Genomic DNA, 45,842 nt, shown 5'->3' with positions numbered 1-45,842 from the left:
CCCCCTGTTGGGATATCATCTATTTCAGTACCGCTTGAGCCAAGGACTTGATAAGGATCAGGGTAATCCCCATTACAATAATAAGACCCATTATTATTTTCTTATCGAGCTTGTGGTATTGCAATTTAAGATCCAATTCCAGTTTCTGCACTCTCTCTGTTAAGTCCATTCCTGATGGTGTTTTGCATCTTTTTGCAGATTCAACATAGTCTATGATTGTCTCCGCCTCTGATTCATTGAACTTACTTGCCAGTATTTTATAGACTCTTATTTTATCCATAACGTTTCTCCTTATTTGTTTGGTTGGTTTCCGGGGGATTTCTCCCCCGGTTTGTTTTATGCCGCCATGAGCTGGAGAAGATGGGTCTCGGTAGATTGTTGTATCATGGGGGACAGGGTATCTTTCTCAAGGAAAGCACTTTCCAGATCTTCCAGCTTTATGGCTTTTAGAATTGGCAGGTTGTCTATGGAGAGTATTACCTCCGGATGGGTGAAGACTATAAGTCCGTTGATCCAGGGTTTTATATCGTATCTTCCAAGATATCCTTTAAGCCATTTGATGTTTTGAATAAGCTGCATTGAGGGGTTATTTAATTTACCGATATAGGAGTTGCCACCTCTTCCCCTTTTAATCTGCCTCCATGTATTATTCGTATAGGTGATTATTCCCCGATGGTTCTTTACCTCGATGGCGTACAATCCTTTTGGTCCTATTACAAGGCAGTCTATATCGCCATGTTCTACGGGGACATTATAAAGAGCGGTATATTCATCGGAGAGGATGTTCTTAAGGTATGTCCTCAATGTATCTTCTCCTTCAATGCCTGTTTTACAGATTGAACGTTTCCTTAAATGGTTATTCGTTATGATAGCCCCTGCAATCATGGGTACTATACCTATTGCCGGCATGTTAAGGGCAATGCCTGCACCTGCTGCGGCAACCGCTGCAAGGCCTGTAACCCCTATGGCCCTGTTATGCTATATGAGGGTATCCCTCAAGTAATTTGACATATATGTCTCTTTCATGAAATCTCCTATTATTGTCTTATTCAGTTAGTTAATTATCACTACAGTACATATATTAGCTGATGGAGATATACATGTCAAACTATTTATAATCGTATGTTGATAATTAATTTCTTTTGATGATATATATTTAATACAAACTGATATGAGGGGTATAAGAGATGCTCATTATCAACCTGAAGGGGCTCATAGAAAAGAAAAGCGCTATTGAAAGAAGGAAGATTACCTATAAGGTAATTGAGCAGGAGACAGGAATAAAGGTACTTACCTTATCACGTATAGTGACAAACCATGATTACAATATCAGCCGGGGGGATATTGAGAAACTGCTGCTTTTTTTTCGGTGCCAGCCGAATGAGTTGTTTACGCTTATTCCTGATCAAGATAAAAGCAGGGATTAAGAGATAAGGGGTAGTAGACTGACCATTGAGAACTTCCCATTATCAACAGTTTTGATCAGATAGGTAATATAATCGACTTCAAATACAAATCTGCCCATAAGGCACCTGTCAGGATTTGTGGATAACCAGTTGAAAGGTGCAAATGCTTGGCAGATTGTTTTCTGTCCCTTCAGAATCTGGTCTTCTTCCCTACTACACAATTATACAACTTCATCAAAGATACAGAACTTCATGCGGTAATCGTCTGTTTATCGGAATCAAAACAACTGCCATACCCCTCAAATCATGGAAACTGACTTTTTTAACGGCATCTCTTGCTGATAATATTGTAAAAATAATTGTTTCTCACTGCCATAGTGTTGTCAGCATGGTGTGGTATTTATATCTCTGAAACAGAAATAATAATTTTCAGGGAGTAACGATGATAAGAAGAAGATCTTCCGGACGAGGAGTAAAAAGCGATGGCGAGTTTTTTTTCAATAGCGCATGTGAGGAAAAAACGGTTCTGTTGTATATTGCAAATATTATCGAATCGTGGCTCACGGAACGGTATCCAGATATCATATTCGGCCTCGTTTCAGATTTTCTGGGACTCAGAATAATCGGTGACATGATAAGAGAAGAATATCCCGAAGCACCCCTCTGCGAGTCTTCAGATGATTTTAATATCTGGATAAAGCATGATGCATCCAAGAACTATTTTGGCAAGATAATGATCGGGAAAGTTCTTTCTGAGATAGAAAACAAGCTAAATAAAATAATCTCCCAGGATGATGAAGAGCTATCAATCCGACTTAATAATATCAAAAGAGCATTCAGCCTTAACGATGAAGAAGTTGACATTCTTGCTTTCTTCTATTTTGTGTGGTTATATCAGCCCTTGGCCAATCGTTTGACTAATAACGGGGTAATAGACTTTTCTAACTATTCAACCTTCAAGAATATGGGCCATATTATCCTGGGACACGATAAAACTAAGTTTTTAAGCAATTTTTCAAAACGGCTGCTATTCACCGCTTCCCTCCTCGAAAAGAATCATGATTGCATAGAGGCAACTACATGGGCAGAAAACTATCTTTCCGGATTCTTAACAACCGATATATCCAATCAATTTTTCAACACCACAAATGATACCTGCCTTGATTTAAGGGATTTTGATGTTTCCGAGGAGGAACTTCTTATCCTCAATACCCTCATGGAAGGCGATAAGGGTTGTAACATCCTCTTCTATGGTCCGCCGGGAACAGGAAAATCATCCCTCGCGAAAGTGATTGCCAAACAGTATTCGAGGGAGCTTCTTTCCGTTAATATACCCAACGATGACGACCACAGCGACAGACTTCGCTCTGTATATGCTGCGTTTAATATGGCAGACAGGAACAGTTCTCTCATTCTTATTGATGAGGCCGATGAGATTCTCAATACCAGCGCTTCATTCTTTGTCAACAGCAAGACCAATAAAAGCTGGATCAACGGGATGCTCGAAACGCACGGGAAAAGAGCGGTCTGGATCACCAACAGAACGGGACAAATCCATCCATCCACCATGCGGAGGTTCTCCTTTACCATGGAATTCAAGAAGGTTACTACAAAAGGGCGACTCTCTATATTAAAACATGAGCTAAAAAAGAAAAGTCTTGAGTATATCTTCAATGATGAGGAACTTCATGACCTCTGCAAAGCATATCCCGTAGATGCCGGAGGGATTGTCAATGCAATCAACATCTGTGAAGGCCAATCAAAGCCGCAGAAAGACGTTGTCCTTAAGATGATCAAAACTGTTTTAAAAAATCATGAAAGGGCAACAATGGGTGAAGCACCTGCATTATCAAAGAAAAAGGATATGCGGCAGTATTTTCTCGAAGGACTCAATGTCTCACATGACCTTGACGAAATCATTTCAATCACCCGGCAATATGTAAAACTGCAGGAGCATAAAGAGCACTCCCTGCCGCTCCTTCTTTACGGACCACCGGGAACGGGAAAAACAGAATTTGTCCACTATCTGGGAAACATTCTCGACAAGGAAGTGGTTCTGAAAAGAAGCAGTGATATCAAATCAAAGTGGGTGGGCGATACAGAGGCGAATATTGCCGGTGCCTTCAATGAGGCCCAGACAGAGGGCGGTATACTTTTTTTCGACGAGGCGGACAGTTTCCTTTATCCGAGAAGTTCTGCCGATCATTCATGGGAAAAGAGCTTTACCAATGAAATCCTTGCCCAGCTTGACAGCTTCTTCGGTATTGTTATCTTTGCAACAAATGATATAGACGGATTAGACCATGCTGCACTACGGAGATTCCGCTTCAAGATAGAGTTCCATCCATTAACTCCTGAAGGCAATGTTCATTTCTACCAGAAGCTCTTGACACCACTGGTGAGCCACGGGTCTGCCATTTCTGAGCAGGACACACAACAGATAAGGTGTATGAGCAACCTTACTCCCGGCGACTTTGCTGTGGTGAAAGAACAATTTGTCTTTGTGGATGCAGCAGCAATAACCCATGAAAAACTGATTGCATCGCTTATGAATGAGGCAAGACACAAACAGGAGAAGAAAAGGGGGATAGGATTCTTGAGGGCAATCCAGTGATAAATGGTCAATCATGGAAGGCATATAAATTCTTGCTTATTCTTGTTTTACATCGACACCAGAAGTAGCCGCATATGTTACTATTTTTTCTTCATCAATTTCATATATCCGACCATCCATAGGCGACCGCAGCGACCAGTGTACACATACAATGTCTTCAAGCCAGCCGGCGTCGCTGAGGTTATCATGCAGCCACGGCTTGCTGCCAACCTCTCCAAGCACAAGACAATCTGATGAATAATTATAATTAGCACAACTTGCGTTTTCTGGAAATCCGTTGTTTTCTCTGACCTCTTTGTGCAGAAATTTCAGGCTCTTTCCAGAATACCACCTCGACAAAATACGCTGGAATCAAATCCTCATCTCCGAACCGGACAGAGCGACGGTATCGCGGGGAGCTTTCTATCTCCTGCTGCAATGCCTTGATACCTGCACATGCAAAAAGTTGCATACAAAAGTCTTTAAATGTAAAAAAGTCATTCTCTTTTACCTTTTTCCCGAGAATCCTTTTTTTCTGACCTGCTAACCGTGGATCCGCAAAAAACATGAACCTGATTTCGACGTTGTTGGAGTTGTTGTCAAGTTCGCACAAGAATATCTCAATATGGTTAAATACGCCAAGCGGACCATTCACTTTGTATGCATATATTTCTTCATGAGCCGAACAATCTTCATCATATATATCTGTATCCCATTTATCTGATTTTAGGGTTTGAAGCAATCTTTCCCAGACCTCTGTATATTCATGATCCCATCTCCTTTCTGGCTGCCCAAGTGTTTCCATGAAAACCTATACGGAAATCTCCTGTCCGTCTTCCAACTTGAGCACATTGGCGCCGAATTTCTCGTAAAGTTCAGGATAGAAAGTGTGAATGGGTATTATCGTTTTTGGTTTTACCACATCAATGACCTTCTTGAGTGTTCTCATACCTGCATGACCACTCGTATGAAGATGGATAATGTCTACGTCCTGGCTTTTGAGAAAATCCATCATCCTTTTCATCGGTGTTTCATCAAGATATCCCTGCCACTGGGAGTATATTGCCGATGCCCCATGAATTCCCTGCAACTGCTTCAAGTCTCCAAGCATGGAAGGCCTCACCAGCATAACCACCTTTTGTGGATTTTCCGATATCTGTCCCCGGTCTATCTTGAAGTCTTTGAACGCATACATCAATTCTTTTTTGTTAGTTCTTGCAAGGAGGTCACACAGCCTTTTTGGGAAAAAGACTTTCAATGTAGGGAAGTCTTTCTGAGATGGATATGGGATTCGAGGGGATCTCGTTGTGTTCTTTAGGGTATGAAGGACATGCGCAGTATATAGGTCGATAACAAACAGGCGTTTTGCTTTCCACGCAGCCTTGAAGCATGTCACAATCCTGTCGATGTTCTGTGACGACTGGAATACAATGGTCATTTTATTGCTTTTTTTGATAAGATTGGTCAATTCTACTTCAAGCTCCTCTTCTGTTTTCGAATTACGGTCAACCTGTCCTACCATCGTTCCTTCCAGCAGAAGCGCATCAACTCCCCTTGGGACATTTTCCAGAAACCATTCAAAGGCTTTTTCTTTTCTCCCGTGTTCCCTGAAATCACCCGAATAGATGATCTTACGGTCTTTGCTCTCGATGAGAAATGCCTGAGCATCAAAAGCAGAATGGTCCATCAGGTAAGGCGTAACCGTTAGACTCTTGATATGAGTAGGTTTTCCACTCTGAAGAATGATGGGGTTCTTTATCTGTTTACCCCTGTTAAAAAAACTCTTGTTAAGTTCAATAATACGCTGCGTTCCTTCGCTCAAGAAACACCGTATATCATCTCGTATATAATCCATGAAGCCGTAATGGTCTGCATGGGAATGTGAAATGAGTAGCCCGTCAATAGGTTTGTTGCCGGTATCCCATTCATACAGACCTTTTATATCAGGCAGTATCTGCTTTTCAACGAGTTCAGGGCCGGATAATTCCTTATATGCCTTCATATCGAATTTTTCTTTCTCTCTTGTAACAAGGGGCATTCCAATGTCTATGACGATACGCGTGTCGGAGTCCTTTACCTCAACACAGGAACCGCCTATTTCGTGAGTACCACGGTGAATTTTAAGTTTCAAGGCTCGTTCCTATAACTTTAATTCTCTGATTGTCTGCAAGTTGATAAGTAATATAATGTATAGGTATATCAACGTTAATATTAGAAGCATTGAGTAATTCTTGTTCTTGAGAAAATTTAGATTTATAAGTATCGGGAATTGCAACCACAGCATGAATTTTTAGATTTGAATATACGTTTTTATATCCACATAACGTATATAAGTGCTTCTTGAAGTTATCTCCTGTTTTATTAAACATATAGGACATGGTTACCGCATAAATGTATGCCTGCTTTGCAGCACCTTGATATTGGCCACCAGGTCTTTTTATTTCAATTGCCAACAAGGATGTTGTTCCTCTACCATATCGAGCAACAATATCTATGTGACCATCCTTGTAACCGATCTTTCCTCCGCGTGCACGTATTGGTATGAGCATCTGGAAAGGAACATTGTTTGCAATACAAACTGGCTGAATATTTTTAAAAGTTCCACAAAACTTTTTAATCGTAGGGTTGAACATTTCATCAAGAATAAATGTTTCTAAGCGGTGTTCGTCTTGTCTAACTGGTGGCGGTGGATTTTTTTCAAATCTCTCTCTAAATTTTTGAGCTTCAGCAGATGATCTCCAAGCGTATTCTCCATTTGGAAGATCGAACTTAAACCACTTATTGTTATCTTTAGCTTGTTTTGGGGTGATTACAAGGATAGGTTCCTTTTTGTTTTTCATAAATTTCATTATACCAGCAATTTGTCCTCCGTAACGAATACTAAATTTTGGTGTTTTTTTCATGGCCTGTCCAAAATTCATATACGCTCGTAAAAATCCTCTCATATGAAATTTTTGTCTATTTTTCTCTATGTTTTCCGAGTTATTAATTATCTTTTCATAATACTCATAAAATCTTTCTTCCCAATCCTGTTGGTTTTCTGATAATATCTTTTCGACTTCTTTTCTTACTTCGTTCATGTTCTCTCCACTTTTTTGAAAATTTGTAGTTTATATATCGGTCTTGAATCTCCGGCTAAAAAAGAAGAATTATCGATCCCATATACAACCCCAGGCTTCAGATCATTTAGCATAGGCCACTTTTTTTCGTGCTTCGGTATGAGATTGCTTGAGTTTTCTGAAAGCTCTGCATAAGATAAAAGGGCTTGTTTCAATCCTCAAGATATCACACGTTCCTGATGTCTGCCGATTGTACGTGCAATGCACACAAGAAATATGTCCTCCATTTGGCATATGTTTTCACTCCTTTTTTTGATAGGTTAGTTTTTTCTATCTCTGAAAACAAATTGTTGTTAAATTTATATTTAAATCTGCCAAGATGAGGTAATCCAATTTGTAAAACTTTACTAAATATTCTTCTTGTCCCATTTAACCCCTCCCTTTTAATCTGTTTTTAATAAGGCAGATATGATTTCTAATAATCATATATAGTAGCTTTATTCAAGCTGATATTTTTGTTAATAGTTTATTCTTTTCTACAACAACTATTTTATGCAGTTTCATTTCTTATGTCTTTTAATGGCTTCGTCAAGATCCTTGATAAACATATCTCTTAACTCTTCAGGGGCAATAACCTCTACAAAAGGTATCCACCTGTAGATCCATGGTTGTATGCCTTTTATGCCGTTTACAGTGAATCTTGCCTCTATACCTCCGTCCTCAAGCTCTTTAATCTGCTGGCTTTTATGCCATTTCTTTCTCAGGACAAGTGGCTTGCTCAGTTTGTCAAACCTCAGTACGACTTCTACAGGCTCACCGTCAATAAATGCCCCGAAGGCAGCGGACAGCTCATCATCAGGGGAGGTAGGCTTCGGGATAAAGTGCTCATCAAGAAGCGTTAAAGAAACTATCCTGTCAAGGGCGAAGGTTCTTGCAGCTTTTTCCAGATGATAATCTCCCCTGAGATACCAGATGCCTTCTCTGAAAAACAAATAGTATGGGTCTATACTACTTTCCGTTGGATTATCAGCATACAGCGCTTTATACACGAGCTTGATCCTCTGATAATTCGTTATGGCCTGGTGTATAAGACCAAGATACTGCTCAGATGCTACAGGCAAAGCATCTGCAGATAGGATGATATGTTTGAAGTCCCCTTTTTTTGGTGAAAGCTTATCCTCAATATCGGAAAGGCTTTTCTCCATACCCGGTCCGAAGTTTATGAGTAATTTCTTCGCAAGAGCAAAGGCAAGAGTCTCCTCTAACGAAAGGGTCGGTTTTTTAAGAGTATAGCCTTCGGTAAAAACGTAGCTATTCTTTATTTTATCGTATTCAATAGGGAATCCAGCTACCTGCAACGTACTTATATATCTGTGAACGGTTCTCCCGCTTACCTCAAGCTCATCCGTAAGAGATAAAACCGTTACGGTTTCTTTACTGTCAAGCTTGTTGAGGATAATAGCAAGTGAATCAAACTTATATGACATTTGCTGCTCCTTACGTTATTTACAAAACAATACCACACATAACTGACAGCATTATGTCATTGATTTATAAAATTGTGTATAGAATTGCATAATTTTTTGTCAATTTCCCCGCACCCCCTCATTACCCTATCCCACGATGTTGTACTGTATCTTGCCACTGATTCAGTAATAAACATTAGAGCCCTCAAAAACAGGTTTGCAAGGGTCTGGATGCACCAAGTTTTCACAATTTACCCATATCCCTTGATCTTGCCAATGGTGTGCAACAGATTTATGAGTAGCCATTAGAGGTCGTACTCTGTTCTGCGCAAATGCGGGTAATACTCTTCTGCAAATGCTACTGCTATTTATATCTCTACCCCTATTACCGCAAGACCTTCAGAGAATGAACATGCTTCGTAAAACTGAGGTTTAATAACATACTTGCCTTTTTGGTTGATATATCCATCTCTACCGTTTTCAGTATTTCGTGCATCTGCTATCCCCTCACTGAACTCTGATGCATGTGCAAAGATTGGCGGGATAATCATGTTTCCTTTTGCATCAATATATCCCCATTTGCCATCGAATTCAACGGGGCAGAGACCTTTGGAAAAAGCTCCGACTAAAGTGTAGCGAGGTTCAATGACAACCGCTCCTGTTTTATCGATATACCCCCATTTTTTTTCACTCATTATCGGTACCATGCCTTCCTTGAAATACTCGTGCCCATGATACTGATGCCGTATCACCATTTTGCCGGTTTTGTCGATATATCCCCATTGTCCGTCAACCACGACACTTGCCAGCCCATCCGAGAACGGAAGGGCTCCATCAAAGGAATACGGGAAAGCCTGTTTCCCTGTCTTGTCAGTAAATGAATATTTGTTGCAAGTTTTTACCTTTGCCAATCCTTCGGAGAATCCTGATGCTTCCTCAAATACAGGATCAATTACAAACTTACCTGTTTTATTGATATACCCATATTTGCCGTTTACCCTCACACATGCAAGGCCATCTGAAAAAGCGGAGAATGAAAGTTCATATTGTGGCGGGACAGCGAATTTACCACTTTTATCGATATAACCGCATTTTCCATCCAACTCTACACATGCAAGACCTTCATTAAAATCCATGGCTTCATCGAATTGTGCCGGAACGACACGTTTACCATTTTCATCTATATATCCCCATTTCCCATCGATCTGAACAGCAGCGCGGCCATCCAAGAATCCTAAGGCTAATTCAAAGCGAGGTGCAATGACTATTTTACCTGTCCTGTTGATAAAACCATATCTGATGTTTGTATGGCGGGATTTGCCATTCAATGAGGGTGTGAGCCAAAGTGAAAACATGGCGCCCGTGCCGGCAAGAAACTTAAGAAATGTTCGTCTGTCCAAAGTCATCCTCCCTATGACAGTATAACGAATCATTTTGCCAACAGTCTGGCAGTGTGTTCTTTTTTTACATAATATTTTACGCCTTCCTCTTAATGTCTTCCTGCTTCATGTTTAGAGTCAGCTTATCCAGAAAGAGCGACATTCCTGACGATAACCCGCGCATCGTATAATACTCACTGTGGAGCGCCCTTAAATCACTTTCGGCGCCCTCGTCTCCCTGGAATAATACTTGCGCAAGGCCTACTGATATTTTTTTCCAGTTGTTGCCGTATTTTTTCATCAGACTGTAGGATTCCCAGTTGAATTTCTCTGCCATAAAAACAAGAGCAGGGATGACAATGGACAGATCATCCTTGGAAAATAAGTTTTGGGTGTTGAGCATTCTCAGGGCATTGATGATGTTGCTTTTTTGAGTTGGCATGTTTTTTATCCTTTGGGTTTTTATTAGTACCTATCGTGAATGCTTTTAAAGGTTGTTTCCCGTCCCTATTTTTCAAATATATTTTTTAACGGAAGGAAAATACTACAATGATACGAAGTTTTAGTGATGGGGAGTGATAAGAATCCTTCCATTGTGTTTCTAAATGTGAGTCCGGTTAATGTTCGATGTGCTCAAATTCTAATTCTAAGAGATGGGCATAATTACCGCAATTTATCCAAGAGACTTGGTCCCGCCTACAACGCTTGATAAATTTTCTCGGCATACTCGATTACCATATCCGCAAGTTTATCGTTGCAAATAATGTCCATCCATGGTTCTTCGCTATTGAGCCAATAAAGGTAAGGTTCAGGACCATCTATTCTCCAAAGCCACCCGTCGCCATTTTTGCCAGTTGTAATATTGCTATTGAGGCGATTCCGGATTTCTTCTTGGTTTAAGAGATTTTTATCTAATATACCATAATGCAATCCCTGACATTGTTTGCCATCAAATTCAAACCATACTTCATATTGTTGTTGCTCCTTAGCAAAGGAAATCCCGAAACATGAATATTTATTCCAATACTCAATATGCCAGTCAAGAATCCAGGACCTTTTTTGAACTCTGTCGGTAAGTTGGGCTTTAAGCTGATCAAGTAAATCTATCTTGATGCCGTCAATATTGGCAGCTACCTTAAGGGCTGCCCGAAGCGTTTCCTTCGTTTTTCTTACGGCGTTGGAGATTTCATTAAATTCAGTCATGTCGTGTACCCCCATAAATTGCTGACGGATATAATCCGAAAAATCATCAAGAAAATGTCTTACCCTTTCAGACTGGCAGACAGCCTTGCAGCCAGTTAGCCAATCCAATAGGGTAGAGTATGGTTTAACTTTGAGCTGTTCTTTTCTCTCTAATTCCGCCCTATTGGTTGGCAAAACACTCGCTTCAGTTGGTGGTTCGCCTGTACCAGATAAATATAACAGGCAAAAATTGTTAGGATGGCTACTCTTCACCTGTTTGACATAATCGCTTACCTGTTCACTTTGATCGCCGGTCCATGGCTTATTTTCGATGACAATGGCCGCATCCCCGAAGTCTATGATAATATCCATTCGGCGCATTGGATTGTCGATGCGGTCAGTAACCACTTCAGTTTGAACCTTTACCGGATTGGATTCAGCCAAGTAGCCTTCAAGTTGGGCCCAGTGCAGGAACGCCTTTAGAAACGCTGGACCTTGTGCATGTTCACCGGCAGGATCAAGCAATGTTGCCAGGATTTTTGACAATCGCATTTCATCCGGAGAGATAACATTAAAGCTATTAAAATCAGGGGCCAGCCGTGGTGCATACAATTCCCGTGCATGCTGAAAGCTTTCGAGTCTTCCGTGTAGGCCTCTAAGAAATTCATCTATATTCATAATCTATCCTCTAAAATTGTTAACATTTTACTTCAAGGGAACAAATAAAACAAGGCAAAGAAAGTGTACCTTAGGGATGACCTGGCGCAGCTTCTGGACTTGCTTTCAAGGGGTAGGCAGTTGCAAACTCAGATGGAAAACCATTATTCATTGTATCAATGCCGCCCACTTTTTTCCAAACAGCTATCCATTTATCTATCAGGGCAATCAATTTTTTCTCAAAAAACTCATGCTCTGCCGGGTTGAGAATTTCACGAATTTCTATTTCATTTCCCATATTGTTATTAAAGTCGTCAGTAACTTCTTTGGTTTTCTGAAGTAAGAAATGCATCTGCTCCTTTGTCCATGGCCACATATTTACCGTGACATAAGATTCTGTTTTCCCCTCACCATCAAGCTCGAAGCGCATTCCAAAATAGCAGTCCACCGGAGCTACAAAAAGCTTTAACGAAACCTCGGCTCTGCTTCCATCATAGCCTGGGTCTGACAGACCATCAGGATTTATATAGGGTTTTAACCAGCTTTCATCAATATCCCTGCCCATGGCATCGCCAAGTTCTTTGATTTTTCCTGTTAGGGCATTTAATGTTCGTTTTTGAACCTCTACCCTGAACTGTTGTACTGTAAGTAACGCAAACAGATACGATTGCATTCCTTGTTCCAATAAATTATCGAGAGAAACATTCAGGTTTTTCTGATTATCCATATTGTTATCGCCTTAATATTAATTCCATATAATCTATCAATTTTGAGCTGCCGGAAAAACCGCTGACTGAAAGGCCTAACAAAGTTTGTTCGACTATACCGACAAATATTGCTATTGCTGATTTAACGAGTAGATTATCAAGACTCCCTTCTGTAAGAATTATTTGTCTGAGGTTAAGACATAAATCAGCCCATCTCAGCACTTTATATCCATCGTATTCTTCATGGAATGAATTAATTACAAGCAGTATATGGTGGCACTTCGGAATATGTTCAAACCCTCTCCCTTCAAGCGATTTTCTATAAACACCTTGCTCCTGAACATGAGCTATTCTGGCGTCGATTACCTTCACTGCAACGTGTATTAAAAGTATATCTGTATAAATTATCAGGATATCGGTCCTGACATACGGTGTTTCCGGACATGGCCGAACACTTACCTCCTTCTTAATAACAGGCGTCAAAGAAGTGCAGGATTTCAGGGTTGTTTCGTCTGTTATCCCGAATATACTCAATATTTGTGCACCGCTGAGCTGCATCAGAATCCATATAAGCCAGTCGGCATATCCTTCTTCTTCTCTCTTATAATTACCGGCAGACAATTTATTCTGACCCAAATCAACGGTGAACGGTTCTCTGAGGTGCATAGATTTAAACCTGTTATCTGACTTAGAGACCAATTCCCTTAAATCATCCTTGAAAAGCCGGCAAACAACTTTACCGGCGGAAATAAAATAGTCTATGGCTTCCCACATCAGCAACTGCCCAGATGTACCGTTTTGCAAGCTTCCTCCGTCCATAAGGATTCTCCTTTACAAGTCAGTATAGCAGACCCTTCTGCCACCTGTTTGGCAGCGGTATTTTTTATCTAAGAAATGTAATAGAAAAATTTATAGTCGATTGGCTGCATCCAAAGTTAGGAGGCTTCCCAATCTGCTGCCTCCGGTGGAATAGTGCTGTACCAATTGCAAGTCTCTAATTCGCCGTCAAAAAAAGCGTTAATCCTGTCCCAACGTTCAAGACAGAGAGGCCAAGCATCTTTTGGCAGCATATATAGTTTCCGTGACCATTCATCCTTTACGAACTTGCCGACCCATAAGGATGGGACAAGGAACACGCGTGGATTCCATGGAGGTGTATCGCTTTCCTGCAAATCGACAAACGCATACCAGAGATGGTCACTAAAGCGATTGACAGCGGAGGAGCCGACATCCCATTCACACAACTCCTTGCCGTATCGATTAGGCCGGTGCGCCCATCTGGATGTTTTGACTTGAATTGACAGTGCAAGCTCTCCGTCTGGCTTCGCTACAATCACATCAACGGCAGGCACATTGCCAAGTGTAATAGCGGCGTGTATACCACGGATTGAGAGGCAATAAGCGACGTAATGCTGACCAGCAGCGCCAATGAATTGAGATCTTCCTTTCATTTCTTCTATCCTCCTAAATTGGTTAAACCCATTTGATTGCCAGCCTTCCGGCAAACAGAATCCTGCGATATTTTTAACGCTTCCAGAATTTCGAAAACCTTTTCATCCTGATCAAATAGAAACAAGCCGTAGAGAGTATCTTCAATGGTTGAATCGTATTCAATATTCCATTTGAGCTTAAACCGATGTTCTATTTCACTGAAATATTCTTCGAGCTTTACGATCCAGTACGTATCATGTTTATGAAAGACCTCATGGAAGTCCTCCGGTCCAAGACATGGTTCCATAACACTGGAGAAATAGAAGGTGAGGGCAAAGTAGATGGAATCGTTGGAGGTGTCTATTCTTATTGTGGCGATGTCAAAGGGAGCAACCTTCGGAACTGGAGGATCAGTGATGAAAAACCGCTGTGGTTTTTCTGGCAGTTCGGAGCTGTTGGCATTGGATTTGCGAATCCAGTCAAAAAAAGGATCGCTCCAGGTTGTAACAAAACCCCTTTCTTCCAGGGCTCGTTTTATTTCCGTATCATTCCTAAGGTTTAACACTATAAGATAAGTGCCTTCAGCTTCTCCAAAATCTTCACCATTCCCAAAGTATCGAGCTTACAGTATTCGAGGAGGGCTTTCCTGATTCTTTCAATTTCGTCCTGATCTTTGGAGGTACACATCTGGAAGTAGGCATCCATAGCCATACCGCCGTCAGCAACTTCCATACCGTTATAACTCAGCTCAGGTACAAGAGCAGGCAGTACAGCCTTCTGTGAGTAAGAACCACACATTTCCCATGAGTAGACATATTTGCTTCTGAAAGGTATTGCCAGGTCAATAATGTTTTCTGTAATTTCAGCAATTGTATCCTTGTATTCTGGAAGCCATACAGCAAGTTCATTCAGTCTGTTTACCTCAAAAGAGGAGTTGTAGGCAAGTCCGCATGACCCCTGGGGAATCTCATAAAGGAGTTTTTCGATAAGCTCTCTCCTCGGATCAACGTTGGGTTGAGCAATGTATTCATAGTGTTGAAGGGGCACTCCTTCATTTATCTGCACGAATAGAGAATACTGAAAAGGCATCTGCTGGTAGGGTGACATCCCGTCATAAAGGGGGATGGCAGGCATATATGTCTCGAAATCAAGAAAATAGAGCGGATACCAGAGCCGTGAAAGGAATTTCCTTAACTGTTCCTTGTCAATTATGCTGCTTTTGTCCCTTGCGCACTCAACTTGAATCCTCTGGCTGTTCGTGAGAATGTCTGTGGGGATGTCGATGAGTCTTTTGACCCCCTTGTAGTAAAGGTCGTAACGGTCAACGCCCCTGCCTGCCAGGTCAAAGACAGACCCTTCCCGAATGTGTTTCCAGCAGTGGCTGCTAAAATCACATGGGTACGGGTCGTCGCAGTAACTTCCAATATCAATTTGAGGCACGTCACCATTCAGCATCTCCCGCATCTTTGCAACCTCTTCCCTGACTAAGCTTTCTTTCTCCTGAACCATACCGGTAAGGTCCTCTGAGATAAAGAGTTTACCAACCTCTATTTCACCGTTACGTATATACTGGTTGTTGATATGGACAAGACATGCCCTCGATACGGGGATACCGGCATTTTTAAGGACATAGTACTGAAGGGAAATGTCGTTTGTGTGGTATTCCTTGACCTCCGTTGATCCCTTTACCTCATAGAGTTCCCAGCCGTCAGCACCTTTGTAAAGGATATCAACTTTAATGAAAATATTGTCATATCTGAAGGCGCCTTCATAGATCGTATGGCCCGTCCTGACTGCTTCATCTGTTCTTGCAAGCTGCTCATCATAACTTAATCCCTCATACGGAATCTCTATGCCTCCCGGGAATAAATCCTGAGCAAGGATGCCGACTTCTTGTCCGCTCTCCATTCTTGCCTGCTGGTCCTCAGAAGGCGTCTCTGCCAAATCAGGTTGGTGCTTCTTGAGATAGAGTGATTTGTGGCACTGGAGAGCCCTGATAAAGAGCGACTTGTTTAGGTATATTTCATCTTTCTTGTTATATTCCATGGTACTCCCTTTTTTTACAAAAGTCTTTATTGCTGATTTGTGCTCCTATTCATCGATCTACAAAACAGCTATCCGATATTGTTTTTTGACCCTTCACGTTTTACCTTTCATTGTTTTCCTGTTTTTCTCAATGGATCTAGTCAAGTCTTCCAATAGTGTTGCCTTAAGTTCTTTCGGTTCTATAACCTCAACATATGGGAGCCATTTATATACCCATTGCTTTATGCCTTCAATGCCGTTAACAATAAAGGTCAGTTCAATTCTCCCGTCATCAAGAGGGTGATCCTGCTGGCTTTTATGCCATTTTTTCCGCAGAATATAGGGTTTTATATCTTCATCAAATCTCATGACTACCTCTACGGGTTCACCATCGATATATGTTCCGAAAGCACCTGCAAGTTCATCTTCTTGCGGGATTCTTCCAGGGACAAAGTGTTCATCGAGTATTCTCATTGATTTTATACGATCAAGAGCAAAAGTTCTAAAATCTTTTCTCAGATTACAATATGCCCTGAAATGCCATAAATCATCCTGGGAAAAAAGATAGTAAGGGTTTACCTTACGTTTTGTCACTTCGTCTGAATAGAGCGCCCTGTAAACAAGTTCAATCTTCTGAAAATTCTGAATTGCCTGGTGAATGGAAAAAAGGTACTCTCCAACCTTGGCTGAAAAATCTTCATGAGAGAAAATAACATTCTTTAATACCCCGGATTTCTTTATGGAAATCTTTTTTTCTATCTGATCAAGGGTAGTTTCCATGCCGGGGCCAAAATTACCGAGGAGTTTCCTGGCCAGAGAGAAGGCAAGGATCTCTTCCAGTGTAAGGTCCGGCTTGCTCAGGCTATACCCTTCTTCGAAGGTATATGTACCCTTTTCCCTGTCAAAGTTGATGGGGAAATCGGCATCTTTCAGGGTTGTCACATAGCGGTAGGTGCTCCTCTCACTGATATTCAAATCATACATAAGCGACTGTACTGTTACCTTTTCTTTTCTGTCAAGCATGTTAAGAATCCTCATTAATGAATCAAATTTAAATGACATTTATACCTCCACATGTTTCTTGTGTATTTTATACCATGCCTGACTGCCAAGTGTATGGCAGTGGAAAATATATTTTGAAAAAAATGCTGAATATAAGTTTGATAATTAACAGACAATATTTTTAAATAATATTTCTTCGATGGCGATAAAATATTTCAACTGGCAACCGACAATTTTACTTATGCCCTGGCCTGCAAGTTTTATGGGCGGCGTTAATAACCGGCGAATTTAATTTTCCCACTGATTACTTTTGCGGATTACGGAAAGAAAGCTGCCATTCGAACGCTCCAGTTGCAAATCTCGACTTCAATAAATAATCATCGGATCCATTGAAAGGGCCATAGGCTTGATTGGTAGGTGGCTTTAATAATTTGGTAAAACAATTTTCATATTGATCATCCTTGTGCATTATCGAATGAAAGCTGCTACACAAACGCACCAGTTGCAAATCTCGACTTCAATAATTCTCAGATTTGCAGGAAAGCCTGTATGTTTGATAGGTGGGTAGAAGCGATAATTTTCTGCTATTCACAGGAAAGAATCAATAAAACCAAGTAACGAATATCAAAATAGGTGGGGCTTTCATTAAAAGGGCTGAGAAAAATAAGCAATGTATGAAACAAGGGACACCCAGAGTTAATTAGCTCGCAAAAACATCACGGGCTTCATTTTTATTCCACCCCATAAGGTTGCTACGGGCTTCATACCATATCTGGCTATGAGTGTCCCTTGTTTGCTGTAATAGCACATGAAGTTATATGTGTCAAGCACCCTTGCAGGATATGCCACGGCAAAGAGAATCGATAAAGGCTACATCAACAATTGGTGAATAGAGGGGATATGGGTCATGCCGGTTTGGCACTTGTAAAAAGTCCATTTTCAGTATAGCCTAATTAAAAGACTATCCCACTATCCTATGGAACAGAAGAATGTTTGATATTCAAAGACAATACCTGTTTTTCGTTGCGCTGCTTGCGTGCTTGCTTTGTCTTGTTTTCCTTCCAGTATCCGTTTGCTCTCAGAATCTTCAATCTGCAACGCCGCCCCTATCATCCGGCAATGTATCTGATGGAACATATCAAAAAAACGAAATAGAGAGTTTTCTTGCCAAATTCAATGGCTGTGCCTGGCAAAGAGCACCGAATAATCCATCTCGTGACGTATATCTTGAGCTAAAGGACATGACCCTGGTACTTTATGAATATCTTAAAGATAAATACTACTGTTATATCACCTCCAGCATTTGCTTTACTCAGGTGGAACTTTGGCGGATAAAGGTGACAGGATACGATACTATGTTGACCGACCAGTACGGAAATGTATATCAAGTTGTTATAAACAGGACCGGGGAAACGATCACAATACACGGCAAAGACAACGCCGGTGGCAGGGAGTACATAATCGGTACATTCGTCAAGTACTTTTGTTCAGATAAATTCTGACACTTTTGTGCAAATATACATACTCCATTCAAAATAGATGCCTATGACAAATCCATTATTTGCGCTAATATTTTCTCGGCTCTTATTGAATGCCCACTGTGATAAAACTGTAATAAAACTGTGATAAAAAACATTAAAAAATAGGGTATTTTATTAAAACCCCATGAAATTAATTTTCTTAAATAGTAAGTAAAAACAACTAATTAACCAATATTTTCGAGCTCCATAAGGTCCAATGCTCTGGCTCCGGAGGCAGACGCTCTATCCAACTGAGCTACGGGCGCAAAATGATAAATATTTAATTTAATAATTCAATATGATACTATCTGTCTACTATACCACATTAGTAATGCTTGAAAAAGGACAAATTCGCATATGAGAAAAACACTCCTTCCAACAATAATCGGGGTCATTATTACACTTATATTTGCTACACTTGTTGTCATCAAATTTGTTCCTCTTGAGCGCCTTGAACTTCTTCTCTACGATGTAAGATATCATATTCATGGAATGAAAGCTCCGTTGAAAGAGGTCGTAATTGTGGGGATTGACGACAAAAGCCTTGAAAAAATAGGAAGATGGCCCTGGGACAGGAGCAAAGTAGCCCTTATGATAGATGCTTTAAATGAAATGGGAGCAAAGGTCATTGCTCTGGATATTATTTTCAGCGAACCCTGGAAAGACGATGATGTTCTTGCAGCATCCATAAAAAAAGCCGGAAACGTTATCCTCCCTGTTGTTTTTGATTTTAAGGGTGAAAAAAGCAAGATAAGCGAGAATATTCTGTATGACAGTTCTTTCCCTATGGTGCGCGACTCCGGTAATTTTAAGATATTTCCACCTATAAGCGCCAATAAAGTCCTTATGCCGTTAAAGGAAATTTCAGCGGGTGCAAAGACACTCGGTCATATTAATATGATCCCGGACAAGGACGGGGTCCTCAGGTGGGAAATAATGGCCGTGGAATTCGACGGGGAAATATTTCCATCCATAAGCCTCCAGGCAGCAAGGGTTTTTATGGGCTTGCCAATGGAGGCAATGACGCTGAAGGCAACCGATGGGATTCAACTGGGGGATAGCTTTATCCCTACGGATTTCTGGGGTAGGACGCTCATACGCTACTATGGGCCGGAGGGGACGACGCCGCAAATATCTGCTCTTGATGTTCTTCAGAACAAGGTAGCCCCATCTAAAATTAAAGACAAGATCGTTCTTATCGGGGCAACTGCGGTAGGGATATATGATTTGAGGGTAACACCCACAGGGATCATGGCCGGTGTGGAGAAGCACGCGAATGTTATAACATCTATATTGCATAAAGATTTTATTTTTAGAATCACAAATCTTACAAATATTTTGATTATTCTTATCTCCGGCATAATTTTCTCTATTTTGATTGTAAGGCTAAAAGCGTTATTCGGCGCCCTTCTCTCCTTTGTTTTTATAGGAGCGCTTTATTTGATTGCCAATTATTTCTTTTTCGAGAAAAATATATGGATTGACTTAAGCTTTACAGGGAGCAACCTGGTAATTACATATTTTACTATAACGGCTTACCGGTATGCAACAGAGGAGCGGTATGCCAAAAGGATACGGGGCATGTTCTCGAGTTATGTGACGGAAAGAGTTGTCAATGAACTTATAAAGAATCCAAGCCTTGCAAAACTTGGCGGCGAGAGAAGGGAAATTACCGTCATGTTTTCAGACGTGCGGGGTTTTACAACATTTTCAGAGAAACATTCGCCGGAGCAGGTTGTGCAAATTCTCAATGAATATCTTGGAGAGATGACGGATATAATATTCCAATGGGAGGGCACCCTTGACAAGTTTGTGGGGGATGAGATTGTCGCCTTCTGGGGCGCCCCCTTGCCCCAGGAAAACCATGCAGAGCTTGCAGTCAAATGTACGCTTCATATGAAGAGGAGGTTGGGTGAGCTTCATGCAAAATGGGAATCTGAAGGCAGAGAGTCTCTTTATGCAGGTTTCGGCATCAATACCGGTGAGGTTATCGTAGGCAATATCGGTGCTGAAGGGAAAAAGATGGATTATACGGTTATTGGCGACAATGTGAACCTGGGCGCAAGGGTGGAGGGACTTACACGTAAATACGACTCGGACGTCATTATTACAGAATCTACCCTCGATAAAATAAGAGGGATAATCACCGAAGGGAAGATGTGGAGACTAAAAGTCGAAGGGCTTGACAGGGTTGCGGTAAAGGGCAAAGCCGAGCCTGTTGCAATCTATGCGATATCATCTTTAGGAGAGGGAGAGGAATGCGCTATTGCAGAGTGTTCTGCAGAAAAAGAAGTGGTGAAGTTTTCTGAGAAGTAGTAAAAAAGCCCTGACTGTAAGGCAGGGCTTACTGTAATACTTACTTGAATTGTTCAAGTATCTTGCCTGTGATATCAACCGTGTTTTTAAAGTGGACTATTCCGGCAGCAGTTTTTTCAAATATGATAGTATAATTCTCCTGTTCGGCTATTTTTTTGATAATTACATCTATTTCCAAAAAGGCCTTCTGTGCCAGTTCCCTGTCCATCTTCATCGCCTCGGCGTTAAAATCCTCTTTCATCCTTCTGATTTCCTTGCTTTCGTCAACAAGCTTTTCTTCAATGGCCTTCCTGTCCCCCGGCAAAAGACTGCTGCCATCCTTTTTGATCTTGTCTTCAATAGCCTTTGCAAATTCTTCTTTATCCTGTAGAGGCTTTCTTTTTGTTTCAATGCTTTTCAGAAAATCCTGGCGGTAACCGCCAACGGTTTTTGACTCCCTCATGATCTTTTGGAGGTCGAAAATCCCGATTTTAAGTTCCTGTGCTGAAACCGGGAGCATATCCAGTACGGCAACAATACAGATTATAAAGAAGCAGGCAATGACCGTTCTTTTTGTCATATGCATGTCGTTTATTTCGCCACCCCCGCTGCAGAGCCGGAAAACGATCCAGTTGTTGATGTAGTGGGTGCTATTGTACCTGAACCTGCGCCCATAAATGTTACAGCGCCGTTGTATGTGCCTCCGCTTAAGCTTCCGGTGCCGTTCTGTATTTTGGATACCCATATCTTTGCGCTTGTATCCCATCGCTTGACATCAAACTGCGCGGAAAGACCGCTGCCGCTTATGTTTACAGAAGATGATGTAGACGGGGTACCTGTGTAAGTGCCGTTCACGCTCCCTGTTGCCCATACCTGCGGTACAACGCCGGCAGATGTTGAAAAGAATTTTACATCGTTCATGTTAACGGTCAGGTTGTTTCCTGAACCACTTAAGTTTGCGCTCCCCACCTGAACACAGGGGACATTGAGCACCTGCAGACTTGCCCTGCCGGCGTCTGTTGCAACCATTTCAAGATATTTGTTTGTACCAATAAACCCACCTACCAGGACGGATTGGGCAGTCAATGAAACCGGGTCAAAGGTACCGACAATATCGCCGAAATAGAGCCATGTTCGGCCGTCTCCGTCGGGGGTTTTGCCTGCACCGTATCCGCTCACTCTACCGTCCAACCTTTTATCGGACCATTGCGTCCCCACAATTGCCAATTGGTCTATTTTATAATTGCTGTTATTTGTGTTATCCATACTTATCGTTGCAGTCCAATCATTTCCTGCGGTGCCCTGGTAAATAAAAGCTGCCTCTGTATTCCATATGCCCCAGTTCTGGGTTGAAATCTGTTGATAATACATGCTGTCTCTTATCTTGGTATCAGTAATCGTTCCGCCTGCCGTAAATGAACCAGTGCCGGAAATGGAGCTGCCCGCATAAGAAGAAGAGCTTATGCTGGAATAAAGGTCTGCAGGCAACACGCCTATATTGGATGCAATTTGTGCACTGAATACGTTGCCGCTTAATGCGAATGTATCATCACTGCTGTTTGCCGTGCCGGTAAGCGAGCCTCTGCTGCCTATGTACCCTGCGCTATTGCCTGAAGGGTTAATATAAAGGAGCGCAATTCTGGCTTTCACATTTTTATTTAGCTCGGACGCGCTGAACACCCCATAATAGGCGCCGCCATCACTGGTTGTTTTATTGCTGTTCGAATTGTTTTGACTGTATATTGTGTTATTAACAATTGTTCCGTGGTTGCTGCCACCTCCGTATCCTGTCCCTGTCACTGTTACAGGCACTTCAGTACCCTGTGTCCATAACTGGCCTGAACCCTTTAGTGTCCCTGTGACAGAACCGCTGCTATACCATTTCGGAATAGAAGTATCTGAGATACTATCTGAACTACTTAACGAATAGAGGGTGCCCGAAGTAGTGCTGCTTGCCTGAACCAAGAAGACATTCCAGTACCTGTCGGTGCCGGTTGTGGGGACATTATAGGTAGCTATTACATTATTGCTGGCGTCTTTCACTTCGACAACTGCGCTGGAAGCTGTTATCGAAGGGCTTCCGGAATAATTATATACATAATAATTGGTATTGCCGACGGTAAATTGCTGAACGGTGATTGTCTCAGGGCCATATCCCGACGTTTTATCCTGGTCTAATTTTGCATAGGGGTAAGCAGATGATGATCCTTTGTCGTAGTAATATACATGATATCTTGAACCAGAAGAACTTGTTGCCGCAATCAATGCATGCGCATCAAGATCGCTCGGAGTTGCCCCCCAGGTAAGTTTAATATATAACGGCGAAGTGACAGCGCCGAATAATGTATAATCGCCTGCAAAATGCCATATGGATGTAGACATGTAACTTTTAAAATTGGTATTTGAAGGTGCTGGAGGTACAGGCGGCGGCGGTGGTGGCGGCGGTGGCGGCGGCGGCGGCGGCGGCGGCGGCGGAGCAGGAGCCGGTGCAACAGGCCCAACCGGTGCAGCATTCGGATTGAATCCGCCTGAAGACTGTGTGCCTCCGGTTGATGTACTACCTGTGCCGGTACCCGATGTACCGCCCGTTCCAGTGCCCGATGTACTACCTGTGCCGGTACCCGATGTTGTGCCTCCGGAAGCCTGTTGTCCCTGGCCCCCTTCGCCCTTCGGTTTTTCTACTGTTGTCACGGCATTGACCTGAACGGATATTTCATTCGATGTAGCTGTTCTTGGAGGCGTCGGGGAACCGGTGGCAGATGCTATAAAAGATATGGTGCCGCCCACAATGTTCACTATTCTCCTTTGCGGGTCATTGGGGTTAAACTGGTACCCCCTGCCGATAGTAAAGAGTGTGCCTGTAACGCCCCGGAGGAAAGAAACGATCATATTGGAGCCCCTGATCCCTGCTACAGCATTGGGGGTATGAACTTCATACTTGTTGCCTTCTGCAAATCCGGCTACCTTTTTGATAAACTCTTCGCTGGAGATAGCCTGAACCCTCCCGCGGTGGAGCTTGATGATATTGCTGCTCTTATCCCCTTCAAACATGGCTTCTTTTATCTCGGCCCTGGTGTTCGGGGCAATCTTTAAAATATTGCCGTTTATAAAAACAATCTCTATCCTGCCGTCGCTCTTTGCACGGTAGATATCGCCCACATCTACAGGTTCTCCTGTTTTTACCGGTGCTGCTGCATTCTTCCCCGGCTTCAGGACGTCTACTCTGCCTTCAAGGAGACTGACCTTACCGGCCAGGACAGCATGAGACAGGCTTGCAAAGGATAAGAAGACAAGAGAAATAATCGCAAAGGATATAACAAGATGTCTTTTCATAATAACCTCCTTAAAACCTGTATTCTACACTGATAGAAGCAATGGATTTGTCATAATCGTATGTGCTTATATTGGAATTGTCCTTAGTATAGGTAAATTGTCCGATAATGTCCATATTCTTGAAAAGCGTATAGATAAGGCCGATGGAGTTGGTGAATGTATCGTCCCTTCTTGCGATGTTAAAGATCGTGTTGTCGTGTTTGTATTTTGTAAATGCGGCATCCGATGAATACTGGAACTTGAGGTTCTTCTTCAGTGGATAGAGGAAACTCAGGCTGAACCTGTCCTCATCATAGGACCAGTTGTGCCCGTCGGTTCCCATGGCGGTATAGGTATACTTAATGGTAAATATTCCTGTTCCTTCTTTAAAAAAGTATGTCCATCCGAGAGAGCCACTGTTGCTCTCGCCGTCCCGGTCTTCATTGGGGTCCGGAGCCACGGTAATTTCGGTAGTATTGTAATATTTATTCCGCATAAACCCGTAAGTAAGCTCCAGAATATTCTTGTCGTTGATCATATATCTTGCTGTAGGGGTGAGTCCCATAGTAAGGAGATACCGGGTATCCGACCACCAGTCAAGTTTGTTCAGGAAATCATTGCCCTTTTCCCTCTGCAGGTTGATATAGCCGAATAGAAGCGGTACGGTAAGAGCAACCTTGCTGAAGCTGTATCCGGGGGTGACCGTGACAGACTGTTGCGCCAAGTTGTAATCGTCCCTTCTCATATAACGGTCGGCAGATAGGGTGTACTGCACGGAAAGGCTATAGGGGGTTTTGAAAGAGAAAGGTGCGATGTAAATGGCACGGATGTTTGCATTGAGCGCTGTGTCTTCCTGACCGGAAACCATAGATGAGTTATTCGGGTTATCGAAGACAGTACCTGATGCAGGCCGTGCATTCACGTTGGAATCGTATTTGTAGCCGAGGCTCACATTGAACCTGAAAGGTCGTTCCGCCTCTATCTTGTCTGTTACGGCCCTGTCGTAATCCCTTGCATAGGTGGCGAGGTCTGATGTGGGATCAAGGGTAATCAATGATTTAAAACGTTTCTGTGAGTCCTTTAGCTTTCCTATCTTCATATAGGCGCTGGCGATCTGGAAATCGGCTGCCTGGGCAACGGTCTTGTCCATCTCCTTTGCTTTCTCAAAGGCAACAATGGCGTCGGCGTTTTTGTTTTCTTTAAGCAAATTGAGCCCTTTCAGGAATTGAATACGTGCAGGAGCGATGCCTTCTTTTTCACCCACTGCAATCCATTTATTTGCTTCATCTAAGTTTTCAGTCTGATATAATGAGTCTATCAGCTCTACAAGGGCTTCCCTGACAGGAGGGCTGAAGGTGACGGCATCCCGCAGATGAGGCACAGCCTCTTTGTAATTCTCCAGGATTTTGTAGGTAAGTCCGAGATAAAAGGCTGCCGTTGTTGAGGTGGGTTCAAGCTTACGAGCCTCAATGAGGTTTGCAAGGGCCTCTTCATAGTTTTCATCTTTGAAGTCTTTGAGGCCTTGGTCAAATAAGGTTTCACTAAAGGCAAAACCCGCAAGAAATAAAATAAAAAAACATGAAGCAAAAGTAATAAAATATTTCTTCATAACCCACCCCGTTATATTAGATTTATATTTAAAATCACCTATAGTATATCATAATACTATCCTGGCCCCCTGTTCAAGAGGTTTGATATTACTTCTTTCTGATAGAGTTAATTCATTCAGAATTTCATTCAGGAAAATGGGTTTTATATGGCTTATATAAACCGGCATATCGTCAAGCCCGAACCTGTCAAGATGCTCAATGAGTATGGACAGCGTCATGTGTCCGGAAATCTTTGCCATGCCCTCTAAGCGGTTTGGAAATGAGACGTCGGCAATAATAAATTCTATGCCTTTCTCTTCTCTTGCCACCTCCCAGAACCTTTTCGTAGGACCGGTGTCTGCAGTGAACATGAAGCCCTTTTCGCCTTCTTTTATCACATACCCGACTGTATAAACGGTGTGTGTCATGAGAACAGGTTTTATGATGATGTTATCTATGAGTGATTCCTGCTCAAGCGCTATTTCCTGCAGATTTATGATGGCGTTGTTCACAGAAGGTATTATGGTAAAATCAGGCCATATGAGGTTATTGAAGAGGTTTTTAGATATAATATCAAGTATGTTTTTCACGCTCAGGAGTTTCAAGCCTTCTATATTCATCATGGCAAGCTCATCAGCAAAGGGGAAAATACCCTTAACGTGATCAATGTGCGTATGACTTATAATCACATTTTTTATACGACCCAACTGTTTATCGTCAAGCACTTCAGTAACCGTGCCTGCGTCTATCAGAAGGGTATCGTTTACAAGAAACGACGTTGCCCTGTAATTGCCCGTTACATTTCCATAACACCCGAGTATTTCTATCTTCATTTATTTCATGATATTAAAAATACTTAATTATGTCAAGTTATTTAGCAGATTTCTTATATAAAAGATCTTTCAGAATATCTGAGAGAAAGGGCACCCCCAATTGCCTGTAAAGTTTCGGGATAAAAGCCTCTCCCGGCATCGAATGAAAACTGCAATGGAAAACATCATTCGAGGTATGTCTTGGATAATGGATTTGATGAGCATTCATTTGACTTGCAAAATTGTGTATTTTAAATGATAATGAGTGGTAAATATGATTAAGGGAACTATATGAAGAGATGGTTTGTCGTGAATACTAAACCAAAAAACGAGGACAGGGCTGCAAACAATCTTTCAAGCGGAGATATAGAAGTTCTTGCCCCGAAGCTTAAACTGAGAAAATATAAGGATGGTAAATTTATCTATGTGGTTGAGCAGATGTTCCCGGGATATATCTTTGCAAGATTTCATCCTATAGATGATTTTCACCTTATAAAGTATACAAGGGGCGTGAAGACAATCGTACATTTTGGCGGCAAGATTGTCCCTGTACAAGATGAGATGATAGCATTTATCAGATACAGACTTGAAGACGGTGTAGCAACGCTTGAAAAGAAACAGTTTAAAAAGGGTGAAAAAATTCTGGTTAAAGACGGACCTTTTAAAGGTATAAGCGGGATATTTGAAAAGGAACTGGAAGGTAAAGACCGTGTAATGATACTCCTCGACAGTGTCAAATTCTCTGTATCTGTAGAGATAGACGGAGATCTTATTGTCAACGAATAACTAAAGGTTGTTTAAACCCTAACAAATGGCTAAAACAATTTAAAAACGAGGCAGACCATAGAACTCTACGGCAAAACACAGGGGCTTAATCGCCTTATAAAAAGAAGGCTTCTCAATCTCTACACAAAAAAAATCGAGCCTTCCCGGATTATCACCTTTGACACAGCAAAAAACATGATGCAAATTTCGAGGGAGATATCGAGACAGGTAGGTCTTATCATAAACAGGCGGGGTCTTGTTGAATATGTAGTGATTGGAGAAAAAGGAAGGATCGAAATACCTCCACTTGTGACTGAGAGAGTTGGGCGGGAAAGGTTCAGAGGGGTGCGTTTTGTCCACACGCACATAGAGGGGGAGCTTCTCTCAAAAGAGGACTTAACCGACCTTGCCATATTACAGCTTGATCTTGTTGCTGCTATCACCGAAAGAAGAGGTGAGTCAATAGAGATGATACATATCGGTCATCTTATACCGGAGGATAAAAAAGGAAAGGCATGGGAATTTATCGGTCCCGTGGTTATACAAGACCTTGAAATTGATTTCATCGGACTTGTAACCGAGCTTGAGAATGAGTTTGCCAAGGCTAAAGGGAGTCTTTATACGCTTGCTGAAGGCAGGGAACAAGCCGTCCTTGTCTGCGTTGTCCTGCCCGGCAGGCACAAGGATGTTGAAGACAGCATAGCTGAAGCAAGAGACCTCTGCTATTCGGCAGGGATAGCCGTATTGGATACGGCTATACAAAGGACCAAGGAATTGCATCCAAAGTACCTTATCGGCAAGGGTAAGCTGGAGGAAACTATAATGAAATGCCGGCAGCAGGAAGCAGACCTCCTTGTTTTTGATGAGGGATTGACCCCTGGCCAGATAAAGAATATCTCAGCCCTGACCGAACTTAAGGTTATTGACAGAAATCAGTTGATACTCGATATTTTTGCCCAACGCGCTAATACAAACGAATCGAAAATACAGGTAGAACTTGCCCAGCTTAATTATATTCTTCCGCGTCTTGCAGAGAAAAATGCCGCTCTTTCACGATTGACCGGCGGAATAGGTGCCAGGGGTCCCGGCGAGACAAAACTTGAGGTGAATAAGAGCAGGATACGGGCAAGGCTCTCATTTCTGCAAAAGAAGCTGGAAGAGATACGAAAAATAAGGGATAAAAAGAGGGAAAGAAGGAGGGATTCACTTATACCCATCGTATCTATTGTCGGGTATACAAATTCAGGCAAATCAACGTTGCTTAACCTGCTTACAAAAAGCAATGTTGAGGCAGAGGACAGGTCCTTCAGCACATTAAATCCAACAACAAGGCTCATAAAATACCCTGAACGGAAAAACATAATTGTAACAGATACGGTTGGTTTCATCAAAGACCTGCCCGAAGTGCTTCTCAGGGCTTTCATTGCTACCCTTGAAGAGCTGGAAGATGCGGACCTCCTCCTGCACCTTGTAGACATAAGCTCACCTGACTTTGAAGAAAAGATACATGTCGTGGAGAAACTCATTACAAAACTACACCTGAATGAGAAAAAAGTGTTTGTTGTTTTTAACAAGATTGACATGATTGACAGGGAATTCCTTGATCGTATAGAAGACCGTTACCATGCAGTTTCTATATCATGCAGGAAGAAGGAAGGGATAGAGCGCTTGCTTCAGACAATCGAAATAGAGCTTCACGAAGGACATCCTACGGTTGGGTTTCTACCAGAGACATAAAATATGCCTTTATATCCGGTGATGTATGGCCGAAGTCCATCCTGTCTATAAAATCACTTACAGACAAGTCCTTTGACTCCCTGAATATTGCATTTACTTTTGCATAAACATCACCGTTGTCGTCTTCAACCCAGGCAGATGCATAGATATTCCTGCCCTTGACCTTTACAACCTTCCCTTTGGCGACATAAGGCAAATTGCACATAACAGGTTTTACGAATTCCATTTCAACATGCCGGGTCATGCATATCTTTTTTGTCTCCATGAATATGACATACCAGATAATAACGTCCAGGATGCCGAAAATCATTCCCCCATGCAATACGTTTGTATAGCCTTCAAACCTGTTATCAATAAGCAGGTCGCAATATACAACGTTGTCTTTATGGAACATCTTTAGTTTTAATCCGTCTTCCCTGTTGAGATCACAGAAAAAAGAGTTCTTATATGTGGGTAGCGCATCATCCATATCCATCCTCCAAGTAAAACAATAACCTAATTTTGATGGTCTCGTAAAAAATCCTAAAACCGTCACTCCGGCGAAAGCCGGAGTCCAGAACTAATTGAATTTACTGGATTCCGGATCAAGTCCGGAATGACGAAAAGAGAAATATCGACTTTTTACGAGTTCATCAATTTTCATTCCGTTTTTTAAGATTTTCGTTTAAGTACCTCATGCCCAACTGTCCGCAGGCCCCGGCAATGTCCTTTCCCCTGGATTCCCTCACAATAACGGTGAAGTGTTTGCCCAGGAGATAAGCATGAAATTGTTCTATGGTTTTATCCGTTGGAGCTTTAAAGTCAATATACGGTGATTCGTTGTAGGGTATGAGGTTTATCTTACACCTAAGCCCGGCCAGCAACTCGGAGAGGAGTTTTGCACTATCGGGCGAGTCATTAATATCCTTTATCAAAATATACTCAAAGGTAATCCTGTTACGATTGCCTCCCTTAAAGCCCTTTACATAATCGATAATCTCTCGTATCGGATACAATCTGTTAATGGGCATAAGGTATGTCCTTGTTTTATCATCTGCTGCATTCAGGGATATTGCAATACCTGCAGCTTTCGGCTCTATCGTCTTCAGACCCCCTATTAAGCCCACCGATGATACTGTAATCTTCCTGTGTGAGAAGTCGAGGCCTACGGGGTCTTTCAATATTTCAAGGGCACGGCCGAAGTTGCCGAGATTGTCAATGGGTTCGCCCATGCCCATGAAAACGATATTTGTAATTTTCCTGTCGCTGAGATATTGTTTTACCCCTATAAGCTGCCCTACAATCTCTGAAACCTTGAGATTACGTATAAATCCTATTTTTCCGGTAACACAGAACCTGCATCCCATCCTGCACCCTATCTGGCTGGATATGCAAAGGGTATTTCTCTCTTTTTCCGGTATTAAAACGCTTTCAATAAGATTACCGTCTTCCCCGAGAAACCCGAATTTTATAGATCCGTCTGTTGATGTTAAAACATCTTTTATTTCAAGATGTTTTAAATCAAACATATCCTTGAATATTACACGCAGGCCTTTCGGGACATCGCTCATCTCATCAAAATCGAGGATGCCTTTATTATATATCCATTTAAAAAGCTGCCGGGACCGGTATTTTTCTTTTCCGAGGGCGCCGATCAGGGTTTCAAGTTCTTTTAGTGTAAGGCCATAAAAATTATTCATAACTTGGCTGATTATATGAAGAAGTATTTTTGTAAATTATTTTAATAAGATAAAATAACAAAAATAGACTATCCTTTCAACCGTTAATGTTCAAAGACATTGATTAATTATGTATTGAACAATGCCTGATAAAAATAAAAGGGTCCTAAACATGACTATTGAAAAACTCAGCTTACTGTCTGAAACAGCGTTTTCTTGAAAGAGGAAGCTGTATGTGGTAAGAATTTAATAAAGGTTGAAGGAGTTTATAAATATGACACAAACGGATATTTCTTCCCCAACGGATTTTATTCGTGACATTATCGAGGATGACTTCAGGACAAGCAAACACGCAGGCCGTGTTGCTGTGCGCTTTCCGCCAGAACCGAACGGTTATCTGCATATTGGACATGCAAAATCAATCTGCCTTAATTTTGGAATTGCTGCTCAGTATAAAGGCACCTGTAACCTACGGCTGGATGATACAGATCCGAGTGGAGAATCGCTGGAATATGTGACATCGATTATTAACGATATTCGCTGGCTGGGATTCGACTGGGATGACCGTCTGTTCTATGCCTCTGACTATTTTGAGCAATTGTACAATTTTGCCGTACAACTCATTAAATCCGGAAAGGCCTATGTTTGCAGCCTGACGCCGGATCAGATGAGGGAGTATCGCGGTACGCTTGTTGAACCGGGCAGAGAGAGCCCCTATCGAAATCGTTCTGTTGAAGAGAACCTGGATCTCTTTTCCCGTATGCAAGCGGGTGAATTTGAGGACAGTGCCCATGTACTCCGGGCCAGAATAGATATGGCCTCTCCAAACATTGTTATGCGTGACCCCATCATCTACCGTATCAAAAGATCGCCCCACTACCGGACAGATACAAAATGGGTTATCTATCCTATGTACGACTTTGCCCATTGTCTTTCCGATTCTATCGAGAGAATCACCCATTCAATCTGTACCCTTGAGTTTGAGAATAATCGTCCTTTGTATGACTGGATTGTTGAACAGTTGATTGAAGGAGACCGGCCTAACCAGATAGAATTTGCGCGCCTCAATCTCAGCTATACAGTCCTCAGCAAACGCAAACTCATCGAATTAGTTGAAACAGAACGTGTAACAGGTTGGGATGATCCGCGTATGCCGACCATGGCCGGTATGAGAAGGCGCGGCTACACGCCGGAGGCAATCAGAAACTTTTGCGCAAAGATCGGTGTGGCAAAAAATGACAACCTTGTTGATATTTCCCTTCTTGAGCATTGCGTCCGTGAAGATTTAAACGAGAAAGCCCCGCGCGTGATGGGTGTCTTACGGCCCCTCCGGGTTATTATTGACAACTACCCGGAAGGACAGACTGAAGAATTTGAGTGCGCAAATCACCCCCAGAATCCATCTATGGGAACGAGGATGGTCCCTTTTTCCAGGGAGCTCTATATTGAGTGCGATGACTTTCATGAAACTCCTCCGAAGAAATACAAACGCCTTGGTCCCGGACGCGAGGTACGTCTGAGGAGTTCTTATATTGTGAAATTTGCAGGTATGGTCAAGGATGAAAAGACCGGTGAGATTACTGAAATCCACTGTACCTATGATCCACAGACACGAAACAGTCCTCCATCGGACGGGCGCAAGGTTGAAGGAGTTATCCACTGGGTATCGGCGCATCATGCCATTCCGGCGGAAATCCGCCTCTATGACCGTCTTTTCCAGATCCCCGATCCATCGGCAACAGATGGTGATTATAAAAATTATCTGAACAACGGGTCATTGGAAACCCTTCCCGCATGTTATGTAGAGAAAAGTCTGGTCAATGCCCTGCCCGGGGACATTTATCAGTTTGAAAGACTGGGCTATTTCTGTGTTGATTTGAGAGATGCTTTGCCCGAGAAGATTTTATTTAATCGAACCGTGCAGCTTCGCGATTCATGGGGCAAGGTTGCCGGTCAGGAGAAAGGATAGCTGCCGGCCTGCAATGTTTGCATACCCATTATCCTTTAATGATTACAACTGAGGTATTATGCGAGCTTTTAAATGAAGCCTCTTGCCGTAGTCACCCCCTACAGCCCGGAACCTTTTTTTGAGAAAACCCTGCTTGAGTTTGTAAAGTCGGATTTGGTCGAAGATGTCATGATTGTCAGTCAGGAAAGGGTTCAACTTAATGTGCCAGGGTGTCGTATCCTTGCGGCCGGTTCCCTTTTATCGCAGGAAACACTTGAGATTATTCTAAGTAATATCCAAACAGAATATCTTCTCCTATTACCAAAGCCCTTGTATATTTCTCTTGAACCTGATGCCCTGAATAGCGTTATGGAAGCATCCGCATACGCAAAGGCAGGTATTGTTTATGCGGATTTTTATGATGAAGACAGGAAGGGCAGGGACTTTCATCCATTGAATGATTACCAGTCAGGGAGTGTCCGCGATGACTTTGACTTCGGCGCCATGATGCTCCTTTCAGTTCCTGCTGTACGGAATGTCCTTGAAAAATACGGCCCCATGCCACATGTAAAATTTGCAGGGCTCTATGCGCTTCGGCTCAAGGTTTCCATAGATTATCCTGTTTATCACCTGAATGAGCCTCTCTATTCTGTAATCGAAAAAGATGAGACATCCGGTATTGAAAAGATATTTAACTACGTTGATCCAAGGAATGTTAATGTCCAGAAGGAAATGGAGATGGTCTTTACCGATTACCTGAGGAAGATAGGTGCCTATCTTCCTCCTTATTACTTCAGAGAGGCTGAGAAAGGGCCTCAATCATTCCCGGTGGAAGCCTCGGTTATCATACCCGTGCGAAACCGTGAAGCAACAATTGCCGAGGCTGTAAAGAGCGCCCTATCACAGGATGTAAAATTTTCATTCAACATCATTGTTGTAGATAATCACTCGACAGACGGGACCACTTCTGTCCTCTCCGATCTGGCCGAAGAGAATTCTGCAATAAGGCATATCATACCTGTAAGTACTGAACTTGGCATAGGCGGTTGCTGGAATGAGGCCATTTACAGCGAGAACTGCGGGCGTTATGCTGTCCAGCTCGATTCGGATGATCTTTACAGCAGCCCCCATGCACTCGGAAAGATCGTCCATATGCTCCGTGAAGGAAACTATGCCATGGTAATCGGTTCCTACACTATTGTTAATTTTGATCTTGAAGAAATTCCACCGGGGCTGATAGACCATCGTGAATGGACTGACGAGAACGGTCACAATAATGCTCTGCGCATCAACGGTCTTGGTGCTCCCAGGGCATTTGACACCGGTCTTATGCGTACTATGGGGTTTCTCAATGTGAGTTATGGTGAAGACTATACTGCTGCATTGAGGATATGCAGAGAATACCGGATCGGGAGGATTTATGAAAGCCTGTACCTTTGCAGGCGCTGGCCGGGGAATACCGACGCTGCGCTTGCAATTGTTGCTGTAAACCGCAACGATGCCTTTAAAGATAGGGTCAGAACCGATGAAATTCTTGCCCGGCAGAAGATGAATCAGGAAAAACCGAAATGAGCCGGATCTATGCAGTTTTCGACAGACAACAAGGCCCCGACTCCTTATCCGTTCTTTGCTGTGAACTATTGTCGGAACAAAAGGATACATGGCCCGATTGCCGGCAAGGTTATGCATATCTGGAAAACATTGCTGTGCGGGAAATAGCCTGCAATGGTTTTATTATCCGTGTCCAGCACAATCCCGGAAGAATAAAGAGTACCCTTGCCGATGTGGAAGAAAAAGGGATAAAAGAACGTCCCTGTTTCCTGTGCCTGAATAATCTTCCGGAAGAACAGAAGGGGATCATATACCGGAATGAATATTTGATCCTCTGTAATCCTGCGCCTGTTTTCCCTTCCCATTTTACCATCTGTCATAAAGAACATAGACCCCAGTCTATTACTGAGCATATTGATGCTCTTCTTCAGCTCATGGTTGACCTTGGCAGCGCCTGGACAGTCCTCTATAACGGGCCGAAATGCGGCGCATCCGCGCCTGACCACCTCCACTTTCAGGCAGTCCGGTCAGGACAGATGCCAATTGAAAAGGAGATTAAAGAGACAGGAAGGCTTAAAAAGATTACCAAAGTTAACGGTATACTACTCTCACGGGTCAGAAATGTCGGACGGGAGATCATTGTAGCTGAAGGAGATAACCCGGTGTCCCTTGCAGCCGCATTCGGGATAATCCTTTCGACCCTGAAAATAATCCTCTCTGCTGATGTTGAGCCCATGATAAATGTCGCCGGATTCTATAGCAGAAAGAGATTGTACATTGCGATCTTCCCCCGCGCCAAACACCGCCCCGACGCATTTTTCAAGGAAGGCGACGGCCGGCTTATGGTCAGCCCTGCTGTGGTTGAAATGGGAGGTATATTGGTTACCCCTGTGGAAAAGGATTTTGAAGATATGAATGCATCAATCGCAGAGGACATATTCCGGGAAGTATCTTTAGACGGCAAGATTTTAGACAAGGTTTTTAATTCTATAACATAGGGGTCTCTGAAATACGGCAAACAAAAACCACCGGTTTGAGCGGTGGCGTATTGGTTCGACATCGGGGGCATTATCCGCCATCTAACGAATGGTGCTCTGCTTTCATGAACCATGAAGCCGGATCAGTAAAATATTCTTCGGCATCTTTTAAGGAAAGGTAGTGTTCATTTTCTATCATGGCAAGAAGCTCAAAAAATTCTTTTTCCCTTGGGTTTGTTACTACATCGCATAATTGCCAATAGAATTTTGCGCCTTTTTCTTCAAAGTCAACGGCGATTTTTATTGCCTCAAGGTCGCCAGCATCCGGTTTTGCTATTTTATCAATGTTCTTGATCGTATTGATAAAAACATTTTTGATATTCGTGTTATTAACCGAAAGCGGTATTGTCTCCGGCCATTTATCCTGCTTTTCCCACTTGCCGTGAAGCTCTTTCAGGCGCTCATAGTGCTCAAGTTCATCATCGGCTATTCTTTGAAACATGGCTTTGCCGAGAGGATTATTGGTCTTCTCGGCATGTTTAAGATAGAATTCACGCTCGGAAGACTCATTCTTTAATGCTGTTTCCAATGCATTAAGCCGTTCTTTTTCATCCATGATTAGTTCTCCTTTAATAAGAGGATCATTAAAACATTCTGAATATTTTTCTCAGATTTTATAAGTATAGGCTTCAAAACACCATTGGTCAAGTCAGCCTAAATCAGAGCAAACGCATTTGAAAATTATGTGTCTTACACTATTCCCCTAAACTCCCGCCACACTCTGCTTGCCCTTTCACCGACATGTTTCATCGTAACCCTAAAGATCATTACTTGCCATATGACACAAATACAGGCGGGGCAATTCACTTCCGCTCACTTCCCGAACTTTTTCTTAGCTTCAGACAGCGGGAACCGGCCTGAACTCGGCACTGGCCGTAGGCTCGCTTCAGTTTATCGTAGTTTAACTGTATGTCCGTGAAAACGGGGGAAGATCAAGGGGTTAAATGGAGCGGGCAGCGGGGATCGAACGGATAAGGTAAGAAAAGATTAGAACCCCGTAAGATACTAATATATTGCACAATAACAGAATGTTAGCTCTCTTTTTGGTGTGTCAAAAGTCCAACGAAGTATGATGAAATTCAGTGGAATAAAGAGTTAATAGAGACAGTATGGGGACAGTTCTCATCAAGGTTGCCTTCCTGCCAAAGATGGAAATTGACTTGGAGGAAATTTCTACTCGTGACAGGATAATTAGGAATTGTTTCACTGCAAATCGCGCATAGGGCCTTTTGGTTTTGATCGTGAATTATGGGAAGAAATGTTTGTTGTTTTATGGACAGCACCATATTTGAAAAAACAAGATATGACCCAAAGCTTTTTATAATGACTCAATTATATAACCTATTGTGAAACTATTAACATTCTGTGTTTACCCGTTTGTTATGTAATTTAATTTATTTATTTTACTTTTTTACTTTACAGGGTATGAGTTGCCAGCTTTTTTAAATGATAATGAAATACTTTCTACTTTAAACAAATGTAGATACACCAATTTAGCTGACTCAACATTAAATAATACAACATTGTATCCTTCGCCAAGCATGCTTTTATATATAATGCCATCAAAGCCGTTACATTTAAATAACTCAGCTATTATTTGAGTTGGAACATAATCGGCCATTTTATCATTTTTTGTCACTGGTTGCGAAAATGCATTGTCAATATAACTCCAAACTGCCTGTTCCCGTTCATCTGGGTTCGGTTCTTCAAGACATATTGGCCTTTTATTATGATAAACAGAGCAATCAATTAATATCATATCTTTTTTTGTTTTGAATTGACCTAATGAAATTAATGAACCATACCGAGGTCTAACTTCAGCCATGGCCGTTTTATCTTTTGTAGCAGTGTACAAGTAAGGGATTCCTTTAGGGTTGGCTCGGCCTTCTAATGCTTCGTTAATAAGGGGTGTCATTCTTTGAGGAAGGCATGGTGCTTCTACATCATCAATATATTCTCCATCTTGATAAAAAGGTATCGATCCGTGGCTAATTTGAGCTCGCCATAGATTACTATTTTTAAGTAATTTTCTTTTTCTGCTACTACTTGTTTCTAAAACTGTTTGAAGGAAGTTATCAACTTTAACATCTCGAAAATATCTGTTTTGTTTTTTTACAGCTTCTTCAAACATCCAAAAGCTTTGCCAACTGTCGAAATGTTTCATTCTATCTTTTCAAGAATAAGTATATCCATCGGTGGGATCTTGAAGCTTGTAAAATTTATGCGTCTGGTATTGCCCAATAACCTCGATACGGCATTTATCTCGAACAAGTTCATGAACATTTCACAGTTTTTTCAGTCATTTGGTGGAGTGGTTGTCTTGCTTCTTTCGAACAAAATCCCTAATAAGGCAAAGATAAGAATTGGAAATGCCCAAATTACGAAGGAATACAGGGGTAGATAGAGATAGATGCCCCTATTCTTTACAGTATGCGAAGAATGTAGATTAATTGATTTCGCGTCCTTAATATGCTCTATGAATTCCTGTTTACTTAGAAACTTCATGTTATCATCATGGTAAATAATACTCGACAAAATTGTAAAAGTGTCCCCCTTAACAGGTGTGCGGAGGGGCAGTTCAACGCTATAGTCTTCCGTCACGTAGTTGTACTTCATTACTTGGTAAGACACAATAATGATTGCGACTGACACGATTGACCAACCAATTATGAGGAGCTTTATCCAAGTTTTCATGTTATCTCCTGGTCATTCAAAATCGTATCAGGGCTTTTAGTTCTTTTATTTATCTGCCATAAGCCAATAAAGAAAACTAAGGCGGCCAATATTGTGCCGACCAAAATTACAAGCACTGGAGGCACCCAAATCATAGTTTCGTTCATCTTGAGTTCAGCTGAAACTTGCTCGAAAATATCACCTTTGCACAAGAGTTGATTTCGGTAAACCGCATAAGAAAGAACACCGGTAACGGTTAGAAGAAGAATTGAGATGAGGAGAATAAAATTAGTTGCAACCTTTCTCTGTTTGTTATTCATTCTACTTTCCTGTCACGTAGCAATTTAATTCATTCTATTGCCTTCTAAGAAATTCTATACCTATTCATGAAAAAATGACAGATATTTTATTATGCATTATCATGATCTTACACAATAAAACCTATTTTTTATTAAGGTGTTTACAATTTGATAATAATAAATAGAAATGCAACAAAACTTTTCTGCTTTTATCCCTCCTCAATTGCCAAATGAAACATTGTATTTCCTTCGAACTCCCATGTTCGTTAACTTCAGAAGAAAGGAATAAACTTTTACCTGAATGATAAGCGCCTCCTGCGAGTTATCCACGGTCATCCCCAGCCCCCACCAGCCGGCGGGATGGCTGTGGATAACTTCGCTCAATACCTCCTCCAACATCACAGGAGTAAAAAATATTCAGTTCATCGAAGTACAGCCAGGTACAAATAAAACCATTAGAGTCAAACAGCGATAACCTGCTGAATTATCGAACTAAATTTCCTGAAAATGTTGCTTGACACAGTGATTCAGATAGATGTAATTTATACTTACCTGAAGGCGTTTAAATTGTTTAAGCGCTGTTATAGGTAACATAATTACAAACCTGTAGCTTGGAGGATATTATACGAACAAACTAAATTGAAAGCAGGGGACTAAAAATAAAATAAAATTAAAATGCGCCCAAACTAACACTAAAAAAACGACAATTATAGCGCTTAAAAAACTTTATGAAATATTAAGGGTGCCAAAAATAAAATCAATCAAACTACCCTATTATTTAAAACGTAAATCTATTAAATTAAACTTCTAAGATAACAAACAAGCCACAGGCAACTTCTAAAAAAGGGGTAGTTCTATGGCAAATTTATTTCCTGATGAAGTTTTACGTTCCGTTCCTCCCGGCAACACGGTCGTGGTTTCCGGCTCTGCCGGTGCCACGTCCGGGACGCCGGGCAAGTCTTACAGCATGATGGAACCTGTAACACATCATGCTTCAACCCCACATGTTGAACAATTCCAGTTTCTCCTGTGTGGCATTGATTCACTTGATCTTGGTGTATATGTCACATGGGGGCCGGACTGGAAACGACGCCTGCACTTGCTTGACAAAAAGAAACAACGGGCCAGGAAAGAGGGCGGTCTGCTTATCGGTCTGCCTTCAGGAAGAAACTGTATCTTTAAGCCTGGCGGCAAGGGTGAGAACTACCGTTTTCATCTCCAGTTTGAAGAGTATAATCTTTTTATCGGCAAAGCTGCCCGGTCAGGATCATCCCCGAACGTCTATCTGTCCATAGCTGCCAAGACGCTTTGGTACAACGGCATTGAAACCGCTTTATCCTGGATCACCGAAGACCTCAAGGCAATAGGCGGCGGATCAGTCCAATTTATAAAGGTCAGCCGTGTCGATCTCTGCTGTGATTTCTGGATTTCTGGTGGGCTCTCATACGAATTCCTGCTTTCCCATAAGGTCACCCGCAACGATAAAGGCAAACTCTTCCTGGATAAGAATGACTTGCAAACATATTATGTAGCCGATGCCAAGTCCCCTATCCAGCTGCGTATATACAACAAAGGACTGGAAGTTCAAAAGGGCGGAACAAAGCTATGGTTCCTGGATTTATGGAAACGTGATTCAACAGAAGATATCTGGCGGATAGAATTTCAAGTTCGCCGTCCTGCACTCAAACAATTCGACATTAACTCCCTTGATGATCTGAAAGAGAAACAAGCCGGGTTGTGGCTCCATCTCACGTCGAAATGGTTCTCTCTCCGTCTTCCGGATAATGAGAAGGCCGAGCGGAAAACAATTCACCCCTTCTGGCGTGCTGTTCAGGAATGCTTCACTAAAAATGATCCTGACAGTGAGATAAAACGTGTTTACAGGTCAGTGGGAGCCACATCGCCTGAATGGCACCTTTCCCATATTGACGGCTGTCTCTCCTCCTTTGCTGCGCTCCTGGGAATAACAAACCGTGATGATGCCCTGCATGAACTGCAAAGCCGTTTAATGAGGCGCAATAATGCCACGGACTTTCAAACTGCCTGTATCAAGAAAGCCATTCAGCGCGGGACGCTGTCGGATGGAGGTGACCGGTAATGGAATCCTTCAACGAATCCTCACTTTCAGCCTACTTTCCCGGACTCGTGGAAGTGTGTAGCGATGATGACGGGCAACTGGTCTATGCGATCCGCAAGAAAGGACAACTTGTACTTGAAAAGGAGTACATCACAGAAACAGAAAGCTTCTCCATCCCTGAGAAAAAACATTTCCAGTTTACCATTCCACGTGCTGCCGAAGTCTTGCGCTACTTCGGCCAGGAAGATACAACACTCTATGACGATCTGCTGTCCTACCTGAAACGGTTCTCCGCTCTGGACGAGGAACAGTGGGCCATTGTTGCCCACTATGTTTTCCTCACCTATCTACATGATCACCACGATATTGACTACTGTGCATATATTCTCTTCAATGCCGTACCGGAACGGGGCAAGAGCAGAACCGGCAAGTCCATCATATATGTTGCATTTCGCGGTATCCATCTTTTTGAACTCCGGGAAGCCACGATTTTCCGCTATAGCCAGAACCTCCATGGGACACTGTTCCTTGATCTGATTGATATATCGAAGAAAGCTGAACGTGGTGGTTGTGATGACCTCCTGATCCTGAGGGCCGAAAAAGGTGGAAAGTGCAGCCGTGTCCAATACCCGGATCAAGGCGCCTTCAATGATACGGTGTTTTATGATATCTACGGTCCGACGATCATCTCCAGTAATGAACAGTTGTACAAAATACTTGAAACCCGCTGCCTGCCGATCATGATGCCGAACCGTCCAGGCAACTACGAGAACCCACGTCCTGAACTGGGCCTGGAACTAAAGGAGAGGCTAACCGCCTGGAGGGCGAAACATCTATTCACCACATTTTCAGACATAGAACCGATTGAAGGCATATCCGGCAGGCTGTGGGACATAACAAAACCCCTGTTCTTTGTTAACTCATTGCTGCCCGTTGACTCTCACATTCTGGAAGAATCAATCCTCGCCATTGCCGGTGAAAAGAATGAATCCAGGAAAGACTCCATCGAAGGTCGCCTGGTTGCTATTATTAAAGAGATAACTTCGGAGTTCGCGCTTGACCGTTTTGAAGAATGGAGTATCAAAACAGGCGATATACGCAAAAAATACAATGAGGGCAAACCCGAAGACCGGCACGCATCGTCGTCATGGATCGGCAAGCGGCTGAAGAGTATGAGCTTCCACAACCGGATTGTTCACGGTTACTCCGAAATTAAGATCACCTCTGATGAATATGCCACGATCCTTAAGCAATACGGACATGCTGCCCGAGAGTCCTCAAAGCCTACCCACCCTCTACCTGAAAAAACTGAACAGAATCAGCATGTTGTGAGAGAGGTAGAGGGTGGTAGAGAGTGTGCACCTGCACAGATTAACTTCAAGTCTACTGAGGAAAGGGAATTCTATTATGAAACATTACAAGCATTGCAGGACGAGGGGGGAAAGTCGCGGGAAGAAATAGAAACCTTGGTACAGAAAGCCCTGGAGGAATGGAGAAGATACGATGAATAGCCATTCTGAAAGCGAACTTCTGACGGTGGAACAATTCGCGCAGCGCTTCCAGGTTTCACGGACAACGGTCTTCGGCTGGTTGAAAAACGGTAGGCTCCGGGAAGGTGTTCATTATTTCCGAATCGACCGGATTCTACGGTTCCGCTGGCCCTTCTTCTTCAACGCCGAACCACCACCGCAAACAGACGTGAACCTTGAATATAAGTCGACGGCATCTGTGCGTCCCCCGGAGAAACGCCTCCGGGGAATTCCACCGGCCATAAACCTTGACTATTGATGATAATGGCGGTACCTTCTTCATGGACTAATACACACTGAAAGGAGGGCAATGTCATGAGGTGACATAATGAGACAGAAAAAAAGAAACATCACGCTTGATGCCCCAGTTCTCAAGCAGGGGAACATCAAGAGGCGTAAGGGATCAAACAAACTCTATGTGGATTTCTACTACTTTGGCAAACGGATCACTAAGTCAACGGAGCTTGACGACAACCCGGCCAATGAAATTAAAGTCAGGGAGTTTCTGGATAGAACAATGGAGCGGATAGAAAACGGTGCATTCAAATTTGCTGAGGCTTTTCCAGGTGCATCGGAAGCCGAAAAAGTGTACTTTACTCAGCATGAGGGTAGGGAATACCGTCCTGAACCCCACCAGGTGCTTTTTGGTGAGTATGCCAAGGAATGGATTGAGACAATATTGCCATCTTTCAGTTCTTCAACCAAAAGAAAAGATTACCGGGAAGCTATAGAGACGCGGATACTTCCATACTTCAAAAATGTCTCTTTCTACCAGATCACCAGCGCAACGGTTTTCATTTTCACCGAGACGCTTGTCCGGTCACAGGGGAGAGAAAAGGGAAAGCCACTTTCCACCAGCCGCAAGGTAAACGTCCTGATACCCTTACGGGCCATCTGGAACGATGCCTGCGATCATTACCGGTGGCTTTTGAAGAGCCCTTTTGATAACCTGAACAAGAGGCTTACGAAAACTGAGAAGAAAGAGCACGTTGTCATTCGTTTTGATGAATGGCTCCTGTTTCTGAAACATCTGGAAGCGTACTATCGGCCCATTGCAGAGATCATGATTTTAACCGGCATGATAAGTTCTGAAATTGGTGGACTGAGGAAAGAGGACATCGAGGGCAATTATATCAACGTTAAAAGCTCCTACGTTTTGGGGGAAGACAAGAAGAGCCTGAAGACGGCCTTCCGTAGACGGAAAATCCTCATTACCAGGGCAATAAGAGAACGGCTCGATACCATTCTCAAACGCTCCGATTCTTCCTATGTCTTCACCATGGAAGACGGCAAAAGATTCGACAGTAGTCGGTTCTGCAAAATATGGAAGAAGGCGGTAAAAGCGTCCGGGATTATTCACGTTACTTCCTATTCGGCGCGGCACTCCTTTGCGGCGTGGAGCCTGATAGTCGGGATTAACCCGCTACGACTCGTTAAGCTCATGGGCCATGCCAGCAAGCAAATGGTTTATGAAGTGTACGGGAATTACGTGGAGGGGCTGGAAAAGGATGGCGAGAAAATGCTCGAATATTTTGGCAGGGACTTCGTTTTCACCCAGAAAAGCAAATTCCCGGTTCCTTATGGGGACAGTACCGGGGACAGTCGTGAAAGGTTTGGACTAACACCTTGAATTTATTATGATTTATTGGAGCGGGCAGCGGGGATCGAACCCGCGGCATCAAGCTTGGGAAGCTTGCACTCTACCATCTGAGTTATGCCCGCATTGTTTATAATATTAAAAGATTTATGCCGGTAAATCAATATCTTTTACCTGAACATCATTTTATTTCATCATGCTTTATGTTCAATGTTCCTGTCAGCTCCTTCTGTATCCGAACCTTTCTTCAAAAACAGGAGCGATGAGGTTATCGATCGGTGCATAATCGTCTTTAATGATGATAGAATATCTATTGTTGATGAATTCTTCCATCAGATTTTCCGGTATAATGGCAGATGTGGCCTTACCTTCCATACGGCTCTTTATATGATCTGAAAAGTCCTTTATGTTAATACCGCCGTTACCTGCGACTACTATGAACGTGCTGATCTTAGTGTTTTTAAAGTCAGGGCTGACCGATATAAGATATACATTTTTTTGTCCGAAGACCTCCCGCAGTGTTTTTATATAGGAAGGCAGGAATGCCCCCTTTTGAAAATTGTCGATGATGTTTGACATGAGGATGCCGCCTAGATTCATAACCCCTTTGATCTGCTCCATAAATTCTTTTGTTGTCAGGTGGTAGGGGATGGAAAGATCGTTATATGCATCAGTGAAAACGATATCGTATTTTTCTTTGCAGTTCATTACATACCACCGGCCGTCTTCATTGTATGTTCTGATTTTTGTGTTTTTCGGCAATCCAAGGTTATTATAGACAATTTTTGTAACTTCCGGATCTATTTCCACAACATCTATTTGTGCGTTCGGATAAAAAACTTCCATGTATCTCGGAAAGGTATATCCACCCCCACCGATTGTGAGACTTTTAAAACTATCGTTTTTATTGAGTTTCCACTTCAGTACGTCAGTATATATTCTTTCATATTCATATTCTATATGAAGCGGATTGTTGAGCGCTACATAAGAATGTATCAGGTTGTCAAGGATCATGGCTTCAAGAGGCGTATTCTTGTCATGGCCGGTTGTCTTTGTAAGTTTTATGGTGTAATAATCGCTTTCTTTATAGAGATAGGTTTTATCTGAAAGAGGGATTTTATAAAGGAAGTAATGTATCCCCAAAATGCAAGGTGATGCAATAATAAGAAATATGATTGCCGACTTCTTTGTCTTAAACAGTGTGCCTGAAAATACTGCTGCAAGAATCAGTACTATCCCCATTGTTAAAATAATGCTTCTTGTCCCCATCCAGGAAATAAGCAAAAAACCTGTAGCAAATGTACCGATTATTGCCCCCAGAGTTGAAAAGGCATATATCTTGCCTATGACATTGCCTGCTTTGTCGAGGTTTTTCAGCGTCAGTCTCACTACAACAGGAGAAATGGTGCCGAGTATACAACCGGGTATAAAGAAAATTATTGAGGTAACGAGAAAAATACGCATCATCAAAGAGAGGGGAAAGCGGTATGCCGCAACGAGTGTTGTAAGCGGGATGATTGTAAGGGCTGCGACTCCCGACAATAACAAGAGCCACCCAAGTGTTTTTTTAGCAGGGAACCTGTCTACCAGTCTTCCACCGATATATGCACCTATGCTTATTCCTGCAAGAATAACCCCTATAATGCTTGTCCATGTATATATGGAAACGCCGACAAAAGGGGCCAATATACGGCCTGCTACCATCTCAATGACAAGACTGCAAAAACTCGCTATAAATGTAATTATGTATGCTTCTAACAGGCTCATTATTCAGGAACACCTCCGTTTTAATTTATAAAATATAATGCTAAGAGTTTTAGAAAACCCGTAGCTTATTAATTTTATGTTTTAATAACTTGTATTTCAAGTTATAGTATTAAAAGGGGTTTGTCAAACATTTTTGATCAATATTGAAGGATTGTGTATGAAATACTACAGGTTAAGCTTGGACAATGAAAAATGTTTCCAATGCAAAAATACTTCCAATACAATCGGGATTATAGTATAATAATTTAGACTTTTAAGGAAAAATTATATAACAAATATTGCTATTTGCACTTATCTTGTACTATAATAAACGTTTCGGCGCAGCTGATTTGTAATCAGCAGGTTGCGGGTTCGAGTCCCATCACCAGCTCCATGGAGAGGTTCCCGAGCGGCCAAAGGGGGCAGACTGTAAATCTGTTGGCTCAGCCTTCGGAGGTTCGATTCCTCCCCTCTCCACCATTTTTTTTGCAAATTTTGATTTGCAAAATTTGCAGTTATGAGTTTGCAGTTATGAGTTCTAAGTTTACAAAGATCATATATAAATAACTCAATACTCATAACTTAAGATAGAAATTGAGATTGCGGGAATAGCTCAGTTGGCTAGAGCATTAGCCTTCCAAGCTGAGGGTCGCGGGTTCGAATCCCGTTTCCCGCTCCAAAAATCCGGAGCGGGTTGAAACGTTGCCCGCTCCAAATGCCCGCGTAGCTCAGTCGGCAGAGCACTTCCTTGGTAAGGAAGTGGTCACCGGTTCAATTCCGGTCGTGGGCT

40 protein-coding genes and 4 tRNA genes are annotated in these 45,842 nt (G+C 42.4%); 16 read left to right on the top strand and 28 right to left on the bottom strand.

Translation table 11 applies throughout. The features are described from left to right. Window positions 1-19: 19 nt before the first annotated feature. Entirely contained in the window at window positions 20-280 is a 261-nt protein-coding gene (locus tag NT178_18120) for a hypothetical protein (GenBank protein ID MCX5814435.1), read from the bottom strand. 56 nt (window positions 281-336) lie between these two features. Then, a complete protein-coding gene (locus NT178_18115) occupies window positions 337-909 on the bottom strand; it encodes a nuclease-related domain-containing protein (GenBank protein ID MCX5814434.1) in 573 nt (190 codons plus the stop codon). Window positions 910-1,187: 278 nt separating this feature from the next. Between NT178_18115 and NT178_18110 the strand changes: the two genes are divergently transcribed. Beyond that, window positions 1,188-1,427 (top strand): helix-turn-helix transcriptional regulator, encoded by a 240-nt coding sequence (locus NT178_18110; GenBank protein MCX5814433.1) that lies wholly within the window; start codon window positions 1,188-1,190, stop codon window positions 1,425-1,427. A 421-nt stretch (window positions 1,428-1,848) separates the two neighbouring features. Continuing rightward, a complete protein-coding gene (locus NT178_18105) occupies window positions 1,849-4,020 on the top strand; it encodes an ATP-binding protein (protein MCX5814432.1) in 2,172 nt (723 codons plus the stop codon). Window positions 4,021-4,056: 36 nt separating this feature from the next. Here NT178_18105 and NT178_18100 read toward each other — a convergent pair whose 3' ends face one another. From NT178_18100 to NT178_18035, 14 genes are all read right to left on the bottom strand, one after another. Beyond that, window positions 4,057-4,242, bottom strand: a complete 186-nt coding sequence (locus NT178_18100; protein MCX5814431.1) for a hypothetical protein — start codon at window positions 4,240-4,242, stop codon at window positions 4,057-4,059. Window positions 4,243-4,267: 25 nt separating this feature from the next. Continuing rightward, window positions 4,268-4,804, bottom strand: coding sequence for a hypothetical protein (locus NT178_18095; GenBank protein ID MCX5814430.1), 537 nt, complete (start codon window positions 4,802-4,804; stop codon window positions 4,268-4,270). Between the two features lie 6 nt (window positions 4,805-4,810). Then, window positions 4,811-6,130, bottom strand: a complete 1,320-nt coding sequence (locus NT178_18090; GenBank protein ID MCX5814429.1) for an MBL fold metallo-hydrolase — start codon at window positions 6,128-6,130, stop codon at window positions 4,811-4,813. Beyond that, window positions 6,120-7,079, bottom strand: a complete 960-nt coding sequence (locus NT178_18085; GenBank protein MCX5814428.1) for a hypothetical protein — start codon at window positions 7,077-7,079, stop codon at window positions 6,120-6,122. Before NT178_18085 ends, NT178_18090 begins: the two co-directional genes overlap by 11 nt. A gap of 539 nt (window positions 7,080-7,618) precedes the next feature. Beyond that, entirely contained in the window at window positions 7,619-8,545 is a 927-nt protein-coding gene (locus NT178_18080; protein ID MCX5814427.1) for a WYL domain-containing protein, read from the bottom strand. A gap of 347 nt (window positions 8,546-8,892) precedes the next feature. Further along, window positions 8,893-9,924: a WG repeat-containing protein gene (locus NT178_18075; protein MCX5814426.1), complete on the bottom strand. Its 1,032-nt coding sequence runs from the start codon at window positions 9,922-9,924 to the stop codon at window positions 8,893-8,895. Between the two features lie 76 nt (window positions 9,925-10,000). Continuing rightward, on the bottom strand, window positions 10,001-10,345 hold the full coding sequence (locus tag NT178_18070) for a hypothetical protein (protein MCX5814425.1): 345 nt from the start codon (window positions 10,343-10,345) through the stop codon (window positions 10,001-10,003). A 254-nt stretch (window positions 10,346-10,599) separates the two neighbouring features. Next, a complete protein-coding gene (locus NT178_18065; protein MCX5814424.1) occupies window positions 10,600-11,763 on the bottom strand; it encodes a PD-(D/E)XK nuclease family protein in 1,164 nt (387 codons plus the stop codon). 70 nt (window positions 11,764-11,833) lie between these two features. Then, entirely contained in the window at window positions 11,834-12,469 is a 636-nt protein-coding gene (locus NT178_18060) for a hypothetical protein (GenBank protein ID MCX5814423.1), read from the bottom strand. Between the two features lie 4 nt (window positions 12,470-12,473). Further along, window positions 12,474-13,268, bottom strand: a complete 795-nt coding sequence (locus NT178_18055) for a hypothetical protein (GenBank protein MCX5814422.1) — start codon at window positions 13,266-13,268, stop codon at window positions 12,474-12,476. A 116-nt stretch (window positions 13,269-13,384) separates the two neighbouring features. After that, window positions 13,385-13,900, bottom strand: a complete 516-nt coding sequence (locus NT178_18050) for a hypothetical protein (protein MCX5814421.1) — start codon at window positions 13,898-13,900, stop codon at window positions 13,385-13,387. Window positions 13,901-13,905: 5 nt separating this feature from the next. Then, a complete protein-coding gene (locus NT178_18045) occupies window positions 13,906-14,445 on the bottom strand; it encodes a hypothetical protein (GenBank protein ID MCX5814420.1) in 540 nt (179 codons plus the stop codon). After that, complete coding sequence (locus NT178_18040; GenBank protein ID MCX5814419.1) at window positions 14,445-15,926, bottom strand: DUF2779 domain-containing protein; 1,482 nt, start codon at window positions 15,924-15,926, stop codon at window positions 14,445-14,447. Before NT178_18040 ends, NT178_18045 begins: the two co-directional genes overlap by 1 nt. A gap of 93 nt (window positions 15,927-16,019) precedes the next feature. Then, window positions 16,020-16,967: a WYL domain-containing transcriptional regulator gene (locus NT178_18035; GenBank protein MCX5814418.1), complete on the bottom strand. Its 948-nt coding sequence runs from the start codon at window positions 16,965-16,967 to the stop codon at window positions 16,020-16,022. Between the two features lie 929 nt (window positions 16,968-17,896). Between NT178_18035 and NT178_18030 the strand changes: the two genes are divergently transcribed. Both NT178_18030 and NT178_18025 read left to right on the top strand, forming a co-directional pair. Continuing rightward, on the top strand, window positions 17,897-18,409 hold the full coding sequence (locus NT178_18030; GenBank protein MCX5814417.1) for a hypothetical protein: 513 nt from the start codon (window positions 17,897-17,899) through the stop codon (window positions 18,407-18,409). Between the two features lie 375 nt (window positions 18,410-18,784). Further along, on the top strand, window positions 18,785-20,743 hold the full coding sequence (locus NT178_18025; protein MCX5814416.1) for an adenylate/guanylate cyclase domain-containing protein: 1,959 nt from the start codon (window positions 18,785-18,787) through the stop codon (window positions 20,741-20,743). 40 nt (window positions 20,744-20,783) lie between these two features. Here NT178_18025 and NT178_18020 read toward each other — a convergent pair whose 3' ends face one another. Genes NT178_18020 through NT178_18005 form a run of 4 tightly spaced genes read right to left on the bottom strand, consistent with a single transcriptional unit; the run spans window position 20,784 to window position 26,456 of the window. Next, window positions 20,784-21,302 carry an OmpH family outer membrane protein gene (locus NT178_18020; protein ID MCX5814415.1) on the bottom strand — a complete coding sequence of 173 codons (519 nt, stop codon included), beginning with the start codon at window positions 21,300-21,302 and terminating at the stop codon, window positions 20,784-20,786. Window positions 21,303-21,313: 11 nt separating this feature from the next. Beyond that, window positions 21,314-24,055: a FecR domain-containing protein gene (locus NT178_18015; protein ID MCX5814414.1), complete on the bottom strand. Its 2,742-nt coding sequence runs from the start codon at window positions 24,053-24,055 to the stop codon at window positions 21,314-21,316. A 10-nt stretch (window positions 24,056-24,065) separates the two neighbouring features. Beyond that, window positions 24,066-25,643: a surface lipoprotein assembly modifier gene (locus tag NT178_18010; GenBank protein ID MCX5814413.1), complete on the bottom strand. Its 1,578-nt coding sequence runs from the start codon at window positions 25,641-25,643 to the stop codon at window positions 24,066-24,068. A 48-nt stretch (window positions 25,644-25,691) separates the two neighbouring features. Then, the gene (locus tag NT178_18005) at window positions 25,692-26,456 is read right to left on the bottom strand and encodes an MBL fold metallo-hydrolase (protein MCX5814412.1); all 765 of its coding nucleotides are present in this window, start codon (window positions 26,454-26,456) and stop codon (window positions 25,692-25,694) included. A gap of 270 nt (window positions 26,457-26,726) precedes the next feature. Here NT178_18005 and NT178_18000 point away from each other — a divergent pair, with 270 nt between their 5' ends. Together NT178_18000 and hflX are read left to right on the top strand one after the other, a co-directional pair. Next, a complete protein-coding gene (locus tag NT178_18000; protein ID MCX5814411.1) occupies window positions 26,727-27,221 on the top strand; it encodes a hypothetical protein in 495 nt (164 codons plus the stop codon). Between the two features lie 174 nt (window positions 27,222-27,395). Continuing rightward, complete coding sequence (gene hflX / locus NT178_17995) at window positions 27,396-28,937, top strand: GTPase HflX (protein ID MCX5814410.1); 1,542 nt, start codon at window positions 27,396-27,398, stop codon at window positions 28,935-28,937. On the opposite strand, the gene NT178_17990 is transcribed toward hflX, so the two are convergent. Together NT178_17990 and rlmN are read right to left on the bottom strand one after the other, a co-directional pair. Then, complete coding sequence (locus NT178_17990; protein MCX5814409.1) at window positions 28,909-29,406, bottom strand: hypothetical protein; 498 nt, start codon at window positions 29,404-29,406, stop codon at window positions 28,909-28,911. The genes hflX and NT178_17990 overlap by 29 nt on opposite strands. A gap of 163 nt (window positions 29,407-29,569) precedes the next feature. Continuing rightward, window positions 29,570-30,616 carry a 23S rRNA (adenine(2503)-C(2))-methyltransferase RlmN gene (gene rlmN / locus NT178_17985; protein MCX5814408.1) on the bottom strand — a complete coding sequence of 349 codons (1,047 nt, stop codon included), beginning with the start codon at window positions 30,614-30,616 and terminating at the stop codon, window positions 29,570-29,572. A 253-nt stretch (window positions 30,617-30,869) separates the two neighbouring features. On the opposite strand from rlmN, the gene NT178_17980 reads away from it, so the two are divergent. The 3 genes from NT178_17980 to NT178_17970 all read left to right on the top strand — a co-directional run bounded on the left by NT178_17980 (window position 30,870) and on the right by NT178_17970 (window position 35,092). Next, on the top strand, window positions 30,870-32,564 hold the full coding sequence (locus tag NT178_17980; protein MCX5814407.1) for a glutamine--tRNA ligase/YqeY domain fusion protein: 1,695 nt from the start codon (window positions 30,870-30,872) through the stop codon (window positions 32,562-32,564). Between the two features lie 72 nt (window positions 32,565-32,636). After that, complete coding sequence (locus NT178_17975; protein ID MCX5814406.1) at window positions 32,637-34,115, top strand: glycosyltransferase family 2 protein; 1,479 nt, start codon at window positions 32,637-32,639, stop codon at window positions 34,113-34,115. Further along, window positions 34,112-35,092, top strand: a complete 981-nt coding sequence (locus NT178_17970; GenBank protein ID MCX5814405.1) for a DUF4922 domain-containing protein — start codon at window positions 34,112-34,114, stop codon at window positions 35,090-35,092. Before NT178_17975 ends, NT178_17970 begins: the two co-directional genes overlap by 4 nt. 70 nt (window positions 35,093-35,162) lie before the next feature. On the opposite strand, the gene NT178_17965 is transcribed toward NT178_17970, so the two are convergent. Both NT178_17965 and NT178_17960 read right to left on the bottom strand, forming a co-directional pair. Beyond that, entirely contained in the window at window positions 35,163-35,687 is a 525-nt protein-coding gene (locus tag NT178_17965) for a ferritin family protein (GenBank protein ID MCX5814404.1), read from the bottom strand. Between the two features lie 855 nt (window positions 35,688-36,542). Beyond that, window positions 36,543-37,262: an RES family NAD+ phosphorylase gene (locus NT178_17960; protein ID MCX5814403.1), complete on the bottom strand. Its 720-nt coding sequence runs from the start codon at window positions 37,260-37,262 to the stop codon at window positions 36,543-36,545. A 72-nt stretch (window positions 37,263-37,334) separates the two neighbouring features. On the opposite strand from NT178_17960, the gene NT178_17955 reads away from it, so the two are divergent. Then, on the top strand, window positions 37,335-37,535 hold the full coding sequence (locus NT178_17955; GenBank protein ID MCX5814402.1) for a hypothetical protein: 201 nt from the start codon (window positions 37,335-37,337) through the stop codon (window positions 37,533-37,535). A 286-nt stretch (window positions 37,536-37,821) separates the two neighbouring features. On the opposite strand, the gene NT178_17950 is transcribed toward NT178_17955, so the two are convergent. Beyond that, window positions 37,822-38,124 (bottom strand): hypothetical protein, encoded by a 303-nt coding sequence (locus NT178_17950; protein ID MCX5814401.1) that lies wholly within the window; start codon window positions 38,122-38,124, stop codon window positions 37,822-37,824. 198 nt (window positions 38,125-38,322) lie between these two features. Then, on the bottom strand, window positions 38,323-38,487 hold the full coding sequence (locus NT178_17945) for a hypothetical protein (protein MCX5814400.1): 165 nt from the start codon (window positions 38,485-38,487) through the stop codon (window positions 38,323-38,325). Window positions 38,488-38,959: 472 nt separating this feature from the next. Between NT178_17945 and NT178_17940 the strand changes: the two genes are divergently transcribed. The 3 genes from NT178_17940 (at window position 38,960) to NT178_17930 (ending at window position 43,339) form a co-directional block, all read left to right on the top strand. Further along, a complete protein-coding gene (locus NT178_17940; GenBank protein MCX5814399.1) occupies window positions 38,960-40,201 on the top strand; it encodes a plasmid replication initiation factor in 1,242 nt (413 codons plus the stop codon). Next, complete coding sequence (locus NT178_17935; protein ID MCX5814398.1) at window positions 40,201-41,691, top strand: hypothetical protein; 1,491 nt, start codon at window positions 40,201-40,203, stop codon at window positions 41,689-41,691. The genes NT178_17940 and NT178_17935 overlap by 1 nt, the downstream gene beginning before the upstream one ends. Window positions 41,692-42,037: 346 nt before the next feature. Further along, entirely contained in the window at window positions 42,038-43,339 is a 1,302-nt protein-coding gene (locus tag NT178_17930; protein MCX5814397.1) for a tyrosine-type recombinase/integrase, read from the top strand. 16 nt (window positions 43,340-43,355) lie between these two features. Here NT178_17930 and NT178_17925 read toward each other — a convergent pair. Both NT178_17925 and NT178_17920 read right to left on the bottom strand, forming a co-directional pair. Further along, window positions 43,356-43,431 (bottom strand) — tRNA-Gly (locus NT178_17925). A 94-nt stretch (window positions 43,432-43,525) separates the two neighbouring features. Then, entirely contained in the window at window positions 43,526-45,073 is a 1,548-nt protein-coding gene (locus NT178_17920) for a fused MFS/spermidine synthase (protein ID MCX5814396.1), read from the bottom strand. Between the two features lie 374 nt (window positions 45,074-45,447). Between NT178_17920 and NT178_17915 the strand changes: the two genes are divergently transcribed. The 3 genes from NT178_17915 (at window position 45,448) to NT178_17905 (ending at window position 45,842) form a co-directional block, all read left to right on the top strand. Beyond that, a tRNA-Tyr gene (locus NT178_17915) sits at window positions 45,448-45,532 on the top strand. Between the two features lie 122 nt (window positions 45,533-45,654). Then, window positions 45,655-45,731 (top strand) — tRNA-Gly (locus NT178_17910). Between the two features lie 38 nt (window positions 45,732-45,769). Continuing rightward, window positions 45,770-45,842 (top strand) — tRNA-Thr (locus tag NT178_17905).

This window comes from Pseudomonadota bacterium, from assembly GCA_026388255.1.
Taxonomy (GTDB): domain Bacteria; phylum Desulfobacterota; class Syntrophorhabdia; order Syntrophorhabdales; family Syntrophorhabdaceae; genus JAPLKB01.
This window is presented reverse-complemented; position numbering and strand designations above follow the sequence as displayed.

Coding starts and splice junctions, on each gene's coding strand:
- NT178_18120 (MCX5814435.1), bottom strand. CDS start 280: ATGGATAAAATAAGAGTCTATAAAATACTGGCAAGTAAGTTCAATGAA.
- NT178_18115 (MCX5814434.1), bottom strand. CDS start 909: ATGCCGGCAATAGGTATAGTACCCATGATTGCAGGGGCTATCATAACG.
- NT178_18110 (MCX5814433.1), top strand. CDS start 1,188: ATGCTCATTATCAACCTGAAGGGGCTCATAGAAAAGAAAAGCGCTATT.
- NT178_18105 (MCX5814432.1), top strand. CDS start 1,849: ATGATAAGAAGAAGATCTTCCGGACGAGGAGTAAAAAGCGATGGCGAG.
- NT178_18095 (MCX5814430.1), bottom strand. CDS start 4,804: ATGGAAACACTTGGGCAGCCAGAAAGGAGATGGGATCATGAATATACA.
- NT178_18085 (MCX5814428.1), bottom strand. CDS start 7,079: ATGAACGAAGTAAGAAAAGAAGTCGAAAAGATATTATCAGAAAACCAA.
- NT178_18080 (MCX5814427.1), bottom strand. CDS start 8,545: ATGTCATATAAGTTTGATTCACTTGCTATTATCCTCAACAAGCTTGAC.
- NT178_18070 (MCX5814425.1), bottom strand. CDS start 10,345: ATGCCAACTCAAAAAAGCAACATCATCAATGCCCTGAGAATGCTCAAC.
- NT178_18065 (MCX5814424.1), bottom strand. CDS start 11,763: ATGAATATAGATGAATTTCTTAGAGGCCTACACGGAAGACTCGAAAGC.
- NT178_18060 (MCX5814423.1), bottom strand. CDS start 12,469: ATGGATAATCAGAAAAACCTGAATGTTTCTCTCGATAATTTATTGGAA.
- NT178_18055 (MCX5814422.1), bottom strand. CDS start 13,268: ATGGACGGAGGAAGCTTGCAAAACGGTACATCTGGGCAGTTGCTGATG.
- NT178_18050 (MCX5814421.1), bottom strand. CDS start 13,900: ATGAAAGGAAGATCTCAATTCATTGGCGCTGCTGGTCAGCATTACGTC.
- NT178_18040 (MCX5814419.1), bottom strand. CDS start 15,926: ATGGAATATAACAAGAAAGATGAAATATACCTAAACAAGTCGCTCTTT.
- NT178_18035 (MCX5814418.1), bottom strand. CDS start 16,967: ATGTCATTTAAATTTGATTCATTAATGAGGATTCTTAACATGCTTGAC.
- NT178_18030 (MCX5814417.1), top strand. CDS start 17,897: ATGTTTGATATTCAAAGACAATACCTGTTTTTCGTTGCGCTGCTTGCG.
- NT178_18025 (MCX5814416.1), top strand. CDS start 18,785: ATGAGAAAAACACTCCTTCCAACAATAATCGGGGTCATTATTACACTT.
- NT178_18020 (MCX5814415.1), bottom strand. CDS start 21,302: ATGACAAAAAGAACGGTCATTGCCTGCTTCTTTATAATCTGTATTGTT.
- NT178_18015 (MCX5814414.1), bottom strand. CDS start 24,055: ATGAAAAGACATCTTGTTATATCCTTTGCGATTATTTCTCTTGTCTTC.
- NT178_18010 (MCX5814413.1), bottom strand. CDS start 25,643: ATGAAGAAATATTTTATTACTTTTGCTTCATGTTTTTTTATTTTATTT.
- NT178_18005 (MCX5814412.1), bottom strand. CDS start 26,456: ATGAAGATAGAAATACTCGGGTGTTATGGAAATGTAACGGGCAATTAC.
- NT178_18000 (MCX5814411.1), top strand. CDS start 26,727: ATGAAGAGATGGTTTGTCGTGAATACTAAACCAAAAAACGAGGACAGG.
- hflX (MCX5814410.1), top strand. CDS start 27,396: ATGATGCAAATTTCGAGGGAGATATCGAGACAGGTAGGTCTTATCATA.
- NT178_17990 (MCX5814409.1), bottom strand. CDS start 29,406: ATGGATGATGCGCTACCCACATATAAGAACTCTTTTTTCTGTGATCTC.
- rlmN (MCX5814408.1), bottom strand. CDS start 30,616: ATGAATAATTTTTATGGCCTTACACTAAAAGAACTTGAAACCCTGATC.
- NT178_17980 (MCX5814407.1), top strand. CDS start 30,870: ATGACACAAACGGATATTTCTTCCCCAACGGATTTTATTCGTGACATT.
- NT178_17975 (MCX5814406.1), top strand. CDS start 32,637: ATGAAGCCTCTTGCCGTAGTCACCCCCTACAGCCCGGAACCTTTTTTT.
- NT178_17970 (MCX5814405.1), top strand. CDS start 34,112: ATGAGCCGGATCTATGCAGTTTTCGACAGACAACAAGGCCCCGACTCC.
- NT178_17965 (MCX5814404.1), bottom strand. CDS start 35,687: ATGGATGAAAAAGAACGGCTTAATGCATTGGAAACAGCATTAAAGAAT.
- NT178_17960 (MCX5814403.1), bottom strand. CDS start 37,262: ATGTTTGAAGAAGCTGTAAAAAAACAAAACAGATATTTTCGAGATGTT.
- NT178_17950 (MCX5814401.1), bottom strand. CDS start 38,124: ATGAATAACAAACAGAGAAAGGTTGCAACTAATTTTATTCTCCTCATC.
- NT178_17940 (MCX5814399.1), top strand. CDS start 38,960: ATGGCAAATTTATTTCCTGATGAAGTTTTACGTTCCGTTCCTCCCGGC.
- NT178_17935 (MCX5814398.1), top strand. CDS start 40,201: ATGGAATCCTTCAACGAATCCTCACTTTCAGCCTACTTTCCCGGACTC.
- NT178_17930 (MCX5814397.1), top strand. CDS start 42,038: ATGAGACAGAAAAAAAGAAACATCACGCTTGATGCCCCAGTTCTCAAG.
- NT178_17920 (MCX5814396.1), bottom strand. CDS start 45,073: ATGAGCCTGTTAGAAGCATACATAATTACATTTATAGCGAGTTTTTGC.